The 55,444-nt window shown below is 73.7% G+C and carries 56 protein-coding genes and 1 riboswitch; of the genes, 24 read left to right on the top strand and 32 right to left on the bottom strand.

Annotated elements, in window-relative coordinates; translation table 11 throughout:
* Nucleotides 1–40: 40 nt before the first annotated feature.
* The gene (locus tag RM572_RS23460) at nt 41–541 is read left to right on the top strand and encodes a sortase domain-containing protein (protein ID WP_311675395.1); all 501 of its coding nucleotides are present in this window, start codon (nt 41–43) and stop codon (nt 539–541) included.
* A gap of 31 nt (nt 542–572) precedes the next feature.
* Here RM572_RS23460 and RM572_RS23455 read toward each other — a convergent pair whose 3' ends face one another.
* The gene (locus RM572_RS23455; protein ID WP_311675394.1) at nt 573–1,454 is read right to left on the bottom strand and encodes a DUF4394 domain-containing protein; all 882 of its coding nucleotides are present in this window, start codon (nt 1,452–1,454) and stop codon (nt 573–575) included.
* Between the two features lie 402 nt (nt 1,455–1,856).
* On the opposite strand from RM572_RS23455, the gene RM572_RS23450 reads away from it, so the two are divergent.
* On the top strand, nt 1,857–2,405 hold the full coding sequence (locus tag RM572_RS23450; protein ID WP_311675393.1) for an HNH endonuclease: 549 nt from the start codon (nt 1,857–1,859) through the stop codon (nt 2,403–2,405).
* Here RM572_RS23450 and RM572_RS23445 read toward each other — a convergent pair.
* The 4 genes from RM572_RS23445 to RM572_RS23430 all read right to left on the bottom strand — a co-directional run bounded on the left by RM572_RS23445 (nt 2,383) and on the right by RM572_RS23430 (nt 5,550).
* A complete protein-coding gene (locus tag RM572_RS23445) occupies nt 2,383–3,192 on the bottom strand; it encodes a sulfite exporter TauE/SafE family protein (protein ID WP_394813689.1) in 810 nt (269 codons plus the stop codon). The two genes, RM572_RS23450 and RM572_RS23445, sit on opposite strands and share 23 nt — an antisense overlap.
* Nucleotides 3,193–3,271: 79 nt before the next feature.
* Nucleotides 3,272–4,228: an SPFH domain-containing protein gene (locus tag RM572_RS23440; protein ID WP_136184768.1), complete on the bottom strand. Its 957-nt coding sequence runs from the start codon at nt 4,226–4,228 to the stop codon at nt 3,272–3,274.
* Nucleotides 4,229–4,310: 82 nt separating this feature from the next.
* Nucleotides 4,311–4,736 carry an NfeD family protein gene (locus tag RM572_RS23435; RefSeq protein WP_311675391.1) on the bottom strand — a complete coding sequence of 142 codons (426 nt, stop codon included), beginning with the start codon at nt 4,734–4,736 and terminating at the stop codon, nt 4,311–4,313.
* A gap of 22 nt (nt 4,737–4,758) precedes the next feature.
* The gene (locus tag RM572_RS23430; protein ID WP_027762339.1) at nt 4,759–5,550 is read right to left on the bottom strand and encodes an ABC transporter ATP-binding protein; all 792 of its coding nucleotides are present in this window, start codon (nt 5,548–5,550) and stop codon (nt 4,759–4,761) included.
* 161 nt (nt 5,551–5,711) lie between these two features.
* Between RM572_RS23430 and RM572_RS23425 the strand changes: the two genes are divergently transcribed.
* Entirely contained in the window at nt 5,712–6,539 is an 828-nt protein-coding gene (locus RM572_RS23425) for a hypothetical protein (RefSeq protein ID WP_311675390.1), read from the top strand.
* 72 nt (nt 6,540–6,611) lie between these two features.
* Here the strand turns inward: RM572_RS23425 and RM572_RS23420 are convergent, their stop codons facing one another.
* The 4 genes from RM572_RS23420 to RM572_RS23405 all read right to left on the bottom strand — a co-directional run bounded on the left by RM572_RS23420 (nt 6,612) and on the right by RM572_RS23405 (nt 11,608).
* Nucleotides 6,612–6,857 carry a chaplin gene (locus tag RM572_RS23420; RefSeq protein WP_027762341.1) on the bottom strand — a complete coding sequence of 82 codons (246 nt, stop codon included), beginning with the start codon at nt 6,855–6,857 and terminating at the stop codon, nt 6,612–6,614.
* A gap of 224 nt (nt 6,858–7,081) precedes the next feature.
* Nucleotides 7,082–7,726, bottom strand: coding sequence for a response regulator (locus RM572_RS23415; protein ID WP_027762342.1), 645 nt, complete (start codon nt 7,724–7,726; stop codon nt 7,082–7,084).
* On the bottom strand, nt 7,719–8,855 hold the full coding sequence (locus tag RM572_RS23410) for a GAF domain-containing sensor histidine kinase (RefSeq protein ID WP_311675389.1): 1,137 nt from the start codon (nt 8,853–8,855) through the stop codon (nt 7,719–7,721). The genes RM572_RS23415 and RM572_RS23410 overlap by 8 nt, the downstream gene beginning before the upstream one ends.
* A gap of 116 nt (nt 8,856–8,971) precedes the next feature.
* Complete coding sequence (locus RM572_RS23405) at nt 8,972–11,608, bottom strand: FHA domain-containing protein (protein WP_311675423.1); 2,637 nt, start codon at nt 11,606–11,608, stop codon at nt 8,972–8,974.
* A gap of 218 nt (nt 11,609–11,826) precedes the next feature.
* On the opposite strand from RM572_RS23405, the gene serB reads away from it, so the two are divergent.
* A complete protein-coding gene (serB, locus tag RM572_RS23400; RefSeq protein ID WP_311675388.1) occupies nt 11,827–13,056 on the top strand; it encodes a phosphoserine phosphatase SerB in 1,230 nt (409 codons plus the stop codon).
* Between the two features lie 55 nt (nt 13,057–13,111).
* Here serB and RM572_RS23395 read toward each other — a convergent pair whose 3' ends face one another.
* The 4 genes from RM572_RS23395 to RM572_RS23380 form a co-directional block, all read right to left on the bottom strand.
* Nucleotides 13,112–13,630 (bottom strand): SixA phosphatase family protein, encoded by a 519-nt coding sequence (locus RM572_RS23395; RefSeq protein ID WP_027762346.1) that lies wholly within the window; start codon nt 13,628–13,630, stop codon nt 13,112–13,114.
* Nucleotides 13,631–13,699: 69 nt separating this feature from the next.
* Nucleotides 13,700–13,927 (bottom strand): hypothetical protein, encoded by a 228-nt coding sequence (locus RM572_RS23390; RefSeq protein ID WP_311675387.1) that lies wholly within the window; start codon nt 13,925–13,927, stop codon nt 13,700–13,702.
* A 183-nt stretch (nt 13,928–14,110) separates the two neighbouring features.
* The gene (locus RM572_RS23385; protein WP_281727999.1) at nt 14,111–14,227 is read right to left on the bottom strand and encodes an SGM_5486 family transporter-associated protein; all 117 of its coding nucleotides are present in this window, start codon (nt 14,225–14,227) and stop codon (nt 14,111–14,113) included.
* Between the two features lie 16 nt (nt 14,228–14,243).
* Nucleotides 14,244–15,572 carry a CynX/NimT family MFS transporter gene (locus RM572_RS23380; protein WP_311675386.1) on the bottom strand — a complete coding sequence of 443 codons (1,329 nt, stop codon included), beginning with the start codon at nt 15,570–15,572 and terminating at the stop codon, nt 14,244–14,246.
* 65 nt (nt 15,573–15,637) lie between these two features.
* Here RM572_RS23380 and RM572_RS23375 point away from each other — a divergent pair, with 65 nt between their 5' ends.
* A complete protein-coding gene (locus tag RM572_RS23375; protein ID WP_311675385.1) occupies nt 15,638–16,324 on the top strand; it encodes a FadR/GntR family transcriptional regulator in 687 nt (228 codons plus the stop codon).
* A 53-nt stretch (nt 16,325–16,377) separates the two neighbouring features.
* On the opposite strand, the gene RM572_RS23370 is transcribed toward RM572_RS23375, so the two are convergent.
* From RM572_RS23370 to fabG, 3 genes are all read right to left on the bottom strand, one after another.
* Nucleotides 16,378–17,394 carry a Gfo/Idh/MocA family protein gene (locus tag RM572_RS23370; protein ID WP_311675384.1) on the bottom strand — a complete coding sequence of 339 codons (1,017 nt, stop codon included), beginning with the start codon at nt 17,392–17,394 and terminating at the stop codon, nt 16,378–16,380.
* A 117-nt stretch (nt 17,395–17,511) separates the two neighbouring features.
* Complete coding sequence (gene fabI / locus RM572_RS23365) at nt 17,512–18,291, bottom strand: enoyl-ACP reductase FabI (RefSeq protein WP_311675383.1); 780 nt, start codon at nt 18,289–18,291, stop codon at nt 17,512–17,514.
* Between the two features lie 4 nt (nt 18,292–18,295).
* Nucleotides 18,296–19,000 carry a 3-oxoacyl-[acyl-carrier-protein] reductase gene (gene fabG / locus RM572_RS23360; protein ID WP_027762350.1) on the bottom strand — a complete coding sequence of 235 codons (705 nt, stop codon included), beginning with the start codon at nt 18,998–19,000 and terminating at the stop codon, nt 18,296–18,298.
* Between the two features lie 255 nt (nt 19,001–19,255).
* Here fabG and RM572_RS23355 point away from each other — a divergent pair, with 255 nt between their 5' ends.
* The 3 genes from RM572_RS23355 to tyrS all read left to right on the top strand — a co-directional run bounded on the left by RM572_RS23355 (nt 19,256) and on the right by tyrS (nt 23,739).
* Nucleotides 19,256–20,782, top strand: coding sequence for a TldD/PmbA family protein (locus RM572_RS23355; protein WP_311675382.1), 1,527 nt, complete (start codon nt 19,256–19,258; stop codon nt 20,780–20,782).
* Nucleotides 20,779–22,191, top strand: coding sequence for a TldD/PmbA family protein (locus tag RM572_RS23350; RefSeq protein WP_311675381.1), 1,413 nt, complete (start codon nt 20,779–20,781; stop codon nt 22,189–22,191). The genes RM572_RS23355 and RM572_RS23350 overlap by 4 nt, the downstream gene beginning before the upstream one ends.
* Before the next feature lie 138 nt (nt 22,192–22,329).
* A complete protein-coding gene (tyrS, locus tag RM572_RS23345) occupies nt 22,330–23,739 on the top strand; it encodes a tyrosine--tRNA ligase (RefSeq protein WP_311675380.1) in 1,410 nt (469 codons plus the stop codon).
* A gap of 31 nt (nt 23,740–23,770) precedes the next feature.
* Here tyrS and RM572_RS23340 read toward each other — a convergent pair whose 3' ends face one another.
* The gene (locus RM572_RS23340) at nt 23,771–24,067 is read right to left on the bottom strand and encodes a GlsB/YeaQ/YmgE family stress response membrane protein (RefSeq protein ID WP_311675379.1); all 297 of its coding nucleotides are present in this window, start codon (nt 24,065–24,067) and stop codon (nt 23,771–23,773) included.
* Nucleotides 24,068–24,253: 186 nt separating this feature from the next.
* Between RM572_RS23340 and RM572_RS23335 the strand changes: the two genes are divergently transcribed.
* Both RM572_RS23335 and RM572_RS23330 read left to right on the top strand, forming a co-directional pair.
* Nucleotides 24,254–24,649, top strand: coding sequence for a DUF3099 domain-containing protein (locus RM572_RS23335; RefSeq protein WP_394813688.1), 396 nt, complete (start codon nt 24,254–24,256; stop codon nt 24,647–24,649).
* 198 nt (nt 24,650–24,847) lie between these two features.
* Nucleotides 24,848–25,123 (top strand): hypothetical protein, encoded by a 276-nt coding sequence (locus tag RM572_RS23330; protein WP_311675378.1) that lies wholly within the window; start codon nt 24,848–24,850, stop codon nt 25,121–25,123.
* Between the two features lie 45 nt (nt 25,124–25,168).
* Here RM572_RS23330 and moaA read toward each other — a convergent pair whose 3' ends face one another.
* From moaA to RM572_RS23315, 3 genes are all read right to left on the bottom strand, one after another.
* A complete protein-coding gene (moaA, locus tag RM572_RS23325; RefSeq protein ID WP_311675377.1) occupies nt 25,169–26,158 on the bottom strand; it encodes a GTP 3',8-cyclase MoaA in 990 nt (329 codons plus the stop codon).
* 144 nt (nt 26,159–26,302) lie between these two features.
* Complete coding sequence (locus tag RM572_RS23320) at nt 26,303–27,928, bottom strand: solute symporter family protein (RefSeq protein ID WP_311675376.1); 1,626 nt, start codon at nt 27,926–27,928, stop codon at nt 26,303–26,305.
* The gene (locus RM572_RS23315; protein ID WP_311675375.1) at nt 27,925–28,278 is read right to left on the bottom strand and encodes a DUF485 domain-containing protein; all 354 of its coding nucleotides are present in this window, start codon (nt 28,276–28,278) and stop codon (nt 27,925–27,927) included. Before RM572_RS23315 ends, RM572_RS23320 begins: the two co-directional genes overlap by 4 nt.
* A gap of 245 nt (nt 28,279–28,523) precedes the next feature.
* Between RM572_RS23315 and RM572_RS23310 the strand changes: the two genes are divergently transcribed.
* Complete coding sequence (locus RM572_RS23310; RefSeq protein WP_311675374.1) at nt 28,524–30,083, top strand: S8 family peptidase; 1,560 nt, start codon at nt 28,524–28,526, stop codon at nt 30,081–30,083.
* Nucleotides 30,084–30,116: 33 nt separating this feature from the next.
* On the opposite strand, the gene RM572_RS23305 is transcribed toward RM572_RS23310, so the two are convergent.
* Nucleotides 30,117–30,992, bottom strand: coding sequence for a sterol desaturase family protein (locus RM572_RS23305; RefSeq protein ID WP_311675373.1), 876 nt, complete (start codon nt 30,990–30,992; stop codon nt 30,117–30,119).
* A gap of 180 nt (nt 30,993–31,172) precedes the next feature.
* On the opposite strand from RM572_RS23305, the gene RM572_RS23300 reads away from it, so the two are divergent.
* From RM572_RS23300 to RM572_RS23290, 3 genes are all read left to right on the top strand, one after another.
* Nucleotides 31,173–32,270 carry a DEDDh family exonuclease gene (locus RM572_RS23300; RefSeq protein ID WP_311675372.1) on the top strand — a complete coding sequence of 366 codons (1,098 nt, stop codon included), beginning with the start codon at nt 31,173–31,175 and terminating at the stop codon, nt 32,268–32,270.
* 25 nt (nt 32,271–32,295) lie between these two features.
* Entirely contained in the window at nt 32,296–33,114 is an 819-nt protein-coding gene (locus RM572_RS23295; RefSeq protein ID WP_311675371.1) for an SURF1 family cytochrome oxidase biogenesis protein, read from the top strand.
* 117 nt (nt 33,115–33,231) lie between these two features.
* A complete protein-coding gene (locus tag RM572_RS23290) occupies nt 33,232–33,990 on the top strand; it encodes an SDR family oxidoreductase (protein WP_311675370.1) in 759 nt (252 codons plus the stop codon).
* Nucleotides 33,991–34,096: 106 nt separating this feature from the next.
* Here RM572_RS23290 and amaP read toward each other — a convergent pair whose 3' ends face one another.
* The 11 genes from amaP to RM572_RS23235 all read right to left on the bottom strand — a co-directional run bounded on the left by amaP (nt 34,097) and on the right by RM572_RS23235 (nt 43,577).
* A complete protein-coding gene (gene amaP / locus RM572_RS23285; protein ID WP_311675369.1) occupies nt 34,097–34,693 on the bottom strand; it encodes an alkaline shock response membrane anchor protein AmaP in 597 nt (198 codons plus the stop codon).
* 61 nt (nt 34,694–34,754) lie between these two features.
* A complete protein-coding gene (locus RM572_RS23280) occupies nt 34,755–35,405 on the bottom strand; it encodes a DUF6286 domain-containing protein (RefSeq protein WP_311675421.1) in 651 nt (216 codons plus the stop codon).
* 113 nt (nt 35,406–35,518) lie between these two features.
* The gene (locus RM572_RS23275; RefSeq protein ID WP_311675368.1) at nt 35,519–35,905 is read right to left on the bottom strand and encodes an Asp23/Gls24 family envelope stress response protein; all 387 of its coding nucleotides are present in this window, start codon (nt 35,903–35,905) and stop codon (nt 35,519–35,521) included.
* A complete protein-coding gene (locus RM572_RS23270) occupies nt 35,902–36,096 on the bottom strand; it encodes a hypothetical protein (RefSeq protein ID WP_027762363.1) in 195 nt (64 codons plus the stop codon). The genes RM572_RS23275 and RM572_RS23270 overlap by 4 nt, the downstream gene beginning before the upstream one ends.
* Before the next feature lie 33 nt (nt 36,097–36,129).
* Nucleotides 36,130–36,624: an Asp23/Gls24 family envelope stress response protein gene (locus RM572_RS23265; protein ID WP_136184741.1), complete on the bottom strand. Its 495-nt coding sequence runs from the start codon at nt 36,622–36,624 to the stop codon at nt 36,130–36,132.
* Between the two features lie 153 nt (nt 36,625–36,777).
* Nucleotides 36,778–37,563: an enoyl-CoA hydratase/isomerase family protein gene (locus RM572_RS23260; protein WP_311675367.1), complete on the bottom strand. Its 786-nt coding sequence runs from the start codon at nt 37,561–37,563 to the stop codon at nt 36,778–36,780.
* A gap of 79 nt (nt 37,564–37,642) precedes the next feature.
* Nucleotides 37,643–37,864: a helix-turn-helix domain-containing protein gene (locus RM572_RS23255; RefSeq protein ID WP_023529120.1), complete on the bottom strand. Its 222-nt coding sequence runs from the start codon at nt 37,862–37,864 to the stop codon at nt 37,643–37,645.
* Nucleotides 37,865–38,218: 354 nt separating this feature from the next.
* Nucleotides 38,219–39,817 carry an ABC-F family ATP-binding cassette domain-containing protein gene (locus RM572_RS23250; RefSeq protein ID WP_311675366.1) on the bottom strand — a complete coding sequence of 533 codons (1,599 nt, stop codon included), beginning with the start codon at nt 39,815–39,817 and terminating at the stop codon, nt 38,219–38,221.
* A gap of 228 nt (nt 39,818–40,045) precedes the next feature.
* On the bottom strand, nt 40,046–41,443 hold the full coding sequence (locus tag RM572_RS23245; RefSeq protein ID WP_027762367.1) for a hypothetical protein: 1,398 nt from the start codon (nt 41,441–41,443) through the stop codon (nt 40,046–40,048).
* A gap of 179 nt (nt 41,444–41,622) precedes the next feature.
* Nucleotides 41,623–42,777 (bottom strand): alpha/beta hydrolase, encoded by a 1,155-nt coding sequence (locus RM572_RS23240; RefSeq protein ID WP_311675365.1) that lies wholly within the window; start codon nt 42,775–42,777, stop codon nt 41,623–41,625.
* A 119-nt stretch (nt 42,778–42,896) separates the two neighbouring features.
* Complete coding sequence (locus RM572_RS23235; protein ID WP_136184736.1) at nt 42,897–43,577, bottom strand: class II aldolase/adducin family protein; 681 nt, start codon at nt 43,575–43,577, stop codon at nt 42,897–42,899.
* A gap of 193 nt (nt 43,578–43,770) precedes the next feature.
* Between RM572_RS23235 and RM572_RS23230 the strand changes: the two genes are divergently transcribed.
* The 10 genes from RM572_RS23230 (at nt 43,771) to cobC (ending at nt 54,995) form a co-directional block, all read left to right on the top strand.
* Complete coding sequence (locus tag RM572_RS23230) at nt 43,771–45,042, top strand: inorganic phosphate transporter (protein ID WP_311675364.1); 1,272 nt, start codon at nt 43,771–43,773, stop codon at nt 45,040–45,042.
* Between the two features lie 33 nt (nt 45,043–45,075).
* Nucleotides 45,076–45,288, top strand: coding sequence for a hypothetical protein (locus RM572_RS23225; protein ID WP_311675363.1), 213 nt, complete (start codon nt 45,076–45,078; stop codon nt 45,286–45,288).
* A 190-nt stretch (nt 45,289–45,478) separates the two neighbouring features.
* A riboswitch (cobalamin riboswitch) is annotated at nt 45,479–45,601 on the top strand.
* Nucleotides 45,602–45,728: 127 nt separating this feature from the next.
* Entirely contained in the window at nt 45,729–46,682 is a 954-nt protein-coding gene (locus tag RM572_RS23220) for a cobalamin biosynthesis protein (RefSeq protein WP_311675362.1), read from the top strand.
* The gene (locus RM572_RS23215; RefSeq protein ID WP_311675361.1) at nt 46,679–48,226 is read left to right on the top strand and encodes a cobyric acid synthase; all 1,548 of its coding nucleotides are present in this window, start codon (nt 46,679–46,681) and stop codon (nt 48,224–48,226) included. The genes RM572_RS23220 and RM572_RS23215 overlap by 4 nt, the downstream gene beginning before the upstream one ends.
* A gap of 49 nt (nt 48,227–48,275) precedes the next feature.
* Complete coding sequence (locus tag RM572_RS23210) at nt 48,276–50,402, top strand: putative cobaltochelatase (RefSeq protein ID WP_311675360.1); 2,127 nt, start codon at nt 48,276–48,278, stop codon at nt 50,400–50,402.
* The gene (gene cobO, locus RM572_RS23205) at nt 50,402–51,001 is read left to right on the top strand and encodes a cob(I)yrinic acid a,c-diamide adenosyltransferase (RefSeq protein WP_027762374.1); all 600 of its coding nucleotides are present in this window, start codon (nt 50,402–50,404) and stop codon (nt 50,999–51,001) included. Before RM572_RS23210 ends, cobO begins: the two co-directional genes overlap by 1 nt.
* A 4-nt stretch (nt 51,002–51,005) precedes the next feature.
* Complete coding sequence (locus RM572_RS23200; protein WP_311675359.1) at nt 51,006–52,409, top strand: cobyrinate a,c-diamide synthase; 1,404 nt, start codon at nt 51,006–51,008, stop codon at nt 52,407–52,409.
* Nucleotides 52,403–52,873: a cobalamin biosynthesis protein gene (locus tag RM572_RS23195; RefSeq protein ID WP_311675358.1), complete on the top strand. Its 471-nt coding sequence runs from the start codon at nt 52,403–52,405 to the stop codon at nt 52,871–52,873. Before RM572_RS23200 ends, RM572_RS23195 begins: the two co-directional genes overlap by 7 nt.
* Nucleotides 52,874–53,008: 135 nt before the next feature.
* Entirely contained in the window at nt 53,009–53,899 is an 891-nt protein-coding gene (locus RM572_RS23190; RefSeq protein WP_311675357.1) for a sirohydrochlorin chelatase, read from the top strand.
* Entirely contained in the window at nt 53,883–54,995 is a 1,113-nt protein-coding gene (cobC, locus tag RM572_RS23185) for an Rv2231c family pyridoxal phosphate-dependent protein CobC (protein WP_311675356.1), read from the top strand. Before RM572_RS23190 ends, cobC begins: the two co-directional genes overlap by 17 nt.
* Nucleotides 54,996–55,444 lie beyond the last annotated feature (449 nt).

Here is a 55,444-nt window from a genome sequence, read left to right as displayed (position 1 = left end):
CCCCGTGCCGCCTCCGTCCGCCGCCCGCGGGGAATCCGAGGTGCCCTCCTCGGCAACGGAGCGGCGGGGCGATCCCGGCCGGGAGGCGATGGCGCGGTCCGAGCCGTCACGGATCACCGGCCGGAGCGTCGGACTGTCGGCGGCCGTCACGCCGGTCGGCCTGGCCGACGACGGGTCGATCGCACTGCCTGGGGACGCGGACCGGGCCGGCTGGTACGACGGCTCGGTCACACCCGGCGAGGCGGGCAACGCCGTCCTGGTCGCGCATGTGGACTCCACCTCGGGCCCCGCCGCGTTCTACGAACTCGGCGCGCTGGAGGAAGGAGACCGCGTCACCGTCCGACGGCGTGACGGGTCCACCGCCCGCTTCACCGTCACCGGCATCGCCGTCCATCCCCGGGACGAGATGCCCGCAGCGGTCTACCGGCCCACCCTGCGTCCTCGGCTCACCCTGATCACCTGCACGGAATGGGACCCCGAGGCGCGCGCCTACCGCAGCAACCTCGTCGTCACCTCCCTGCTCACCGGTGGCCGGGGCTGAGCACCACGCGGCTGTGCGGAGCGACGAACGGTCAGTGCTGGTTGAGCGGCAGCGCCACGTCGGCGATCTGGCGGCGCTCGGGGAACGCGCCCACCTTGTGCGCCTCGCCGGTGAGGACGTTGACCTCGTAGAAGCGGTAGGAGCCGTTGACCCGCAGGGCGGCGAAGCCGCTGTTGGTGCCCTTCTTGGGGCAGTAGTAGATGTCGAACCCGGCCGAGGGGCCGACGTTCACGCCGAGCGCGCCGACGGCGGCGAGCGTGCCGGCGTTGGCCGGGGACTGCAGCGACACGCGGTCGTTGCGGGTGTCGATGTCGAACAGCGTGGTGGCGGTCGCCGGGTCCAGGTCGTTGTTGGTGTAGGCGGCGCCGGTGACGCCCCGGGCGGTGCTGGGCGGCATGGTCGGGTTGGTCAGCGTGCCGTCCTCGATGGTGGCCTCGGGGGCTGAGGGGTCGTCGATGTTGTGCCGCAGGTTCTGCCCGGTGTTGGAGATGACCCGCAGCCGGTCCGCGGCGGGGTTGAAGTCCACGCCGAACCGGCGGCCCTCCAGGCCCACGGTCAGCTGGGAGACCTTCTGGGCCGTGGCCCGCGGGTTGAGCGTGTAGATGCCGCCGCGGTTCCCGACGCCGTAGAGCTTGTGGTCCTGCACGCGGAAGTCGATGCCCACCAGGCGGGAGTCGCCCCACAGGCCCCGGATCCGGCCCAGCTCCCACGCCTTGCCGGGCTTGTTCGCCTTGAACTCCAGCAGTCGCTTGCCGTTGGGGGAGAGCCCGACCACCGTCAGCGGGCCGTCGTGCTTCGGAGCGGCGAACGCGGCCGCAGGCATGTCGGCGTCGGCCGGAGCGAGCGCGGCGGCCGGGACGGCCGAGGACAGCGCGGTGGCGATCACCGCAGCGGCAAGGACGGTCTTACGCATCGAATCTCCCTCGGTGCCGGCCCGCAGTTCGGGCGGTCACGGCAGACCCTAAGGGCGCATCCACCGAATCTTCACAAGCCGCGCGAGAGGTACGGACCCGGACGAAAAATCCACCCGGGAAGCCGAGTGCCCAGGACTCCACGCCCTCCCGCCGCCTCGCCCCCCGTACCGCGCTCGCACAGACCGGCGACCGGTGGACGGCGCACGGCCGGTGCTGCTCCCCACCCCGCACGTCGGGCCGGTGAGAAATGCAGTAGAGCAATGCGCGCCGAGTCGCGATGCTCATGGGGTGGGCGAACCGGGTATCCCCAAGAGGGCGCCAACCGGGTCGCGCGCGCCGTCCTGCTCGGCCTCGAACCCCTCTCCTCGGGCCGAGTTCCGAGAGAAAGCGCAGGTGGAGTCATGATCAACAAGCGCCAGACGCTGGTTCTCAACGCCGGCTTCGAGCCGCTGTCGACCGTGTCGCTGCGACGCGCGGTCGTCCTGGTGATGCAGGACAAGGCCGTCGTGGAGCAGTCGCACCCCGGCCTCCGCGTGCGGGCGGCCAGTCTCGACCTTCCGGTGCCGCAGGTGGTGAGACTCTGCAGATACGTCCGGGTTCCGTTCCGACAACGGGCGCCGTGGTCACGCCGCGGTGTGCTGGTCCGGGACCGGCACCGGTGCGCCTACTGCGGGCGCCGTGCGACCACGGTCGACCACGTGGTGCCGCGCTCCCGCGGCGGCGGCGACACCTGGCTGAACACCGTGGCGGCGTGCGCGGCGGACAACCACCGCAAGGCGGACCGCACGCCGGTCCAGGCCGGCATGCGGCTGCTCACGCAGCCGTTCGAGCCGACGCCGGCGGACGCACTTCTGCTCGCGCTCAACCTGCGGGACGGCGACGCCCTGCCCGAGTGGCTCGGTGTGCGGGGCGGAGGGACCGCGGCGGTCAGTTCAGCAGCAGCTGGATGATCGCGGCCAGTCCCACGGCCACGATGACGCCGCGCAGCACCGTCGGCGGCAGCCGGCGCCCGATGCGGGCGCCGAGCTGCCCGCCGACGGTGGAGCCGACCGCGATGAGCAGCACCGCCGTCCAGTGGAACTCGGCGACGAACAGGAAGAAGACCGCCGCGACGCCGTTCACGACGGCGCTCAGCACGTTCTTCACGGCGTTGATGCGCTGCAGGTCGTCGGGCAGCAGCAGACCCATCAGGGCCAGGTAGATGACGCCCTGGGCGGCGCCGAAGTAGCCGCCGTAGGCGCTGGCGACGCCCATGCCACCGAGCAGGGTCGGCCCGCCGTGCGCCGGCGGCCTGCGGTCCTTCTGCTCACGGCGGCGCTGCATCGCGCGGGAGAGCCGGGGCTGGAGGACGACGAGGACCAGGGCGACGGCGATGAGGGCGGGCACGATGAGCTCGAACGCGCCGGGCGGAAGCGTGATGAGCAGCGCGGCGCCCGCCAGCGAGCCCACCAGGGCGACGGCGCCGAGCCGCAGGATGCGGGCGCGCTGGCCCTTGAGTTCGCGGCGGTAGCCGATGGCTCCGCTGACGGATCCCGGCACCAGCCCGAGGGCGTTGGAGACGTTGGCGGTGACAGGCGGCAGGCCGACGGCGAGGAGCACGGGGAAGGTGATGAGGGTGCCGGACCCCACGACGGTGTTGATGGCGCCGGCCCAGATGCCGGCGACGCAGACGGCCGCCATCTCCCAGATGCTCACGCGCTGACCCCTCGGCTGATCGGTGCTCGGGGCACCGATCATGCCCGAGGGAGGTGGCGTCCGTGCAGCCGGGTCTCACTCCGTGGGCCGCGCGGTGCGGTGCCCGGCGGGCGCGGGGCGGTCAGTCGATGGGGGGCTGCTGGCGCGGGGTCTTGGTCAGGCCCGTGCCGGACTGGCCGCCGGACCCTCCGGTGCTGCTGCTGCCGGGGCGGAAGCCGTCCAGAGCCCCGCCGAGGCCCTTCAGGGCGTCGCCGATCTCGCTGGGCACGATCCAGAGCTTGTTGGCGTCGCCCTCGGCGATCTTCGGCAGCATCTGCAGGTACTGGTAGGAGAGCAGCTTCTGGTCCGGGTCGCCGGCGTGGATGGACTCGAAGACGGTACGGATGGCCTGCGCCTCGCCCTCGGCGCGCAGGGCCGCGGACTTGGACTCGCCCTCGGCCCGGAGGATCGCCGACTGCTTCTCGCCCTCCGCGGTGAGGATCGCGGACTGGCGTACGCCCTCGGCCTGGAGGATCGCGGCGCGCTTGTCGCGGTCGGCGCGCATCTGCTTCTCCATCGAGTCCTGGATGGAGGTCGGGGGCTCGATCGCCTTGAGCTCCACGCGGTTGACGCGGATGCCCCACTTGCCGGTCGCCTCGTCGAGGACGCCGCGCAGCGCGGCGTTGATCTCCTCGCGGGAGGTCAGGGTCCGCTCCAGGTCCATGCCGCCGATGATGTTGCGCAGGGTGGTGACGGTGAGCTGCTCGATCGCCTGGATGTAGCTGGCGACCTCGTACGTGGCCGCGCGGGCGTCGGTCACCTGGTAGTAGATGACGGTGTCGATGTTGACGACCAGGTTGTCCTGGGTGATGACCGGCTGCGGCGGGAACGGGACGACCTGCTCACGGAGGTCGACGCGGTTGCGGATGGTGTCGATGAACGGCACCACGATGTTGAGTCCCGCGCTGAGGGTGCGGGTGTACCGGCCGAAGCGTTCCACGATGGCCGCGCTCGCCTGCGGAATGACCTGGATCGTCTTGATGAGTGCGATGAAGACCAGCACCACCAGGATGATCAGGACGATGATGATGGCGTCCATCGCCTCTCCCCCTGTCGTTGTCGTCAGCACTGAGCCGGGCACACTGCGTGGAGCGTCCGTCACCCGGGGATCAGCATACGTGTCATCCCATCACGACCGCCGTGGCGCCGTCGATCTCCACCACGTCGACGCGCGCGCCCGCTTCGTAACTGACGCCGTCGTCGAGGGAGCGCGCCGACCAGACCTCGCCGGCCAGCTTGATCCGCCCGCCCTGCCCGTCGACCCGTTCCAGCACCACGGCCTGACGGCCGGTCAGCGCGTCGACCCCGCTGCGGTGCGCGGGCACCTGCGTGCGGGAGCGCTTGACCAGGGGGCGTACGACGAGGAGCAGCGCGACCGAGACCGCGACGAACACCAGTGTCTGCGCGACGATTCCGCCGCCGAGCGCGGCGGTGACGGAGCCCGCCAGCGCCCCGACCGCGAACATGCCGAACTCCGGCATCGCGGTGAGTACGAGAGGGATGCCCAGCCCTACGGCGGCGATCAGCCACCACACCCATGCGTCCACCCGCCTTATGGTAGGCGGAAGATCAGCTGAGCGGCAGACCCTGTGCGGTCCAGCGGTCGCCGTTCTGCTCGACGACGAGCGGAAGACCGAAGCACAGCGAGAGGTTGCGCGAGGTCAGCTCGGTCTCGATCGGTCCGGCGGCCAGCACCTTGCCCTGACGGATCATCAGCACGTGACTGAAGCCGGGGGCGATCTCCTCGACGTGGTGGGTGACCATCAGCATGGAGGGGGCGTACGGGTCGCGGGCGAGGCGGCCGAGGCGGCGCACCAGGTCCTCGCGGCCGCCCAGGTCGAGACCGGCGGCGGGCTCGTCGAGCAGGAGGAGTTCGGGGTCGGTCATCATGGCGCGGGCGATCATGGTGCGCTTGCGCTCGCCCTCGGAGAGCGTGCCGAACTTCCGGTCCAGGTAGTCGCTCATGCCCAGGCGGTCGAGGAAGGCCAGGGCACGGTCGCGGTCGATGTCGTCGTAGCTCTCCCGCCAGTGCGCGGTCATGCCGTACGCGGCGGTGAGGACGGTCTCCAGCACCGTCTGGGAGCGGGGCAGCTTCTCGGACAGCGCCATGCCGGCCATGCCGATGCGGGGCCGCAGGTCGAAGACGTCCACGGTGCCCAGGCGGTCGCCGAGGACGGTGGCGGTGCCGGTGGTCGGGAAGAGGTAGCTCGAGGCGATGTTGAGGAGCGTGGTCTTGCCGGCGCCGTTGGGGCCGAGGATGACCCAGCGCTCGCCCTCCTTGACCGACCAGGAGACCTCGTCCACGAGTGCGCGGCCCTCGCGGACCACTGATACGTCCACCAGGTCCAGTACGTCGCTCATGAGCGTGTCGTCTCCCCATGCTGTCGGTGAAGTCGCTTTTGCCGGTGCCCTGCGGGCACAGGCCCATGGGAAAACCTACGCCACACCTCCACCGGTACGGTTCCCGAGGTCGCCGGGCGGTCCCGGGCCCCTGCGCGGCTCCACGGCCTACGCTGGGGCACATGCTCGAGGAGACGCGTTCAGGACGGCTGGCCGCCTGGGGGAACGCCCTGCTGGCCGGGGCGGTGTCGCCGGACGAGGCGGCGTCGCACATCACGGCGGAGGACGCCCGGCACCGGGTGGGCGGGCTGCCCGGACCGGAGGGCGCGGCGGACGACGACGTGGCGGGACTCACGCTGGCGCTGGGGCGGCTGCGCGCGCTGGGCGCCGTGGGCCTGCGGCTCGCGCTGCCCGCCTCCGGTCATCCGCTGGGGCTGAGCGGACCGCCGGAATTCAACGCCCTGGCGCTGGAGGCCGGGGAGGCGGTGGTGGCCTCGGGGACAGGGCTGGGCCTGGTGCCCGAGGTGCACGAGGCGGGTCCGGCGACGGACGGTGCGGACCCCCTCGACACCCACGTGGAGGTGGTGTGGCGCTGTCTGCCGGTGCGGGAGGCGCCGCCGGCCGACGTGCCGTCGCTGGCCGAGGCGGAGCGTGAACTGGCGGAGGCGCTGCGGGAGGCGACGCAGGTGCTGACGCGGCTGGACGTGGCCGGGTCCGGGCCCGTCGCCGACGCGGCGCTGGAGGCGTACCGTGCACGCGCCGAGGCGGGGCGGCGGCTGCTGGCGCCCGGGTATCCGCCGCGTGCGGTGCGGGTGCTGGAGCTGGCGCAACGGGTCGGCGCCCTGGTGGCCATCGCCGAAGGGGACGGCGCCGCGCACGGCACGGCCATGAGCGCCTCGCAGATCGCCGCGCGCGCGGAGGCGCTGCGGCCGGTGGAACGTACGGCCCGGCGGGCGCAGGTGGCGGCGTACAACGCCGGTGCGGAGGAACTGGAGCGGCGTCGGAGCTGAGAGCGCGCGGGCGGGAACGCGCCGGGGCCCCGCGGTGCGCGCACCGTGGGGCCCCAGGCCGACGCGCGTCGGTCACTTGACGACGCAGGTGTTCCCGAAGGCCGGGTTCAGCAGCGCGATGACGTTCACGGTGTTGCCGCAGACCTGGACCGGCACGTCCACGGGCACCTGCACGACGTTGCCCGAGAGGACGCCCGGCGAGTTCGCGGCGACCGCGTCGGCGGAGGCACCGTCGTGCGCGACGGCGGCACCGGCTCCGGACACGGCGAGCCCGGCGGCGGCGACGGCGACCGTGGCGATCCTCTTCATGTTCTTCATCAGGGCGATCTCCCTCCTGGCGAGTGGCTGCGGCGGCCGCCGCAGCACGCCCTGGAGAACGGGCCCGGACCGACGGGGATGCGCCCGCCGCGGAACGACCACCCGTCGGAATGAATCCTGCGCGGCAACAGGGCGACCGGACCCGTCCGGCCGTGCCGCCGGGAGGGTGACGGAGGGCTGCCGGACGGCTGCGCACGCCCCGGGCGGGCGGAGGGCCGCGGGTCTCAGCCGGCCAGCCCGTGCCGTACGGCCCACAACGCGGCCTGGGTGCGGTCGGCCAGGTCCAGCTTCATCAGGATGTTGGAGACGTGGGTCTTCACCGTCTTCTCGGACAGCACCAGCGCACGGGCGATCTCGCGGTTGGAGCGGCCGTCGGCGATCAGGCCGAGCACCTCGTGCTCGCGGTCGGTGAGCGCGGGGCCGCGTCCGTTGCCGCCGCCGTCCCCGTCGGACAGCAGCGCCCCGGCGACCTCGGGCTGGAGCAGCACGTGGCCGGCGTGCACGGAGCGGATGGCGTCGGCGAGGGCGTCCGGGTCGACGTCCTTGTAGACGTACCCGGCGGCTCCGGCGCGCAGCGCGGGCACGACGGTGCGCTGTTCGGTGAAGCTGGTGACGATCAGCACCCGTGCCGGGTTGTCGAGTTCGCGCAGGCGGCGCAGCGCCTCGATGCCGTCCGTCCCGGGCATCTTCACGTCCATCAGGACGACGTCGGGCAGGAGTTCCGCGGCTCGGGCCACCCCCTCGTCGCCGTCGGCGGCCTCGCCGACGACCTCGATGTCCTCCTGCACCTCCAGGAAGGTGCGCAGCCCACGCCGTACGACCTGGTGGTCGTCCACCAGCAGGACCCTGATCGGGGCGGTCTCAGCCACCGGGCACCTCCAGTTCGATCGTGGTGCCCTTCCCGGGCTCCGACTGCACGGTGAGGCTTCCGCCGATGCCGCCGGCCCGGTCCCGCATGGAGACCAGGCCCAGGTGGCGCCCGGCGCGGCGTACGGCACGGGGGTCGAAGCCGGTGCCGTCGTCGGTCACCCGGAGGACCGCGCCCGGGCCCCGGCGGGTGAGGCTGACCTCGACCCGGCGGGCGCCGGAGTGCCGCAGCGCGTTGTGCAGCGCCTCCTGGGCCACGCGCAGCACGGCCTCCTCCTGTGCCGCGGGCAGCGCGCGCACCCCGGCGGGGGTGAAGGTGACGCGGGCCGCGTGGGCGCGGTCGAGGACCTGCACCTGGGTGCGGAGGGTGGGGATCAGCCCGTCGTCGTCGAGGGCGGCGGGGCGCAGTTCGACCACGGCGGCGCGCAGTTCGTCGGCGGCCTCGGCGGCGAGGGCGGCGACCTGGTGCAACTCGCCCTTGGCGCGGGCCGGATCGCGGTCCACGAGGGCGCTGGCGGCCTGGGCGGTGAGGCGGAGGGAGAACAGCTTCTGGGAGACGGCGTCGTGGAGTTCGTGGGCGATGCGGGAGCGTTCGCCGGTGATGGTCAGTTCCCTGCTGCGCTCGTAGAGGCGGGCGTTCGACAGGGCGATGGCGGCGTGCTGGGCGAGCAGGCCGAGGAGTTCCTCGTCGGCCTCGGTGAAGCCGCAGGTACCGGCGGGTTTCGCGCAGCGCTTGTTGGCGAGGAAGAGGGCGCCGAGGACCTCGTCGTCACCGGTGATGGGCATGCCGAGGAAGTCGGCGAGCTCGGGGTGGGCGGAGGGCCAGCCCTCGAAGCGGGGGTCGTCACGGACGTCGGCGAGCCGCTGGGGGCCCTCGTGGAGCATCGCGGCGAGGACGCCGTGCTGCCGGGGCAGCGGGCCGATGGCCTTCCACTCGGCGTCGCTGACCCCGGCGACGACGAACTGGGCGAAGCCGCCGTGGTCGTCCGGCACGCCGAGGGCCGCGTACTCGGCGTCGAGGAGGTCGCGCGCGGAGGCCACGATCGTCTGGAGGACCTCGCGTACCTCGAGGCGGCGGTTCATGGCGAGGAGCGCCTCGCTGACCGCTGCCAGACCGGATCGGGGGACCATGCGATCACCGTACCGGCCCTGGCCGGGGCCGGTATCGGGCACGCGCGGGAGGGGGCCGGGACCGGGGTCCTACGACCTTCGGTCCCGGCCCCCTCAGCGGCCGGCGCGGGCGGGCGTCACTTGCGCATGACCTCGGGCTCGTGGCGGCGCAGCAGCCGGGCCACGGCGAGGCAGCACAGGACGCCGAGGGCGAGGAGGACGGTCATGTCGAGCAGGTAGGTGCCGACGCTGTGCTCCCACAGCGGGTCGAGGTCGTTCGGCTTCTCCCGGTCCCACGGGGCCATGGTGTGCGACAGGTCCGCGGACGCGCCCGCCGCGCCGATGGCCCAGCGCGACGGCATCAGCCAGGCGAGCTGGGTGATGCCCGGGGAGCCGAAGATCTGGAAGAGCACGCCGGTGAACACCACCTGCACGATCGCGAACATCACCAGCAGCGGCATGGTCTTCTCGGCCGTCTTCACCAGGGAGGAGATGACCAGCCCGAAGGCCATGGAGGTGAAGCCGAGCGCGATGATCGCCAGGCACATCTCGACCGCGGGCGGCATGAGCAGCCCCTCCTCCGGCATGGTGCGCACGGAGAAGCCGATGAGGCAGATGATCACGCCCTGCAGGGCCGTGATCAGGCTGAGGACGACGACCTTGGACATCAGGTACGCGGAGCGGGACAGGCCGGTGGCGCGTTCCCGCTCGTAGATGACCCGTTCCTTGATCAGTTCGCGGACGGAGTTGGCCGCACCGGCGAAACACATGCCGACGGCGAGGATCAGCAGGATGGTGCCGGCGTCCTGGTTGTGGCCGCGCGGGTTGTCGGTGTTGGGGCCGAGACCGTAGTCGGACGGGATGAGGGTGCTGACCACGCCGAGGATGGCGGGCAGCAGCAGCATCAGGGCCATGAAACCCTTGTCCGAGGCGATCACGGACAGGTAGCGGCGGGTCAGCGTCCACCACTGCGAGCCCCAGCTCTGCGGCTTCTGCATCCGGGCGGGCGGCTGCGGAACGGCCTGGTACGGCGGGGCGGCCGGCTGCGGCTGCGGGGAGACGGCGGCGATCTCCGCGGCGTACATCTGGTAGTGCTGCGAGCCCTGCCAGCGCCCCATCCAGTCGTAGCTGCGGTAGTTCTCGAAGGCGGAGAACACGTCGGCCCAGGTGTCGTAGCCGAAGAAGTTCAGGGCCTCCTCGGGCGGGCCGAAGTAGGCGACGCCGCCACCCGGTGCCATCACCAGCAGCTTGTCGCAGAGGGGGAGTTCGGCGACCGAGTGGGTGACCACGAGAACGGTGCGGCCGTCGTCGGCGAGGCCGCGCAGCAGCTGCATCACGTCGCGGTCCATGCCCGGGTCGAGGCCGGACGTGGGCTCGTCCAGGAAGATCAGCGACGGCTTGGTCAGCAGCTCCAGGGCCACCGAGACGCGCTTGCGCTGCCCGCCGGACAGCGAGGTGATCTTCTTGGTGGCGTGGATGTCGAGCTTGAGCTCGGCCAGCACCTCCTCGATCCGGGCGTTGCGCTCGGTCTCGGCGACGTCGCCGGGAAAACGGAGCCGCGCCGCGTAGCGCAGGGCGGTGCGGACCGTCAGCTCCTTGTGCAGGATGTCGTCCTGCGGCACCAGGCCGATGCGCTGGCGGAGTTCGGCGAACTGCTTGTACAGGTCGCGGTTGTCGTAAAGGACTTCGCCCACGTCGGCGGGCCGGTAGCCGGTGAGGGCGCGCAGCAGCGTGGACTTGCCGGAGCCGGACGGGCCGATGACGGCGACCAGCGACTTCTCCGGGACGCCGAACGTGACGTCGTTGAGGATGACCTTGCCGCCGTCGACCTTGACGGTCAGGTGGCGGGCGGAGAACGACACCTCGCCGGTGTCGACGAACTCCTCGAGCCGGCCGCCGACCACGCGGAAGGTGGAGTGGCCGACGCCCACGGTGTCGTGCGCGGTGATGAGCGCGGTGCCGGACTTGGGCAGCGGCTGGCCGTTGACGTAGGTGCCGTTGTGGCTGCCGAGGTCGCGGATCTCGAAGCGGCCGTCGGGCGTGGCGCGGAACTCGGCGTGATGGCGGGAGACCTGGAGGTCGGAGACGACGAGTTCGTTCTCCAGCGCCCGGCCGATGCGCATCACGCGGCCGAGGTCGAGGCGGTGGAACGTGGTCGGGCTGCGGTCGCCGCCCCCGTCCGGCTGCTGCGGCGCGCGCTGCGCGGGCGGGGTGGAGGCGGGCTGCGACGGCTGCGGTGCGTACTGCGGCGCCTGGTGGGGCGCTGCCTGGTGGGGAGGTGCGTACTGCGACGCCTGCTGCGGTACGGGCGCCTGCTGCGGGTGGCCGGGGCCCCAGCCCTGCGGGGGTGTGCCCTGTCCGTGCCCCTGCGGGTACGGCTGCCCGGGCGCGCCCTGCGGGGCCGGTGCCGTCGCGGCCGCCGCGGCCGGAGCCGCGGCGGGGGCGGCGGCGGGGGCGGCGCTGGATGCGGCGGCGAGGGCCAGAGTCAGCCGGGGCCCGTTCGTGGCGTTGCCCAGGTGGACGGCGGCGCCCTGCCCGATCTCCAGCTGCTGGACGCGCTGCCCCCCGGCGTAGGTGCCGTTGGTGCTGCCGAGGTCCTCCAGCACCCAGCCGGTCCCGCTCCAGCGGAGCGCGGCGTGCCGCCAGGAGACCCGGGCGTCGTCGATCACCACCTCCCCCTGCGGATCACGGCCGAGGTGGTGTGTTCTGGACGGATCGAGCGTCCAGGTCCGTCCGTTCAGTTCCAGTGCGAGTTCCGGCACTCCATGCCCCACGTTGTCGTCCCCCGAGATGCCCCCGCGGCGGAAGGCCCGGAGGTGGCGGTTCATCGGAGGGCACTATTTCAGGCTTCGCCGCCGGGGAGAAAGCCGACCCGTGCAACGTCCCTGTCACGAGGCGTCCCGGGCCCGGTGGGGCGTGGCCCCGCGCGGCTCCGTCCGCGATGCGGTCCGGGCGGCGAACACCCCCGGAACGGCGCTACCGTGGAAGCACCATGACCCCATCGCAGGCCACAGCGCCCCCGGCGTCCCTCTCCGACGACACGCCCACCCTCCTGGTCAAGATCTTCGGCAGGGACCGGCCGGGCATCACGGCCGGTCTCTTCGAGACGCTCGCCCCGTACGCGGTCGACGTCGTCGACATCGAGCAGCTGGTCACCCGTGGCCGGATCACGCTGTGTGCGCTCGTCACCTCCCCCGGAGGGGGAACCGCCGAGGGGGAGCTGCGGGCGACCGTGCACAGCTGGGCCGAGGCGGTCGGCATGGAGGCGGAGATCATCTCCGGCACCGGCGACAACCGGCCCCGCGGCACCGGACGGTCGCACGTGACCGTGCTCGGGCATCCGCTGACCGCGGGATCGACCGCCGCCATAGCGGCCGGCATCACCGGGACCGGCGCCAACATCGACCGCATCTTCCGGCTGGCCAAGTACCCGGTGACGGCCGTCGAGTTCGACGTCTCGGGCACGGCGACGGAAACGCTCCGCACGGTGCTCGCGCAGGAGGCGGCGCGGCACGGGGTCGACGTCGCCGTCGTCGCGTCCGGGCTCGCGCGCCGGGCGCAGCGCCTGGTCGTGATGGACGTGGACTCCACGCTGATCCAGGACGAGGTCATCGAGCTGTTCGCGGAACACGCGGACTGCGCGGGGCAGGTCGCCGAGGTCACCGCACGCGCGATGCGCGGCGAGCTGGACTTCGAGCAGTCGCTGCACGCCCGGGTCGAACTGCTGGCCGGACTGGACGTGTCGGTGGTGGAGCAGGTGCGCAAGGCGGTCCGCCTCACCCCCGGGGCCCGCACGCTGGTGCGGACGCTGAAACGGCTCGGGTTCCAGGTGGGCGTGGTCTCGGGCGGCTTCACGCAGGTCACCGACGCGCTGCAGGCAGAACTCGGCCTGGACTTCGCCTCGGCGAACACCCTGGAGGTCGTCGACGGCAAGCTGACCGGCCGCGTCACGGGCGAGGTGGTGGACCGGGCCGGGAAGGCGCGGCTGCTGCGCCGGTTCGCCTCCGAGGCGGGCGTGCCGCTGGCACAGACCGTCGCGATCGGGGACGGTGCCAACGACCTCGACATGCTGAACGCGGCAGGTCTCGGTGTGGCGTTCAACGCCAAGCCGGTGGTCCGGGAGGCCGCGCACACGGCGGTGAACGTCCCGTTCCTGGACACGGTGCTGTACCTGCTGGGCATCACCCGCGACGAGGTCGAGGCCGCCGACATCGCGGAATGACGCCGTCACCGGCGGCCCGCCTCCCGGGCGGCCCGGGAGGCGGGCGCCGGAGGCGTCAGACGTGCGGAGCCCAGTAGGCGGCGAGTGCGCCGACCCCCGGCTCCACGGACTTCCACGGGCCGGTGAAGCGCACGACGGCCAGCGCCGTGGTGGGGAAGCCGTGGCGGCCCAGACGCGCCGCAGCGTCGTCGTCGGCGCTGCCCGCGAGGAGTTCCGCGAGGGCCTGCATGCCCGGGTTGTGGCCGACGACCAGCAGGTCGCGGACGTCGTTGGAGGTCTCGCCCAGGACCGCGATGATCTCGCCGGGAGAGGCGTCGTAGAGCCGCTCCTCGTAGACGGTCCTGGGGCGCTGCGGCAGCTGGTGCGCGACGAGTTTCCACGTCTCCCGGGTGCGGGCGGCGGTGGAGCAGAGGGTGAGCTGGGGTGCGATGCCGTGGCCGGCGATCCAGTCGCCGGCGAGCGGGGCGTCACTGCGGCCCCGGTCGGCGAGCGGACGTTCGTGGTCGGCCACGTCGGGCCAGTCGGCCTTGGCATGCCGGAGAAGGACGATCCTGCGGGGCACATCGACGCTCATGCGTTCCAGCTTCGCACGAAACCGGCCACCGGGCGTGGGGGGTTGGCGCTGTTCCCCCGCAAGGAGGGGTCAGAGCAGAGCCTGCCGGAGGCTTTCCAGGAGGCGGGCCAGCGGCTCGCTGCCGCGCTGGGCCGCCTCCGCGTCGCCGCCCGCCAGCATCAGTGCCAGCAGGGTGCAGAAGACCAGCACGGGGAGGGCCAGGGCCCACCAGGGGACCCGGGGCTCCCCCGCGGCGGTCGTTCCGCGCGCGCGGGGCGGCCGGCTCCGGCTGGTGCTCAGGTGTGCGTGCGCGGCCATGGTCCCGTCCCCCTGCGTCGCGGCTCCGTGCGTCGGACTGGTCCCGACGCTACGGCCGCAGGCGGCGGCGCCCCATCCGGTGAGCCACCCACCGTCCCCTGAGGACAACCCCCGGAAGTCCCTAGGGGACGCCCCCGAGGCCGCCCGCCCACGGGGGCGTGAGGTCTTCGCGCGGCGCGGCGGTCAGGGCGCCGCGATGGACGCGACCACGCCGATGACGACCATGATGCCGAGGATCGCGGCGAAGAGGAGCAGCAGCTTCTTCTGGCCGCCCTGGGGTTCGGGTTCGAGAACGGGCATGCGGGCAGTCTCGCACTCAGCGGCCGTCCTCGACGCACCGGTCCCGTCCGGCCAGGGTGCCCACGGCGATCTGCGCGAGCATCAGACCGGCCATGAGCAGCAGCGGTGCGTGCCAGCCGCCGCTGTGCTGGCGCAGGGCCCCGACGAGGAGGGGGCCGGGGATGGACAGCAGGTAGCCGGTGCTCTGGGCGAACGCGGACAGCTTGACGACCCCGGTGCTCGTACGGGACCGCATGCCGATCATGGTGAGGACCAGCGGAAACGCGCAGTTGGAGACGCCGAGCAGCAGCACCCAGGCCCAGGCGCCCTCCGCGGGGGCGAACCAGAGCCCGGCGTAGCCGGCGAGGCCGCAGATTCCGAGGCCGACGGCCAGTGGGCCCTGGTGGCTCATGCGGGCGGCCACGCGCGGCAGGACGAAGGACAGCGGGATGCCCATGCCCATGGTGACGGCGAGCATCAGCCCGGCTGCCGACGCGGAGACGCCGGCGTCACGGAAGATCTGGGGCAGCCAGCCCATGGTGATGTAGGCGGCGGAGGCCTGGAGGCCGAAGAACACGCCGAGCGCCCAGGCCGTGGGCGAGCGGCTGATGCGCAGGCCCGCGGCGGCGTCCCGGGCCCGGGCGTCGCCGGCGGCGGAGGACGCCCCCGCGGTGCCGCGACGCCGGACGCCGCGCAGGACGGCGGCCCAGGGGACGACGGAGAGTGCGCCGAGGACGGCCCAGGCGGCGAGCCCGACCCGCCAGTTGCCGCCGAGGGCGTCGGTCAGGGGCACCGTGACGGCGGCGGCACCGGCGGTGCCGACGGCCAACGCCATCGAGTACAGGCCGGTCATGGCACCGACCCGGCCGGGGAACCAGTGCTTGACGACGACGGGCATCAGCACGTTGCTGACCGCGATGCCGGCGAGTGCGAGGACGCTGCCGGCCAGGAACAGCGCGGTGCTGCCGGTGAACGGGCGCAGCGCGAGGCCGGTGGTGATCGCGATCATGCCCGCGACCAGCACGGCGGCCGGGCCGTAGCGCCGGGCCAGGCGCGGCGCGAGGCCGCCGAAGACCGCGAAGCACAGCGACGGCATCGAGGTGAGCAGGCCGGCGAAGGTGCCGCTCATGCCGAGGCCGGCGCGGACCTCCTCCAGCAGCGGGCCGAGACCGGAGATGGCCGGGCGCAGGTTGAGCGCGGCCAGCACCAGGCCGACGACGACCAGCCGGAGCGTCCACGACGAGCCGGGGCGGGCGGCGGTCCCGCCCGCGTCGGAGGGTGCCGTACCCGGGTGCGGAGCGGGCACCCGTCCGGTGCGGATCGGGTCGTCGCTGCGCGTCGTGCGGTGGTCTTGCGCGGTGGCCATGACACCATCATAGAATCATGGGATGAATTGATTCCACTCCGCAGACCGCTTCGGAACGGAGATCCATGCCACTGTCCTCACCGCACCGTTCGGCCCTCGCGGACCAGGTGATCTCGGCGCTGCGGGCGCAGATCACCTCCGGCGAGTGGCCGGTGGGCTCACGCATCCCCACCGAGCCGGAGCTGGTCGAGCAGCTGGGCGTGGCACGGAACACCGTGCGGGAGGCTGTCCGGGCCCTCGCACACAACGGGCTGCTCGACATCCGGCAGGGTTCGGGCACCTATGTGGTGGCGACCAGCGAGCTGGCCGGCGTGATGCACCGCAGGTTCGCGGACGCCGCCCCGCAGCACGTCGCGGAGCTGCGGTCCACGCTGGAGGCCTCCGGGGCGCGGCTGGCCGCGCTGCGGCGCTCCGAGCAGGACGTCGTACAGCTCGAGGCGCTGCTGGAGCGGCGGGAGGCCGCCTGGTCGTCCGGGGACGTGGAGCGCTTCGTCGAGGCGGACGCCAACCTGCACCTGGCGGTGGTCGCCGCGTCCCACAACGACGTCCTCACGGCGCTGTACGCGGACCTGGGGCACGTGCTCCGGGCGTTCCTGCGCTTCGACGTCGGCGAGCGGCTGCGGCCGGAGGACCACCTGGACCACGCGCGGATGATCGCCGCGATCCGGGACGGTGACGCCGCGGCGGCCGAGCGCGAAGCCGCCTCGTACGCCCTGGAGTGGGGCTGCGGGGCGCGGGCGGCCGGCGCCTGACCTTCCCGCCCCTCGACGCCGGACGCCCCCGCGCCGCGCATGTGCCGGCCCGGCTACCGGCGCCCGGCCTCCTTGCGGATGCCGGCCAGTTCGACGGGCTCTCCCGTGCGGCGGGACAGGTCGCACGCCTCGGCGACGTACAGCGCCTCCAGGGCGTCGGCCGGGGTGCAGGGGCTGGCCGCACGACCGGCGGCGACCTCGGTGAACGCGGCCAGCTCGGTGACGTAGGCGTCCGCGAACCGGTCGGCGAAGGTGGCGTACGGCTGCTCGCGCCGCCCGGAGACACCGGGCTCGGCACTGGGCAGCGGCGCACGCTCGTCGAGGCCGACGATGCGCGAGTCCCGCGAGCCGCACACCTCCAGCCGCACGTCGTGGCCGGCGCCGTTGTAGCGGGTGGCGGTCACGGTGGCGAGGACGTCGTCGTCGAAGCGGAGCAGGGCGGCACAGGTGTCGACGTCGTCGCCCTCGCGGAAGAACGCCTCCCCGCGGTTGGCGCCCTGCGCGTAGACGGAGACCACCTCGCGGCCGGTCAGCCAGCGCAGGATGTCGAAGTCGTGGATGGAGCAGTCGCGGAACAGGCCGCCGGAGGTGGGGATGTACGAGGCGTGCGGCGGGGCCTGGTCGGCGGTGACGGCGCGCAGCGTGTGCAGGAGGCCGAGTTCGCCGGCGTGCAGGGCCCGGCGCGCCTCGCGGTAGCCGGCGTCGAAGCGGCGCTGGAAGCCGATCTGCACGGGCACCGGGCCGTCCTCGGCGCGGTGCACGATCTCCACGGTGCCGGGCACGTCGAGGGCGACCGGCTTCTCGCAGAAGACCGGGACGCGCTCGTCCAGCGCGCGCAGCAGGAGTTCGGCGTGCGCACTGGTGGCGGCGGTGATCACCAGGCCGTCGGGGCGGGCGGCGAACAGCGCGTCGATGTCGTCGGCGGCGTGCAGCCCGAGCGTTCCGGCCAGTTGGCGGGCCCGTTCGGCGTCGGCGTCGGCGACGAGGACCGCGTCCACGCCGGGCAGGTCGCGCAGCGTCCGCGCGTGCAGGGCGCCGATGCGGCCGGTGCCGATGAGGCCGATCTGCATGGAGGACTCCTTCTCGGCGGCGGGGTGTTGCGGCGACGGCGGACCGCGGTCGCCGCCGCGGCCCGCCGTGCGGAGACCCCTCGGTGGGGTGCCGGTGGGTTCCGGTGTTCTGCCCGGTCAGGCGCCCATCATGTGCACGCCGCCGTCGACGTGCACGATCTCCCCGGTGGTCTTCGGGAACCAGTCCGAGAGCAGCGCGACGACGCCGCGGGCGGCCGGCTCCGGGTCGGTGAGGTCCCAGCTGATCGGGGCGCGGGTGTTCCACACGTCCGCCAGCTCCTCGAAACCCGGGATGGACTTGGCGGCCATCGACTTGATCGGCCCGGCGGAGACGAGGTTGCAGCGGATGTTCTTCTCGCCCAGGTCGCGGGCGAGGTAGCGGGAGGTCGACTCGAGCGCGGCCTTGGCGACGCCCATCCAGTCGTACTTCGGCCACGCGGACTGCGCGTCGAAGTCCATGCCGACGACGGAGCCGCCGCGCTTCTCCAGCAGCGGGAGCAGCGCCATGGTCAGCGACTTGAGCGAGTACGCGGAGACCTCCACCGCCGTGGCGACCGACTCCCACTCGGTGTTCAGGAAGTTGCCGCCGAGGGCGTCCTGCGGGGCGAAGCCGATGGAGTGCACGACGCCGTCGAGCGAGGCGTCGTCGCCGAAGTACTCGGCGACCTGGCCCGCGAGGCCGGCCATCTGCTCCTTGTTCTGCACGTCCAGTTCGAAGACCGGCGCCTCCTTGGGGAGCCGCTTGGCGATCCGCTGCACCAGTGAGAGCCGCCCGAAGCCGGTGAGGACGACCTCGGCGCCCTCCTCCTGCGCCAGCTTGGCGACGTGGAAGGCGATCGAGGAGTCCGTGAGGACGCCGGTGACCAGGATGCGCTTCCCTGCGAGAAGTCCACTCATGTCGTCAGTGACCCATGCCCAATCCGCCGTCGACGGGGATGACGGCTCCGGTGATGTACGCGGCCTCCTCGGAAGCGAGGAAGCGGACCGAGGAGGCGATCTCCTCCGGCTGGGCGTAGCGGCCCAGCGGCACCTGCCCGACGATGCCCTCGCGCTGCTCCTCGGTGAGTGCCTTGGTCATGTCGGTGTCGACGAAGCCGGGGGCCACGACGTTGCAGGTGATGTTGCGCGAGCCCAGTTCACGGGCGATCGAGCGCGCGAAGCCGACCAGTCCGGCCTTGGACGCGGCGTAGTTGGCCTGTCCCGCGGAGCCCAGCAGGCCCACGACGGACGAGATGAGCACGACCCGGCCGCGGCGTGCCCGCAGCATGCCGCGGGTCGCGCGCTTCACGACCCGGAACGTACCGGTGAGGTTGGTCTCCAGGACGGAGGTGAAGTCCTCCTCCGACATGCGGAGCAGAAGCTGGTCGCGGGTGACGCCGGCGTTGGCCACCAGCACCTCGACCGCGCCCTGCTTCTCCTCGATCTCCTTGTAGGCCTGCTCCACCTGCTCGGGGTCGGTGATGTCGCACCGCACCGCGAGGAAACCGCTCGGCGGCTCCCCCGACCGGTAGGTGATGGCGACCTTGTCGCCTGCGTCGGCGAAGGACCGGGCGATGGCGAGGCCGATGCCGCGGTTTCCTCCGGTGACGAGTACCGAGCGACTCAAGGCGGGACCACCCTTTCTTGTGTGGAGCACTGGTCTGCGCTGCTCCCGAACCTATCCCCCGAGCACCTCCCGCACGGAATCCGGCACGGACAGCACCCCGACCCCGCCACTGTGGGGACCCCACAGTGGCGGCCGTGGCGGGCGGGCGTGCGGTACGACGTGGTGGGGCGGGTGCGGCACGCGGAATTCCGTGCCCCGGCGGGGTGTGTCGGGGCATGATGATCCCTGGCCGAGCGACGAGAGTGGGAGGCGCCCGTGGCGCACGCGCAGGAGATCGACCCGTCCTTCCTCGCCTTGCCGTTGCGGGCGCTCGCGGACGCGGCGCTGGCGCGGGCGAAGGCGCTGGGGGCGGAGCACGCGGACTTCCGGTTCGAGCGCGTCCGGGACGCCGGATGGCGGCTGCGGGACGGGAAGCCGGCCGGGTCCATGGACAGCACGGACACCGGCTACGCGGTGCGCGTGGTGCACGGCGGGGCGTGGGGGTTCGCCGCGGGGGTGGACCTGACCATGGACGCCGCGGCCCGGGTGGCGACGCGCGCCGTGGAGATGGCGAAGCTGTCCGCGCGGGTGATCGAGGCGGCGGGCTCCGACGAGAGGGTGGAGCTTGCGGAGGAGCCCGTACACGGCGAGCGGACGTGGGTCTCCTCCTACGAGGTGAACCCGTTCGACGTGCCGGACGCGGAGAAGACCGGGCTGCTGGCAGAGTGGAGCGGGCGGCTGCTGGGCGCGGACGGCGTCAGCCACGTGGACGCGAGCCTGCTGACGGTGCAGGAGAACAAGTTCTACGCCGACACCGCCGGGACGGTGACCACGCAGCAGCGGGTGCGGCTGCATCCGCAGCTCACCGCGACCGCCGTGCTCGACTCCGGGGAGTTCGACTCGATGCGGACGCTCGCCCCGCCGGTGGGCCGGGGCTGGGAGTACGCGCTGGGCACGGGCTGGGACTGGGACGCCGAGCTGGAGCGCGTCCCGGACCTGCTGGCGGAGAAGCTACGCGCGCCGAGCGTCGAGCCGGGCTCCTACGACCTGGTGGTCGACCCGTCCAACCTGTGGCTGACGATCCACGAGTCGATCGGTCACGCCACCGAACTGGACCGCGCGCTGGGCTACGAGGCGGCGTACGCGGGCACCTCCTTCGCGACGTTCGACCAGCTGGGGACGCTGCGCTACGGGTCGGAGGCGATGCACGTCACCGGCGACCGCACCGCCGAACACGGTCTGGCCACCGTCGGCTTCGACGACGAGGGGGTGCAGGCGCAGTCCTGGGACCTGGTGCGGAACGGCACCCTGGTCGGCTACCAGCTGGACCGGCGCATCGCGAAGCTGACCGGGCTCGGCCGCTCCAACGGCTGCGCGTTCGCGGACTCGCCGGGCCACGTGCCGGTGCAGCGGATGGCGAACGTGTCGCTGCAGCCCGCGGCGGACGGGCCGTCCACCGACGAGCTGATCGGCGGTGTGGAGCGCGGGATCTACGTGCTGGGCGACCGGTCCTGGTCGATCGACATGCAGCGGTACAACTTCCAGTTCACCGGGCAGCGCTTCCACGGGATCGAGAACGGGCGGCTCGCCGGACAGCTGCGGGACGTGGCGTACCAGGCGACCACCACCGACTTCTGGGGCTCGATGGAGGCGGTCGGCGGCCCGCAGACGTACGTGCTGGGCGGGGCGTTCAACTGCGGCAAGGCGCAGCCGGGCCAGATCGCCGCGGTGTCGCACGGCTGTCCCTCGGCCCTCTTCCGGGGCGTCAACATCCTCAACACCACGCAGGAGGCAGGCGCATGAGCCGCGCGACGCGGAAGCCGCACGAGGTCGTCGAGCGGGCGCTGGAGCTGTCCCGCGCGGACGGCTGCGTGGTGATCGCCGACGAGACCTCGACCGCCAATCTGCGCTGGGCCGGCAATGCGCTGACCACCAACGGCGTGACCCGCGGCCGGCGGCTGACGGTGGTGGCCACCGTGAACGGCGGGCAGGGCACGGCGTCCGGCGTGGTGTCCCGCTCCGCGGTCACCCCGGACGAGCTCGAGCCGCTGGTACGGGCCGCCGAGGACGCGGCGCGGACGGCGGGTCCGGCCGAGGACGCGCAGCCGCTGGTGGAGGGCGTGCCGGTGTCGGCGGACTTCGCCGACGCCCCGGCCGAGACCGATTCCGGTGTGTTCGGCGCGTTCGCCCCCGCGCTCGGGGAGTCGTTCGCCCGGGCGCACGCGGGCGGGCGTGAGCTGTACGGCTTCGCGAGCCACTCCCTGACGTCCAGCTACCTGGGCACCTCCGCGGGGCTGCGGCTGCGGCACGACCAGCCGACCGGCACGGTCGAGCTGAACGCCAAGTCGCGCGACCTGTCCCGTTCGGCGTGGGCCGGCCGGTACACGCGGGACTTCGCGGACGTCGACCCGGCGGCCCTGGAGGCGGAGCTGACGCAGCGGCTGGCCTGGGCGGAACGCCGGGTGGAGCTGCCCGCGGGCCGGTACGAGACGCTGCTGCCGCCGACAGCCGTGGCGGACCTGCTGATCTACCAGCTGTGGTCGTCCGGCGCGCGCAACGCGGCCGAGGGGCGGACGGTGTTCAGCCGGCCCGGGGGCGGTACCCGGGTCGGCGAGCGGCTGTCCGAACTGCCGCTGACGCTGCGCAGCGACCCGCACGCACCAGGGCTGGAGGCCGCGCCGTTCGTGCTGGCGCACGCGTCGGGCGACGACGCGTCCGTGTTCGACAACGGTCTTCCCGTGGCGGCCACCGACTGGATCCGCGACGGCGCACTCACCTCGCTGCTCACCTCCCGGCACAGCGCCGGCCTGACCGGGCTGCCGGTCGCGCCGGAGGCGGGAAACCTGGTCCTCGAGGCCGGCGGCGCTGCAGGCGGGGGCGGGGGCGCGTCGCTGGAGGACATGGTGGCGCGCACCGAGCGCGGCCTGCTGCTGACCTGCCTGTGGTACATCCGCGAGGTGGACCCGGCGACGCTGCTGCTCACCGGCCTCACCCGGGACGGGGTCTACCTGGTGGAGAACGGCGAGGTGACGGGGGCGGTGAACAACTTCCGGTTCAACGAGTCGCCGGTCGGCCTGCTGTCCCGCGTCACGGAGGCCGGCCGGACCGAGCGGACGCTGCCCCGCGAGTGGTCCGACTACTTCACCCGCGCGGCGATGCCCCCGCTGCGGGTGCCCGACTTCCACATGAGCTCGGTCAGCCGGGGCGTGTGAGCCCGGCGGGCAGCCCCCGCCACCGCATGGGTCCACGGCCCGCGCGCCCCGGGGCCGCCCGTGTGCGCAGGGGCGGCGGCGGCCCCGCATAGACTCTGTTCCGCATCCATCCGACACCGATCCCTTAAGGCGACAGACGTGACACGCCTCGGCGACTCCGTGCAGCGGGCAAGCGCCCTGCTGGCCCAGGACCTCTCCTCCGACCCGACCGTCGAGCAGCTGCTCGCCGAGACCGGGTCGCGGCGGTATCTGGACCTCGGCGACCTGTCCGCCGGGGAGCAGGCCGCGCTGATCGCCGCCCGCACGGTGGACCTGCTGCCGTCGGAGGAGAAGCTGGCCGAGGAGATCGAGACCCGTCGGGCCGCGGGTGAATCTCTGCACGTCAAGCTGGGCATCGACCCGACCGCCACGGACATCCACCTCGGGCACGCGGTGCCGATCATCGTGCTCAGCCGCTTCCAGCGGATGGGCCACGACGTGACGCTGATCATCGGCGACATCACGGCGAAGATCGGCGACCCGTCGGGCCGCACGGCGGAGCGTCCGCCGCTCACGGACGAGGACATCGCGCGCAACCTGGCGGGCTACCGGGACCAGGTGCGGCCGTTCTTCGACTTCGAGAAGGTGCGCTTCCGGCACAACAGCGAGTGGCTGGCCGGCATCACGCTGCCGCGGCTGATCGGCATCCTGTCGCAGATCCCGGCCTCGCAGCTGCTCCAGCGCGAGGACTTCCGCAACCGGCTGGCGGCCGGCTCCGGGCTGACGATGTCGGAGCTGATCTACCCGGTCGCCATGGCCATCGACTCCGCGGAGATCGAGGCGGGCATCGAGCTGGGCGGCGTGGACCAGCTGCTGAACATGCAGATGGGCCGCAAGATCATGGAGATCTACGGGCAGCGGCCGCAGCTGGTCGCCACCATGCCACTCATCGAGGGCACCGACGGCACGGGCGCCAAGATGTCGAAGTCGAAGGGCAACTACATCCCGCTCACCGCGTCCGCGGAGGACGTCTTCGGCAAGATCATGTCCATCCCGGACCGGCTGATGGCCCCCTACCTGCGGGCGTGGACGGAGTGGACCGACCCGGAGATCGAGCAGGCGCTGGCCCGGGTGGAGAAGCGGGACCTGCACCCGATGGACCTGAAGAAGGTGCTGGCGGGCGAGGTCGTGACCGCGCTGTACGGCGTGGAGACCGCGATGAAGGCGCGCGCCGGGTTCGTCGCGCAGTTCTCGAAGAAGTCCTTCTCCGACGTGGAGTCGCTGCCCTCGCTGGATCTGGCCGAGCACGGCGGCGAGGGCATCGCGGCGCTGCTCAGCAAGGTCCTGGAGTTCACGCCGAGCGCGTCCGCGGCCCGCCGGATCGCCAAGCAGAACGGGCTGCGGCTGATCGTGGAGACCGGTGGGGAGCAGCAGGCCCTCGTCCTCCCGGAAGCTGACGCGCTGCGCCCGCTGGGCGAGGTGGTGCCGGAGAAGCTCGCCGAGGCGGGTCTGTCCGGCACGGTCTACCTCAAGGCCGGGCGGAAGATCGCCGAGGTCCGGGGGGCGTAACCGCCGTTTCCAGGGGTCGCCGGCCGCCGGCTCAGGCGGTCCGGCGGCCCTGCTCCCGCGTCCCGCGTTTCCCGCGGATGCTCGCCCACAGCGGCGCTCCGAGGGCGACGATCAGCACGGCACCGGCGAGCTGCAGCACGTGCCGGATCCAGTCGATGCCGGAGGTGTCCGCCACCCCGGCCCAGCCGGAGACGGCGTTGCCCAGCAGGCCCCCCAGCATCCCGAAGATCACGGTCAGCCACAGGGGGATGTGCTGCTTGCCGGGGAGGATGGCGCGGGCGAGTACGCCCAGCACCAGCCCGACCACGAGGGCCCACAGCCAGTTCATCTCTCGCCTCCCGGTGGACGGCGCGGAGGACACGCCGGTCGCGTGTCCTCCGCCAGTGTCGTACGGGCACCCCGAGGGTGCACCCCGCTGCGGGCAGCGGGCCGGTATCGGTGGGCCGGGCGGGGCGGCGTACCGTGGGAGACGTCCGGAACGTGGTGTGACCGGCGCACGAGCGGGTGGTGGAGCGTGTTGCGCAAGCAGAAGGGTCCCCAGGTCTTCCGGATCACCGGGGCCCGGCAGGGCCTGGAGGACGACGTCCGCGGGCGTCAGCGGCGTTATGTGATCTCGATGCTGATCCGCACGCTCGCGGTCCTGCTGACGGTGATCCTGTGGAACGTGCAGCGGCCGCTCGCCGTGGTCACGCTCGTCCTCGGTGCCACGCTGCCGTACGTCGCCGTGGTGATCGCGAACGCGGGACGGGAGCGGGTGCGGGACATGCCGCCGACGCTGGTGACGGGTCCGAGCCGTCCCGTGCTCGGGCCGGGTGCGACGGAGCGCCCGGACGAGGGGACGCCGGCGGACGGGCCGCGCGGGACCGACCGGTCCGAGGAGGTCAACGGGTCTGCCGACGGCGGCCGTTGAACCGCCGGCCTACGCAAAGGGCCGGGAAAAGGTCAGGGGAATCGTCCAGTTCCGCTGCCGTGCGCGGGTGTGCCCGTGCCATACTTCGAAGGCGCTCCGCATCCCCCGTCGGAGCGACGGACCGACGCCGGGCGGCTCCCCCCGTGGCCGCCCGGCGTCGCCTTTTCCACCACTCCCGTGGTGTTGGATGGGGGCGTGATGTCTGCGCAGAACCACGAGTCGCCGATCTGCTCCGCCAAGGGCTGCCGGGAGCCCGCCGTGTGGGTGCTGGCCTGGAACAACCCCAAGCTGCACACCCCCGACCGCCGGAAGACCTGGCTGGCCTGCGAGGAGCACCGGGAGCACCTGTCCTCGTTCCTGGGCATGCGCGGATTCCTCAAGGACGTGGTGCGTCTGACGGAATGGCAGGCCGCGGAGGAGCGGGACACGCCCGGCGAGCAGGGCGAGGGGGCGGCACCGGGGGACGCGGGCTGAGCGGGAGGAGGGGGCGGTCCCTCCGGGCGGCCGGAGCCGACCGGTTCAGCCGCCGATCGCCGACATCGGACGGTCGGGCTGGACGAAGGAGGGGTCGTCGATGCCGGCGCCCGCCTTCTTCCCCCACATGGCCTGCTTCCACAGCCGGGCGACCTCGGCGTCCCCGGCCCCGCCGCGCAGTGCGCCGCGCAGGTCCGACTCCTCCCGGGCGAACAGGCAGGTGCGGACCTGCCCGTCCGCGGTGAGGCGGGTGCGGTCGCAGGCGCGGCAGAACGGCCGCGTGACGGACGCGATGACGCCGACACGGTGCGGGCCGCCGTCGACGGTCCAGCGTTCGGCGGGCGCGGAGCCGCGGGCCTCCTCGCCCTCGGGGGTGAGGGTGAAGCGGGTGCGCAGCGACTCGAGGATGTCTCCCGCCGTGATCATGCCGTCGCGCTGCCAGCCGTGCTGGGCGTCCAGCGGCATCTGCTCGATGAACCGCAGCTCGTAGTCGTTCTCCACGGCCCAGGCGAGGAGGTCGGGTGCCTCGTCGTCGTTGAGGCCGGGCATCAGCACGGTGTTGACCTTGACGGGGGTGAGGCCGGCGGCGCGCGCCGCCTCCAGACCGCGCAGCACGTCGGCGTGCCGCTTGCGGCGGGTCATCCGCTGGAAGACGTCCGGCCGCAGGGTGTCCAGCGAGACGTTGACCCGGTCGAGACCGGCCTCGCGGAGCGCGGCGGCGGTGCGTTCCAGACCGATGCCGTTGGTGGTGAGCGAGAGCTGCGGGCGCGGTTCGAGCGCGGCGCAGCGCTCCACGATGCCGACGAGCCCGGGGCGCAGCAGCGGCTCGCCGCCGGTGAAGCGGACCTCGTCGACGCCGAGGTCGGTGACGGCGATGCGGATGAGCCGGACGATCTCGTCGTCCGTCAGGAGCTGCGGCTTGGCCAGCCACTGCAGCCCTTCCTCGGGCATGCAGTAGGTGCAGCGCAGGTTGCACCGGTCGGTGAGCGACACCCGGAGGTCGGTCGCGACCCGGCCGTATGTGTCGAGCAGCATGGGCGGCCCTTCCACGGTGGCTTCCATTGTCTCGCAACTGCTTCGCAGCGTACGCGAGAGCGCCGACATTCAACAGTTCGTTGAAGTGACGAGGGAGCACGGAGCGTGGTCGGGCCGCCCGATGCGGCTGCCGGGAGCCGGCCGTCAGTGCGCGCCGGTGCCGGTCAGCGAGCGGACCTCCAGTTCGGCGTACTTCCGGCCGTCCACGTCCTCGTTCTTCGACACCACGGTGCCCAGCCAGCCGAGCAGGAACCCGAGCGGGATCGACACCAGACCGGGGTTGTTCAGCGGGAACCACTGGAAGTCGGCACCGGGGAACATGGCGCTCGGGTTGCCGGAGACGACCGGGGAGAAGACCACCAGCAGCACGGACGAGGACAGGCCGCCGTAGATGGACCACAGCGAACCGGTGGTGTTGAAGCGCTTCCAGAAGAGGCTGTAGAGGATCGTCGGCAGGTTCGCGGACGCGGCGACCGCGAAGGCGAGTGCCACCAGGAAGGCCACGTTCAGCTTGCCGGCGAAGATGCCCAGCACGATGGCCACGCCGCCGATCAGGATGGAGGAGACCCGTGCGGCCTTGACCTCCTCCCGGTCGGAGGCCTTGCCCTTGCGGATCACGTTCGCGTACAGGTCGTGCGCGAAGGAGGAGGACGAGGCGAGGGTGAGACCGGCCACCACTGCGAGGATCGTGGCGAAGGCGACCGCGCAGATGACGGCGAGCAGGATCGCGCCACCCGCCGAGTCGGCGCCGCCGCCGATGTTCTGTGCCAGCAGAGGAGCGGCGGTGTTGCCGGCCGCGTCGGACTCGGTGATCTCCTTCCGGGAGAGCAGCGCCGCCGCGCCGAAGCCGAGGGCGATGGTCATCAGGTAGAAGGCGCCGATGATGCCGATGGCCCAGATGACCGACTTCCGCGCCGCACGGGCCGTGGGCACCGTGTAGAAGCGGATGAGGATGTGCGGCAGGCCGGCCGTGCCGAGCACCAGGGCGAGACCGAGGGAGATGAAGTCGATCTCGGTGGTGGTCGAGACGCCGTACTTGAGGCCCGGCTCCAGGAACGCCGCTCCCTGCCCGCTGTTCTCGGCGGCCGCGCCGAGCAGCGTGGAGATGTTGAAGTCGAACTTCAGCATGACGAGGAACGTGATGAGCAGGGTCCCGGCGATCAGCAGGCACGCCTTGATCATCTGCACCCAGGTGGTGCCCTTCATGCCGCCGATGGTGACGTAGAGGATCATCACGACGCCGACGAGCACCACGATGACGTTCTTCCCCGCGTCTCCGGACACGCCGAGCAGCAGCGCCACCAGGGCGCCGGCGCCGACCATCTGGGCGAGCAGGTAGAAGATCGACACCACGATGGTGGACACGCCCGCGGCCGTGCGGACCGGCCGCTGCCGCATCCGGTAGGCGAGCACGTCGCCCATCGTGAAGCGGCCGGAGTTGCGCAGCGGCTCGGCGACGAGCAGCAGCGCGACCAGCCAGGCGACGAGGAAGCCGATGGAGTAGAGGAAGCCGTCGTATCCGAAGAGCGAGATGGCACCCGCGATGCCGAGGAACGAGGCGGCGGACATGTAGTCGCCGGAGATGGCCAGACCGTTCTGGAAACCGCTGAACGAGCGACCGCCGGCGTAGTAGTCGGTGGCGTCCTTGGTGCGCCGTCCGGCCCACACGGTGACCCCGAGGGTGGCGGCCACGAAGACGGAGAAGAGCGTGATGATCAGCGTGCGGTGCTCGCTGGCGTCCGCCGCGGCGACCTGCAGGTAGGTGTTCATGCGCCGCCCTCCAGACGTGACTTGATGGCGTCCGCTGCGGGGTCGAGCTTCGCGGCGGCGTGCCGCGAGTACCACCAGGCGATGGCGAACGTGGTGACGAACTGGGCGACACCGAACACGAATGCCACGTTGATATTGCCGACGATCTTGGTACCCATCAGCGCATCGGCGTAGATGGAGAGGAGGACGTACAGGAAGTACCAGCTGATGAAGGCGACGGTGAGCGGGAAGGCGAACGACCGGTGGGCCCGGCGCAGGGCGACGAACTCGGCGCTCCGCTGCACCTCGATGTAGTTCCGGTCGGCCGGTGGCGCGGCACCGGCGCTCGCTTCGTGTGATGCGGAATCCACGGCGACTCCCAGAGAGGTCGGGAAGGCGGACGTTCGGTGTGACCTGCGCAACATCCGGCCACACCGTTCGCGCATCGTAAGGGGATGACGCTGCGTACAACAGGGGTAGGTAGTTGAAAGGTGAAGGAGAAAGCCGCCAAGCCGGTCTGATTCGACGATTTTCTTTCTGGATCTACCCCTCTACTGCACTCAACAGGGCTAAGTTCCTCCACGGGAAGTCACATTCGAAACGGCATGGAGACCCCATGGATTCAGTGAAGCCCAGACGGCGGCACGCACTGGCGGTGCCGCTCGGCCTGGCACTGACCGCGTCGCTTGCGGTCCTGCCCGGCGCGTCCACCGCGCTCGCGCAGGACGCCCGGCCCGCGGCGGACGGCGAGAAGCTCAGCTACGTCGTCAACACCGCGACCGACTCCGCCACCGTGGACCGCGTCGAGCGGGAGGTCGAGGACGTCGGCGGCACCGTCGTCACGTCCTGGGAGGAGATCGGCGTCGTCATCGCCCACTCCACCGACCCCGGCTTCGGCAAGACGATGCGCGCGGTCGACGGCGTCGACTCCGCCGGCGCCACCCGCACCGCTCCGCTCAGCGCGGCCGCCACCACGGACGTGGGCAAGCCGCAGTACGTCAAGGACCCGGAACGGCTGGCCGCCGAACTGGCCAAGAACGAGCAACGCCTCGCGCCCGGGGCCCGCAAGAAGGCGGCGCCCGACGAGCCGCTGGAGTCGCTCCAGTGGAACATCCCGGCCATCAAGGCCGACCGGGCGCACGCGATCGACGACGGACGCCGCGGCGTCACCGTCGCCGTGGTCGACACCGGCGTCGACGACACCCACCCGGACCTGCGGAAGAACTTCGCGCCCACCCAGTCCGCCAACTGCGTCGGCGGCGAGCCCGACACCTCGTGGGGCGCCTGGCGGCCCTACGCGGAGGGTGGCCACTACCACGGCACGCACGTGGCGGGCATCATCGCCGCTCCGCGCAACGACGTCGGCATCGCCGGCGTGGCACCCGGGGTGAAGGTCTCCTCGATCAAGGTGGCCGAGCAGGGCTCCAGCCTCTTCTACACCGAGGCCGTGGTCTGCGCCTTCATGTTCGCCGCCGAGCAGGGCGTCGAGGTGACGAACAACAGCTACTACACCGACCCCTGGCTCTACAACTGCCCGGACCACGAGGATCAGGCCGCCATCCTGGAGGCCGTCGGACGGGCCGCCGAGTACGCCGAGGGCGAGGGCGTCCTCAACGTCGCCTCGGCCGGCAACTCCGCCCAGGACCTGGCCGCGGACGAGCTCGTCGACGCGACCAGTCCGGACGACTCCACGCCCGTCGAGCGCACCATCGACCCGTCCGAGTGCCTGGATCTCCCGGCACAGCTGCCGGGCGTGGTGACCGTCTCCGCCACCGGCGACCAGTCGCTGAAGTCGTACTACTCCAACTACGGCGACGGCGTCGTGGACGTCGCCGCCCCGGGCGGCGACCGCTACCAGGTCCCCGAGGGCGACGGCAAGAACGGCCGCGTCCTGTCCACCATGCCCGACGGCGACTACGCCTTCCTCCAGGGCACCTCGATGGCCGCCCCGCACGTGGCCGGCGTCGCCGCGCTGGTCAAGAGCGAGCACCGGCGCGCCACGCCGCAGGAGATCCAGTGGCGCCTGAAGGCACGGGCCGACAACCCGGGCTGCCCCGAGGGGCCGTACGACCCCGACGGCGACGGCGAGGTGAACGCCGAGTGCACCGGCAACGCCAAGATCAACAGCTTCTACGGCTACGGCGTCGTCGACGCGCTGGACGCCGTCCGGAAGTGACACTCCACGGGCCGAACGGCGCCTGACCGCCGTTCAGCCGTGCGGCGCCGCGAGGGGGCCGGGCTCCGGCTCGGCCCCCTTCGGCTGCCATCCCGGGCCGCGCAGCACCCGGCCGAAGCGCTCCGGCCAGCTGCGTGCCGCACGCAGGTCGCGGCCGATCGCCGCGTACTCGTGCGTCGCGACCCGCAGCGGGTTGTAGGTCTCGATGTTCTTCGTGAGCCCGTAGGCGCACGGCTCCCGCTCCGGCGCGAAGGAGCCGAAGAGCCGGTCCCAGACGATCAGGATGCCGCCGAAGTTGCGGTCCAGGTAGCCGCCCTGCGAGGCGTGGTGCACCCGGTGGTGCGAGGGCGTGTTGAAGACCGCCTCGACCGGGCGCGGCAGGCGGCCGATCCGCTCGGTGTGGATCCAGAACTGGTACACCAGGTTGACCGACGCCAGGAAGGCCAGCACCGCCGGATGGACGCCGAGGGCGATCAGGGGCAGGTAGAACGGCCAGGAGGTGAGACTGGTCCAGGGTTGCCGCAGAGCCGTGGTGAGGTTGAACCGGCGGCTGGAGTGGTGCACCACGTGGCAGGCCCACAGCAGGCGGATCACGTGGTGGCCGCGGTGCGACCAGTAGTAGAAGAAGTCCTGCGCGAGCAGCAGCAGGGGCAGCGTCCACCACAGCAACGGCACCCGCAGCGGCGTGAGTTCGTGGACGGCGGCGTAGATCGCCACCACCGGCACCTTCCACAGCGCGTCGAAGAACAGGCTGCCCAGGCCCATGGACAGGCTGGTGGCCGCGTCCCTGCCCTCGTAGCCGGCCGCGTCGTCGTCGGGATGGAGCCGGTAGCTGACCACCTCGATCACCGTGAGCAGGAGGAAGGCGGGGATGGACCACAGCACGACGTCGGGCAGATGAGACGGCATGTCAGCAAGGTAGAGCCCCTCCGCGCGGCGCGCCAGGGGTCGTTACCGATCGGTAGACGGTCTCCGGGGGCGGGCGCCCGGCGGACCGTACCGGCCGGGCGGGGCTGACGGCCGGTCAAGCTCCTGTGTGGGCAGGCGCGGTCGTGGAACTGTCAGTCGCGGCCCGTATCCTCTGTGACCATGCTCGAAGACCAGACGGCACGTCCGGACGAGGAGGCGGGGGCCCTGTACATCCCCGCTCAGTCCGCTCCCGCCCACCGCGCCGCCCTATCCGGCGACGCCTGCTGGCCCTCGAACTACCCCGAGGGGTATGCGGTGGTGGACGTCGAGACCACCGGCCTGCGCCGCGACGACCGGATCGTCTCCGCCGCCGTCTACCGGCTGGACTCGCGCGGCGACGTGGAGGACCACTGGTACACGCAGGTCAACCCGCAGCGCGACCCCGGCCCCACCTGGATCCACGGCCTGACCGCCGAAGTCCTCGCCGACGCACCGCTGTTCGAGGAGGTCGCGGCGGACCTCGCGGATCGGCTGGAGGGCCGCGTCCTGGTGGCGCACAACGCCGTCTTCGACTGGTCCATGATCGCCCGCGAGTACGCCCGTACCGCGCACGACCTGCCCGTCCGGCACCGGCTGTGCACCATCGCGCTCGCCAAGGAGCTGGCGCTGCCGCTGCCCAACCACAAGCTGGAGTCGCTCGCAGCGCACTACGGCGTGGTGCAGCAGCGCGCCCACCACGCGCTGGACGACGCCCGGGTGCTGGCAGAGGCGTTCCGCCCGAGCCTCCACCGCGCCGCCCGGCACGGCGTCCGCCTGCCGCTGCTGGCCTGCGTACCGCTCACGGAGCTGCCCCCGGAGCCCGCCGCGGACCGCTACGGCTCCGCGCCCCGCTCCCGCCCGTACGGCTTCGGCCGGCGGCCGTCGCGGAAGCGCCCGCCGTGCCCCTATCCCAACCCGGGGCGGTGGGAGCAGGGCGGCCCGCTGCGGCAGGGCATGCGGGTGGCGCTCTCCGGCGACACCTCCGTCGACCGCGAGCTGCTGGAGGACCGTGCGATCGAAGCCGGCCTGCACATCGCGACCAGCGTCTCCCGCCGGACCAGTCTGGTGGTCAGCAACGACCCGCACTCCGTCACCTCGAAGGTCGCCCGGGCCCGTACCTTCGGCACTCCGGTGATCGACGAGGCCGCGTTCACCCACCTGCTCCGCGACGTCGCGCCCGCCCAGGACCCGCCCCCCGGCCCCGCGGGGCGGGGGGTACCCCCGTCCCCGGCGGGCTGACCCGCGCCCGGTACCGTCGGGGGTTGTGTACCGCCTCCGCTTCCTGCTGTCCCGGCAGTGGGTGATCCTCACGCTGCTCGCCCTGGCGCTCGTTCCGGCGATGATCGAGCTGGGCTTCTGGCAGCTGCACCGGCACGAGGCGAGAGTGGCGCACAACGAGCTGATCGCGCGGAGCCTGGCCGCGCCCGCCGTGCCGGTCACGAAGCTCACCGCGGCGGGCGGGGAACCGGACCGCGACGACTGGTTCCGCAGCGTCGAGGCGACCGGCCGCTACGACACCGACCACGAAGTGGTCGTCCGGCAGCGCACCGCCTCCGACGGCCAGTCCATCGGCTACTTCGTCCTCACGCCGCTGGCGCGCGACGACGGCACGGTACTGCTGGTCAACCGGGGCTGGATCCCGGCGGGCGGCGACCTGACGAAATTCCCCGACGTGCCGGCGGCACCGCGCGGCGAGGTCTCGGTCACCGGCCGGATCATGGCGAGCGAGACCACGGAGGCCAGCGGCATCAAGGACAAGCCGGGCCTGCCGGACCGCCAGGTCATGCTGATCGACAGCGACCAGCGGGCCGAGGCGCTGGACCGGCCCGTACTCGGCGGCTACGTCCAGCTCACGGCGTCTTCGCCGGAACCGCGGGAACACCCGGAACGGCTGCCCGACCCGGAGCACGACAGCATCGGGCCGCACATGGCCTACGCCGTGCAGTGGTGGCTGTTCGCCGCGGGCGTCCCGGTGGGGTGGGGCGTCCTCGTGCGGCGCGAGCTGCGCGACCGCGCCCGGGCCCGCACGGAGGCCGACGACGCCGCACGGGCACCGGCTCCGGCGGGCGCTGCCGCCGGCTGACGCCCCGAGCCCCTCCAGCGCGGTCGTCCGGCGGGCGCGCCAGCGGAAGCCCGGGCACGGGACGGACGCCGGCACCTGGCACCTGGCACCTGGCACCGCATAGGGCAGACTGCGGGCATGGATCTTGGCTTGAAGGACCGCGTATACGTCGTCACCGGCGCCACCCGTGGCCTGGGCTTCGCCTCGGCGCAGCAGCTCGTCGCCGAGGGGGCGAAGGTCGTGGTGACCGGCCGGACCGAGGAGGCCGCCGCCGAGGCGGCGGCCCGGCTCGGTGCCGAGTCCGCCGCCCCGGTGGCGGCGGACAACGCCGACCCGGCGACCCCCGGCCGGCTGATCGAGACCGCCCGGGCCCGGTTCGGCCGCTTCGACGGCATGCTCGTCAGTGTCGGCGGCCCACCCGCCGGTCCGGCGGAGGCGATCACCGACGAGCAGTGGCAGGCCGCGTTCGACTCGGTGTTCCTCGGCGCGGTGCGGCTGGCCCGCACCGCCGCCGCGGCACTCGGCGAGGGCGGAGTCGTCGGTTTCGTCCTGTCCGGCTCCGTCCACGAGCCCATTCCCGGCCTCACCGTCTCCAACGGACTGCGTCCGGGCCTGGCAGGCTTCGCGAAGACGCTGGCCGACGAGGTGGGCCCGCGCGGCGTGCGGGTGGTGAGTCTCGCTCCGGGCCGTGTCGACACCGACCGGGTGCGGGAACTCGACGCGCTCAGCGGCGACCCGGAGGCGTCCCGGCGGCGCAGCGAGGAGAAGGTGCCGCTGCGCCGGTACGGCACGCCGGAGGAGTTCGGCCGGGCGGCGGCGTTCCTGCTCTCCCCCGCCGCCTCCTACGTGAACGGCGTGGTGGTGCCGGTGGACGGGGGCGCGCGCCGCGGCCTGTGAGCGCCGTCCGCGCGCGTCTCCCTCGGCCCCGCCCGGCGGCGGGGGACGCACGGGCGACGGCCGTGCGGGGACTCGGCCGTACAGGTGACCGGGCGCGCAGCGCGGATCAGGTGACGCGTTCGGCGCGGTGACGCCGGCCGCGCAGCCTGACCTCCGCCGGCAGGGCGTCCAGGCCCGCGGAGGTGCGGGCGTGCTCCAGCGCCTCGGCCCGCAGCCGTTCGACGGTGGCCGCGGGTCTGCCGTGCGGCTCCAGGCGCAGGTTGACCCGGGCGCTCGGCCGGGTGCGGCGCCCCAGCAGCCTCACCCGCACCCGGTCGACGCCCGCCAGCGACTCGGCCTCGGCCGCCAGCACGTCGGCCAGGGCGCGGCCGCGGAGCAGCGCCCCCTCGCCGTCACCGCTCTCCACCAGCACCTCCCCCAGCCTGCGACGCCGCAACTGGGCCAGGACCCACCACAGCAGGAGCAGCACCAGGACGGCGAGACCTGCGATCACCACCGGCCACCACCAGCCGTCGTCGCGGAAGCGGGTGCGGTCGGCGTCGGTCAGCAGGACGTCGCCGGGGCCGTTCCACGGCCACCCGGAGCCCAGGTCGTAGCCCCAGCGCCGTTGCAGGTCGAAGCCGCCGGCCAGGACCGCCAGGCCCAGCACGAGCAGCAGCAGGCCGGCCAGGGTCAGCAGGACCCGGTTGACCGTGCGGAGCATCGCCCTCCCTCTCTCCTCGCCTCGGCCCCTCCCCGGACGGCCGTGCCGCCGGTGGTGCCCCTCATCGTTTCGGGCGCCGGACACGCACCGACAGCCGGTGTCTCCTCGCCACCCCCAGCTCCCGGATGCCCTCTCCCAGCGCGGAGTCCAGTTCGGCGCGTACCTCGTCGAGTTCGCGGAAGTGGGCCTGTGCGTGGGCCCGCACCCGGCGCCTGCCGACCTTCACCCGGGCGGCCTGGACGCCGGACACCTCCATGGCACGGTCCCGCAGCACCAGCGCGGCGGCGCTCCGCTCCAGCGCGGCGCGGACGTCGGCGTGCTCGCGTCGCATCGGCAGCAGGCCCCGCAGCCCCGGGGTGAGCGCCCCGGCCAGCAGCCACAGCCCGAGCACGACGGCCGCCACCGCGCCGACGCGCACCCACACGTCGTCGATCGGGCGGGTGGCCAGCTCGTCGGCGAGCTCCCGGCGCCATGCCATGCCGGGCCGGTCCAGGCGCACGGCCACCACGTCGTACAGCAGCAGCGCCGCCGCCGCGAGCAGCACCGCGGCGGCGAGCGCCGCGGGGAGGCGGCGGGTGGCCCACAGGCGGCCCGCCCGGCCGCCGTCGTCGGGACCGGGGGTGTAGGCGGCGGAGGAGGAGTCCTGTTCGAGATCGCCCGCGCCGGGTCCCCCGCCGGGGGCCGGTGCGGCACCGGAGGCGTCCTTCCTCAGCGTGAGCGGCCGGGTGTCGCCCACCCCGCCCGCGGGGCCGTCCGCGCCGGAGTCGTCGGGGCCGCCGGGGGCGCCGGGGGCGCCGCGCTCGCCGCCGCCCGACTGGTCGTCGCTCACCGGACCCTCCCGAGGCCGTCGCCGCGCAGGTGTGCCGAGTGCAGCCGGTCCACCCGTACGGTCACGTCCGACACCTGCATTCCGGTCAGTTCCCCTACCCGCGCCGTGACCTGACGACGCACCGCTCCGCACTGCGCGCCGATGTCGGAGGGATATCCCAGCTCGACGGAGAGCCGTACCCGGGCGACGTCGCCGCGCACGTCGACGCCGGACCGGGGCACGGTGCCGCCGCCGACGGGAAGCGTCGCCGCGTCCGGGCCGGCGCGGAGCGCCTCCCTGGCAGCTTGCGCGGCGACCTTGGCCACCGCCCGGTCGGCGATGCGGGTGGCGCCGCGTTCGGTGGGCGGAACGACCCGTTCCGCCGGCTGCTGGGGCCGGGTCACCGCGGCCCGCGCCGTCCGCCGTCACGGCCCCGGAAGAACTCCCCCGCGTCCAGGTCGCCGTCGAGGAACCGGCCGGCCACCCAGCCGATCGCGCCCAGCGCCGCCACCAGCAGGAAGGCGCCGAAGCCGCCGAAGTACCCGGCGAAGCCCAGTGCCATCCCCGCGATCAGGCCGACCACGGCCATGCTCATCGTGCGTTCCTCCGTTCACCCGCGCCGGAACCGTCACTGGACACGGGAGCGGCCCGGCTCCTCTTCGTCGCCGTCCTCCTCGTCGGGCAGCTTGACGTCGCTGACGGCGATGTTGACCTCCACGACCTCCAGGCCGGTCATCCGCTCGACGGCGTTGATGACGTTGGACCGCACCGAGTCCGCGACCTCCAGGATCGCGAAACCGTACTCCACCACGATCTCCAGGTCGAGGGCCGTCTGCACCTCTCCCACCTCGGCCTTGACTCCACGGCTGACGGACGCCGACCGGGTGCCGCCGGGCACCCGGTCGCGGACGGCGCCGAAAGTCCGGGCGAAGCCGCTGCCCATGGCGTGCACGCCCACGACGTCGCGGGCGGCCAGACCGGCGATCTTCTCCACCACCCCGTCGGCGATGGTGGTGCGGCCGCGGTCGCCGGAGGACGCCCCCGGGCCGAAGGTCTTCTGCGTGCCGGCGCTCGGGGACGCCGCTCGCGTCTCCGTGCCCTTGCGGGATTCCATGTCGGTCATCGTCTTCACCCCATTCGAGACGGCGGCGCGGTCTGCCGCTCCGCCGCCCACGTTAGGCGCCGGGCGGGGCGGGGGCCCGCACCGCGCGCCGAAAGGGTGACGGAGAGTCAACCGGTCGCGTGCACCGGGCCGTGCGGCGAACGGACCGGGGGGTCAGTCCGCGAGACCGGCCAGGTCCCGAAGGCGGCGCGTCTGGGCCGCACGTTCGGCGGTCTGCTGTTCCTCGTGGCTGCGGGCTGCGGCGCCGGCGAGCAGCGCCTTGGTCTCCACGACGGCGTCGCGCGGCGCCGCGAGGAGGGCCGCGGCGAGGTCGGCGACCGCTCCGTCCAGCTCGGCGGCGGGAACGACGAGGTTCGCCAGGCCCGTACGCTCCGCCTCGGCGGCGTGCACGAACCTCCCGGTGGCGCAGATCTCCAGGGCGCGGGCGTAGCCGACCAGGCCGACGAGGGGTTTGGTACCGGCCAGGTCCGGGACCAGCCCGAGGCTGGTCTCGCGCATGGCGAACTGCACGTCGTCCGCGCAGACGCGCAGGTCGCACGCGAGGGCGAGCTGGAAGCCGGCGCCGACGGCGTGCCCCTGCACGGCGGCGATGGTGAGCACGTCGCTGCGACGCCACCAGGTGAACGCGGCCTGGTACGCGCCGATGACCGCGTCGACCTCGTCGTCCGTGCCCCGGGCGAGGTCCAGGAAGGACGGCTCGCCGTCGAAGCCCTCGGGCGTGAAGGCCTGGCGGTCCAGGCCGGCGGAGAAGGAGGGCCCTTCGGCGCGCAGCACGACCACACGCACGGTGCCGGGAAGAACCCGGCCGGCCTCGGTCAGCATCCGCCACATGGCGGGCGACTGCGCGTTCCGCTTGGCGGGCACGGCGAGCGTGACCGTGGCGGTGTCACCCTCCACGGTGAGCCGCACGCCGTCCTTGTCCAGCAGGGTCTCGGTCATCGGTGCTCCTCCGGTGGCCACTCTCGGCGGTCAGACATACCGAAGAGTAACCACCGGCGGCGACGACCCGGTACCCAGGTCAGGACGAGGCTGCCTTCTTTCCGCGGGTCGCACCGCCACGCCCACGCAGGGCAACGCCGGACTCGCTGAGCATCCGGTGGACGAACCCGTAGGAACGGCCGGTCTCCTCGGCCAGCGCCCTGATGCTCGCACCGGAGTCGTACTTCTTCTTGAGGTCTGCCGCGAGCTTCTCGCGTGCAGCGCCGGTCACCCGGCTGCCCTTCTTCAGAGTCTCGGCCACCCGTGCCTCCTCAGGGGAAGTGCGCTCTGTGACTCCCATGATCACCCCTCCACACACTTCTGGCCACCCATTCGGCAAAGCCCGTGCAATCCCGTGCCTGCGGCGGGTCGGCGCACGCGCCGAATGCTCTGGCCACGGGCACGTGCCCGGTACCGGCGCACACCCGGCGGGATGACGGAGGTGCAGGTCAGCGGCGCGATGGCGGGATTCCTGCGCCCGCCCCCGGTGCGGGCTGCAGGCTCCGGGGCGGACGGGGAGGCGCCGCGCCGGGGTACCAGCCACTCTCACCCAGATGAAGGATCACGCGTAGGCCGAATGATCCAGCAGGTGATCCACGAGCCCGGCCGGGGGCGGTCAGGCGAGCGCGACGAGGTCCGCGTAGTCGTCGCCCCACAGGTCCTCCACGCCGTCCGGGAGCAGGATGATCCGCTCCGGGGCGAGGGCGTCCACGGCGCCCTCGTCGTGGGTGACCAGCACGACGGCGCCGGTGAACGTCTTCAGCGCGCCGAGGATCTCCTCGCGGCTGGCGGGGTCCAGGTTGTTGGTGGGCTCGTCGAGCAGCAGCACGTTGGCCGAGGAGACGACGAGGGTGGCCAGCGCCAGCCGGGTCTTCTCCCCGCCGGAGAGCACGCCGGCCGGCTTGTCCACGTCGTCACCGGAGAACAGGAACGACCCGAGGGTCTTCCGGATGTCGACCAGGTCCATGTCGGGCGCGGAGGACCGCATGTTCTCCAGCACCGTACGGTCCGGGTCGAGCGTCTCGTGCTCCTGGGCGTAGTAGCCGAGCTTGAGGCCGTGACCGGGCGTGACGCGTCCGGTGTCGGGAACCTCCACACCGGCCAGCAGCCGCAGGAGCGTGGTCTTTCCGGCGCCGTTGAGGCCGAGGATGACCACGCGGGAACCGCGGTCGATGGCGAGGTCGACGTCGGTGAAGATCTCCAGCGAGCCGTAGGACTTGGACAGGCCCTCCGCCATCAGCGGCGTCTTCCCGCAGGGAGCCGGGTCGGGGAAGCGCAGTTTGGCGACCTTGTCGGCCCGCCGTTCGGCCTCCAGACCCGCCATGAGCTTCTCCGCCCGGCGCGCCATGTTCTGCGCGGCGACGGCCTTGGTGGCCTTGGCACGCATCTTGTCGGCCTGCGAGTTGAGCGCGGTGGCCTTCTTCTCGGCGTTGGCCCGCTCCCGCTTGCGGCGCTTCTCGTCGGCCTCCCGCTGGGCGAGGTACTGCTTCCAGCCCATGTTGTACAGGTCGATCTGGGAGCGGTTGGCGTCCAGGTAGAAGACCTTGTTGACGACGGTCTCCACGAGGTTGATGTCGTGGGAGATGACCACCAGGCCGCCGCGGTAGGTCTTGAGGAAGTCCCGCAGCCAGACCACCGAGTCGGCGTCCAGGTGGTTGGTGGGCTCGTCGAGGAGGAGCGTGTCGGCGTCCGAGAAGAGGATGCGGGCCAGTTCGACACGGCGGCGCTGACCGCCGGAGAGGGTGTGCAGCGGCTGGCCGAGCACGCGGTCGGGCAGCCCGAGGCTGGCGGCGATGGTGGCGGCCTCCGCCTCGGCGGCGTACCCGCCCTTGGTGAGGAACTCGGTCTCCAGCCGCTCGTACTTCTTCATGGCCCGTTCACGGGTGGCGCCCTTGCCGTTCGCCATCCGGTCCTCGTTCTCGCGCATGCGCCGGATCACGGTGTCCAGGCCGCGGGCGGAGAGGATGCGGTCGCGGGCCAGCACCTCCAGGTCGCCGGTGCGCGGGTCCTGCGGAAGGTAGCCGACCTCACCCGAACGGGAGATCGTTCCGGCGGTGGGAACGCCTTCCCCGGCCAGGCACTTGGTGAGGGTGGTCTTGCCGGCTCCGTTGCGGCCGACCAGGCCGATGCGGTCGCCCTTGGCGATGCGGAAGGAGGCGGAGTCGATGAGGACCCGGGCGCCGGCGCGCAGCTCGAGTCCGGAGGCGGTGATCACGGAGGTGCTCCAAGGCGGGGAAGACGGACGAGCGTGCGGGTCGAGGGGGCCGGCCGGTCCCGGCGGAGACCGGCGTGGTCCCGCGGAGACGGGCCCTTGGCCCGGGCGCACGGCCGCTAATGCACAAGGAGGTAAGCCATGCCGGTCAGTGTACCGGCGCGGCGCAACCCGGTTTCCGGGGCGCCGCACACGGCTCCCAGTACGGCCGGCACTGCTGCGCTACGCGCGTCACCCGCCTCCGGTGTGGACCTGGAACGCGGCGCGGCGTACGGCCTTGGCCAGCGCGGCGTCCGGATGCGCGGCGGCCAGCGCCACCAGCACCTGGACGGTGCGGGGATGACCCACGGCCCGTACCTCGTCGATCAGTTCCGGCACCGTCCCCTGCACGGCGGTGTCCAGGTGGTCGACGAGCAGCCGCGCCTCGCCGTGGTCGGTGACCGCGGCGGCGGTGTCCACCCACAGCCAGGTCGCCTCCTCGCGGGTGAGCACGCCCGGCGCACCGCCGGCCAGCTCCTCCGGGTCGGCGCCCTCCTGCTCGGCGAGCCACAGCAGCGCGTACGGGCGCAGGCCGGGCTCCTCGGCGGCCGCGCGTACGTCGGGCTCGGCGGGCGCGCCCACGACGCGGAGCGCCTCGAAGGCGAGCGCCCGGATCAGGGCGTCCTCACCGCGGGCGGCTTCCAGCAGTCCGGAGACGGCGGTTCCGACCGGGCGGGCGGCCAGCCAGGCGCGGTACTCGGAGCGCGCGGGGCCCGGTGTGAGCCGGGCGCAGCCGCGCAGCATGTCGGGGGCGGACTGCTCGATGTTGCCGGCCGGGCTCTGCGCGGCCACGCAGATCTGCTCGAGCTTGGTCCACACCGCCCAGTTGCCCAACGGGGTGAGCACGGCCGAATCGGTGTGCTCCTCGTCACGGCACCGGGTGAGCGCCCCGACTGAGGCGAGGGCGTCGAGGGCCCAGTCCAGCAGCGTGGGCAGGGTGCCGTCGACGGGTTCGGCCCCGGCGTCGTGGTCCGGTCGCTCGGCGCGCAGCTCGGTGATGCACCGGGTGAGGTGGTCGAGGAGCGCGGGCAGCGTGACCGGTCCGGCCGAGAGGTGCAGCAGGGACAGCACCTGCGGCATCGACACCACGACCTCGCCGGTCAGCACCGGGTCGGCCGAGTCGGCCGGGGCGGGGCGGGCGAGCGACCAGGCGTCGAACAGGGCGACCCAGCCGCGCAGCACCGCGCTGTCGTCGCGGTCCCATGCGGTCAGGCGCCAGCCGGGGCGGGCGGTGTCGCCGTGCAGCTCGACCAGCCCGGCGAGCCGGGCCCGGTCCCAGTCGGCGCGGGCCCGTGCGGGATCGACCTGGAGGGCGGCGGCCGCGCGTGCGAAGGCCTCGGTGGTGGGGACACCGGCCGTGGGCGGTTCGTCCGCCGCCCAGCGGGCCATGTTCACGGCGCCGCGCAGGCAGTCCCGGGCGTGCCGGGCGAGTACCCCCGGGGAGGGAGTGCCGGCGGGCGGCCGCGGGGCGGAGGAGCCGCGGGCCGGCCAGGCGCGGCCGCGCGTCTCGCTCACGGTGCGGCGTGCGGCGGCGATGGGCCGTCGGGGGACGAGGCGCAGGCGGGTGTCTCGCGGTGTACGGGACGTCACGGGAGCAGTCTTCACGGTGAGAGCGGAAAAACCCAAACGGCGCAGGCCCTCGCGGCTTCGCCGGGCGGCTCCCGTCTGCCCCCGCTTGCCCTCCGCGCCGGTTCCGGCGCGGAGGGCAAGCGGGGACGCGCTCCGTCACCCGTGGCCGGGCTTCGCGTCGACAGCCACCTCGAAGGGCCTCAGAGGAGAGGCATGAGGAAGCGGGTGAGGGCCTCCTCGTAGCCGTCGCGGTCGGCGTTCCACATCGCGGCGTGCTGCGCCCGCCCGACGACGTGCAGGGTGATCAGGTCGGGCCGGCTGTCGGCGAGCGCCCGGGAGGCGCCCCAGGGAGCGACCTCGTCGCCCGGTCCGTGCGCGATCAGCACCGGCACCTCGAGCCGCTCGGGCGACGCCGCGACGGCCGGCGGTTCCGGCCGCACCCCGGCGCGGCCCTCGGCGGCCCGCACCGCCAGCGGCAGCAGGGGACGTGGGACGCCGCGTGCGGCGGCGAGCGCACGCAGGGTGGCGGCCGGGTCGAGGACCGGCGAGTCCAGCACGAGTCCGCAGACGCGGTCGCGTACGGCGGACTCCGCGGCGACGTGCAGCGCCATGGTCGCGCCGGTGGACCAGCCGTACAGGATGACGCGGGAGGCGCCCTGGTCGAGGGCGTGGCGGACGGCGGCGTCCAGGTCGCGCCACTCGCTCGCGCCCAGGTGTCCGACGCCGTCGGGGTTCCGCGGCGCGCCGGGGTCCCCGCGGTGGGCCGGGACGAGAACGGGCAGGCGGAGCCGCGCGAGCGCGGGGAGGACGTTCATCGCCTGTTCCCGGGTGGTGCCGAGCCCGTGTGCGGCGACGACCCACACGCCGCGGTCGCCGGGCACCGCCCATGCGGGCAGAGGGCCGAGCTCGGAGGCGATCTCCGTGTCGGTGTACGGCAGGTCCAGCGCGCCGCCCGGGTCGCCGCTGTGGACGACGGGCGTGAGCCGGACGGTGGCCCCGGTGGTCAGCGTGCCGCGGGTGACGCCCAGGAGACGGCGTACGACGGTGTCCGCGGGCGCGGCGTGCGTGGCCTCCCGCATGGTGTGGCCGACCACGGCGCGCACGCCCCGGCCGGTGAGGCCGTAGGTGCCGGGGAGTTCCGCGGTGAGCGAGCGGGTGAGCGCGACCCGTTCGGGGCGGGCGGCGAGGCGGGCGTGGACCGTGAGGGGTTCCCCGAAACCCGGCGGGACGGCGGCCCCGTCGGCGCGGGCGGGACGCAGGGCGCGCCCGGCCGCGTACCGGCCGGCCGCCACCGCGGCCGCGCAGGTACCCAGGACGGTGCCGGCGGCCAGGGCCGCCGCCGTGGGAGTGCGCATCACCTCGAGTGTCCGCCGTAGCGCCTCCTTCCGGCCACCGGACGGCAGCCGAAGGCCGCCGGTGGAGGGGCGCCGGGACGGTACCGGGAGACCGGTCGTGCGGCCGGCCGCGGCGCGGGTCATCCGGCCGGGGGCCGCTGGCCGTAGCCGCGCAGCCGGTCGGCGACCCGGTCGATCTCCTCCCGGGGCAGCAGGGTGGGCGTGCGGCCGGGCACGGAGGCCGCGGCCAGCCAGACCCGGCACATCCACTCCAGTTGCGCGGTCCGGTCGTAGGCCTGGTCCATGGTGGCGCCGTGGGTGAGCGTGCCGTGGTTGCGGAGGAGTGCGCCGCTGCGGTCCTCGAGTGCCTCCAGCAGGTGGCCGGCGAGGGCGTCGCTGCCGTAGGTGGCGTAGGGGGCGACGCGCACGGGACCGCCGAGCGCGGCGGTCATGTAGTGGATCGTGGGGAGTTCGTCGACCAGCGTGGAGACGGCGGTGGCGTGCACGGCGTGGGTGTGCACCACGGCGGTGGCGTCGGTGGTGCGGTAGACCGCCAGATGCATGGGCAGTTCACTCGTAGGACGAAGGGTGCCCGCGACGCGTTCACCCTTCAGGTCGACCGCGCACAGGTCATCGGGTCCCAGACGGTCGTACGGCACCCCGGTGGGGGTGACGAGGACGACGTCCCCCACCCGGGTGGAGACGTTCCCGGAGGTGCCGACGACCAGCCCGTCGGCGACCGTTCGGCGCGCCGCCCCCACCACCTCTTCCCACGCGTCCCGCCAGGTCACCGGGATCTCCCCGCTCGTCTCGCTGTGCATCGGCACCTCCGGTCTCTTCCTGTACCACCGGGCGACTCGACCATGCGGCGGTCCCTCCCGTTCGGCCTGTGACGGGTCCCACACCAACACCCTCCGGGTGCGACACTCCGATGCCCGCCCCAGTTCACCTTCCGTTCACCCACCATCCTTACGTTCACCGGGTCACTGACCTTCGAACTGATTGCCTGGGTGAATGGAACACATCACGCTTCTCATCGGGATCGTGATCGTCACGGCCTTGGTGTTCGACTTTACGAACGGCTTCCACGACACGGCCAACGCCATGGCCACCACCATCTCCACCGGGGCGATGAAGCCCAAGGCTGCGGTGGCGATGTCGGCCGTTCTCAACCTCGCCGGAGCGTTCATCTCCGTCGAGGTGGCCAAGACGATCTCCAAGGGACTGATCGACGAAGGCGCCGGTATCCAGCCTGAAGTGATCCTCGCAGCGTTGGTCGGTGCGATCACCTGGAACATGCTGACCTGGCTGGCCGGCCTCCCCTCCAGCTCCTCGCACGCCCTGATGGGCGGTCTGCTCGGTGCCGCCGTCGCCTCGATGGGCATCGGCGCGGTCAACGGCGACGTCGTCGTCACCAAGGTGCTGATCCCCGCGCTGGCCGCCCCGCTGGTCGCCGGCCTCGCCGCCTGGGGCGCCACACGCCTGACCTACCGGCTCACCCGCAACGTGAGCGAGGAGCAGGCCGGCAAGGGCTACCGGGCCGGCCAGATCACCTCCGCCGCGCTGGTCTCCCTGGCGCACGGCACCAACGACGCGCAGAAGACGATGGGCGTCATCACCCTCGCCCTGATCGCGGGCGGCGCGCTGGCGCCGGACGCGGGCCCGCCCATGTGGGTGGTCGTCTCGGCCGGTGTCGCCATCGCGCTGGGCACCTACCTCGGCGGCTGGCGGATCATCCGCACTCTCGGCAAGGGCCTCACCGACATCCACCCGCCGCAGGGCTTCTCGGCGCAGACGAGCGCCGCGGTCACCATCCTGGCCTCCTCCCACCTGGGCTTCTCGCTGTCCACCACGCACACCTGCTCCGGCGCCGTGATGGGCGCGGGGATGGGGCGCAAGGGCGGCACCGTCCGCTGGGGCACGGCGGGCCGGATGCTGGCCGCCTGGGGCATCACCGTCCCGGCCGCGGGTCTGGTCGCGGGCGGCGCGGCGCTGCTGGCCGAGCGCGGCAACGTCGGCGTGACCGTGGTCGCCGTCCTCGGCGTACTGGTCAACGGCGCCATCTGGCTGGCCTCGCGCCGGCAGCCGGTCGACCACACCAACGTCAACGACATGCCGGAGGACTCCGCCCCGGGATCCCGCTCCGACGCACAGGACGCGGGCGTGGTGGCCGCCGCGATGAGCGCCGTCGCCCCGCCGCCGGCCGGCACGGTCCCCGAGCAGCACGGCGCGCAGGACGAGGAGTCCGAGCACGCCCGCACCAAGGCCTCCGTCTCCGGCGCCTGACGCGCCCCACCCGAAGGAAGCGAAGCACTCACCATGGACATCCACTGGTCCGCCCTGATCAACGTGTTCGGCGTCAGCCTGCTGGCTTCCGTCGCGCTGGTCGGCGTGTTCACCCTGGGCATCGTGGGCTCCGCACCGCGCAAGGACGGCGGCAGCGCCTCCGTACTCGCCCGCACCGGCGCATACCTCTGCTACGCGGTCTGCGCGGCCGCCGTGGCGTACGGCATCTACCTGATCGGCGCCTGAACCCCCGCGCACCCAGGGGTGGGTACGGCCTGCGGGCCGTACCCACCCCTCGCGCGTACCCGGGGCGCGCCGGGCGGGACGCGGGGGGGCGCTGCGTGGGGGTGGTCACACTGCTTCGCCGCAGGTCGGGGGCGAGTTGACGGTCGTGGGGGGCCGTGATGGACTTCCGGCAGCCGAACGGCGGCAGAAGAGGAAGCCGGTGCGAATCCGGCGCGGTCCCGCCACTGTCACCGGGGAGCGCCCCTCACCACACGCCACGGCCCGCCAGCGGGCTGGAAGGCCGGGGAGGCGCCGATCCGGGAGCCAGGAGACTCTCGCCGCCGGACACGTCGAGCCAGGGCGAGGACCCTGAGTGAGGACTCCGCCATGCGTGGCTTCTGCGCCCCTCCCCCACCCCGCACCTCGTCGTGTTCCTGCGAGGCTCCACAGCCCGTCGTCTGATGCCGCGTCCGCGTGCGTACGCGTACGGGGTGACGCTCGGCTTCCTCGCCGACCTCGCGCTGGGCGACCCCCGGCGCGGACACCCCGTGGCGGCCTTCGGCCGCGCGGTGAGCCGGGCCGAACGTGCCCTGTGGCGTGACGACCGCGGCGCCGGGGCGTTGTGCGCCGTGGTGTGCGCCGGCGGCGTGGCGGTCGCCGCGGCGGGCCTGAACGCGGCCGCCGGGAGGGCGCGTTCGCCGCTGCCCTCGGTGGTGCTGGCCGCGGTCGCCGGCTGGACGGTGCTCGGCGGGACCTCCCTGATCCGCGAGGCGCGGGCGATCGGCGCCGCACTCGCCGCGGGCGACGTTCCGGCGGCGCGGCGGCGGCTGCCGCACCTGTGCGGGCGGGACCCGGAGGCGCTGGACGCCGACGGCGTCGCGCGGGCGGTCGTCGAGTCGGTGGCGGAGAACACCTCCGACGCCGTGGTGGGCGCGCTGGTGTGGGGAGCGGTCGCCGGCGTGCCGGGCCTGGTGGCGTTCCGCGCGGTGAACACCCTGGACGCGATGCTGGGCCACCGCTCCCCCAGGCTGCTGCGTTTCGGCTGGGCGTCGGCGCGGCTGGACGACCTGGCGGGCTGGCCGGGAGCCCGGCTGACGGCCACGCTGGCCGCACTCGCCGGATCCGACCCGAACGGCGCGCTGCGGGCCTGGCGTGCGGACGCCGCCCGTCACCCCAGCCCCAACGCGGGTCCGGTGGAGGCCGCGTTCGCCGGGGCGCTGGGCGTACGGCTGGGCGGGACGCTGGCGTACGCGGGGCGGGTCGAGCACCGGCCGGTGCTCAACGCCGGTGGCCGGCCGGTCCGTACGGAGGACGTGGAGCGCGCGGTGCGGCTCTCCCGCCGCGTCGGCGTGCTGGCGCTGGTGACGACGACGGCCGTGAGGGTCGTGGCCGCGCGGAAGGGAAGGCGGCGGTGAACGCGGTGCGGCGGGGCGGCGGTCTGCTGGTCGCGGGGACGACCTCGGACGCCGGGAAGAGCGTGGTCACGGCCGGGGTCTGCCGCTGGCTGGCCCGCAAGGGACTGAAGGTCGCGCCGTTCAAGGCGCAGAACATGTCGCTGAACTCCTTCGTCACCCGGGAGGGCGCGGAGATCGGCCGGGCGCAGGCCATGCAGGCGGCCGCCGCCCGGGTGGAGCCCAGCGCGGCGATGAACCCGGTGCTGCTCAAACCGGGCGGCGACCGCACCAGTCAGGTCGTCCTTATGGGCAGGCCGGTGGGCGAACTGAGCGCCCGCGGCTACCACGAGGACAGGCAGCGGAAGCTGCTGGAGACGGTCGCCGGGTGCCTGGAGGAGCTGCGCGCCACCCACGACGCCGTGATCTGCGAAGGCGCGGGCAGCCCCGCCGAGATCAACCTGCGGCGCAACGACATCGTCAACATGGGCCTCGCGCGGGCGGCGCGCCTCCCCGTGGTGGTCGTCGGCGACATCGACCGCGGCGGGGTCTTCGCCTCGTTCTTCGGCACGACCGCGCTGCTGTCCCCCGAGGACCAGGCGCTGGTGTGCGGCTACCTGGTCAACAAGTTCCGCGGCGACGTGACGCTGCTGCAGCCGGGGCTGGAGATGCTGCACCGGCTCACCGGCCGCCCGTCGCTGGGCGTGCTCCCGCACCGGCACGGCCTGGGCATCGACGAGGAGGACGGGCTGCGCCTCTCGCTGCGCGGCACCGTGCGGGAGGCGTCGACGGCGCCGCCGCACGGCGCGGACGTGCTGCGGGTCGCCGTGCTGCCGGTCCCGCTGATGTCCAACTTCACCGACGTGGACGCCCTCGCCGCCGAGCCCGGCGTGGTGGTCCGCTTCTGCGACCGGCCGGAGGAACTGGCCGACGCCGACCTGGTGGTGGTGCCCGGTACCCGCGGCAGCGTGAAGGCGCTGGAGTGGCTGCGCGCACGAGGGCTGGCCGACGCCCTCGCCCGGCGTGCGGCCGAGGACCGGCCGGTGCTCGGCCTCTGCGGCGGCTACCAGGTGCTCGGCGAGCGCATCGAGGACCACGTCGAGTCGCGTGCGGGCGTCGTGAAGGGCCTGGGACTGCTTCCGGTGCGGGTGCGGTTCGCCCCCAGGAAGACGCTCGCCCGCCCGGCCGGAACCGCACTGGGCGAACCGGTCGAGGGATACGAGATCCACCACGGCGTCGCCGACGTGCGCGGCGGCGAGCCGTTCGTCACCGACGTCACCGGCGGCCGCCCCCTGGACGGCTGCCGGGTCGGCCCGGTGTGGGGCACGCACTGGCACGGCGCCCTGGAGTCCGACGCCTTCCGCCGGGCCTTCCTGCGTCGCGTCGCCTCCGACGCCGGCCGGGCCTTCGTCCCGGCTCCCGACACCGCCTTCGCGCGGCTGCGTGAGGAGCAACTCGACCGGCTGGGGGACCTGATCGAGGAACACGCCGACACCGGCGCACTGCTGCGGCTGATCGAGGAGGGCCCGCCGGGCGGGCTGCCGTTCGTCCCGCCGGGCGCGCCGTGAGCCGCAGCCGGCCGCCGACCACGACCACCACTCGCAGGAGGATCACAGCGTGACCACCCCTTATCCGTTCACCGCGATCGTGGGGATGCCGGACCTGCAACTCGGGCTGCTCCTCAACGCCGTGAACCCGGCCATCGGCGGCGTGCTGGTCCGCGGCGAGAAGGGCACCGCGAAGTCCACCGCCGTCCGGGCCGTGGCGGCGCTGCTGCCGCAGCAGGACGTCGTCTCCGGCTGCCGGTTCGGCTGCGACCCGCAGGCGCCCGACCCGCGCTGCCCCGACGGGCCGCACGGCGGCGCGGCCGCCGAGCACCGCGCCGCCGCCCTGGTGGAGCTGCCCGTCGGCACCTCCGAGGACCGGCTGATCGGCGCCCTCGACATCGAACGCGCCCTGGCGGAGGGCGTGCGGGCCTTCGAACCGGGGCTGCTGGCGAAGGCGCACCGCGGCGTGCTGTACGTCGACGAGGTGAACCTGCTCCAGGACTTCCTCGTCGACTCGCTCCTCGACGCGGCCGCGATGGGCGTGGTGCACGTCGAGCGTGAGGGCGTGTCGGTGCGGCACGCGTCGCGGTTCCTGCTGGTCGGGACGATGAACCCGGAGGAGGGCGAGCTGCGTCCCCAGCTGCTGGACCGTTTCGGGCTGACCGTCGAGGTGGCGGCGTCCCGCGAGACGGAGGAACGGGTCGAGGTGGTCCGGCGCCGCCTCGCCTACGACGCGGACCCGGACGGCTTCGGCACGCGCTGGGCCGACGAGGAGGAGACGCTGCGCGACCGGATCGCCGCCGCCCGGTCCCTGCTGCCCGCGGTGACGCTGGACGACGCGGCGCTGCGCCGGATCGCGGCGACCTGCGCCGCGTTCGAGGTCGACGGCATGCGCGCCGACATCGTGATGGCGCGTACCGCAGCCGCGCTGGCCGCGTGGGACGGCCGCACCGACGTACGGGCCGAGGACGTACGGCAGGCGGCACTGCTGGCGCTTCCGCACCGGCGCCGGCGCAACCCGTTCGACGCGCCCGGCCTGGACGAGGAGAAGCTGGACGAGACGCTGCGGGAGCACGGGGACGACGACGGGCCGGACGGCGATCCCGACCCCGAGCCGGACCCGGGCGGACCGGACGACGGCTCCGGCGACGACGGCCCGGACGACGGCGGACGGCCGCGCCGGGACGGTACGGACGAGCCGGGCGTACCGGAGCAGCGCGCGGAGAACACGCCGGACGCGCCCGCGCACCAGGACGCGTCGCCCGACCAGGAGGCTTCCGGACAACAGCCGTCGTCCGAACAGCAGGCGCCCCGGCCGCAGTCCGGCGCTCCGGCGGGCGAACGCCCGCCCGCACGCGCCTCCGAGCCGTTCCGCACCCGGGTCCTGACGGTGCCGGGTCTCGGCGAGGGCGCGGCCGGGCGCCGCTCGCGGGCACGGACCGCGCACGGCCGCACCTCCGGTGCGCGCCCCCCGCGGGGCGCCCTGTCGGCTCTGCACCTGTCCGCCACCGTGCGGGCCGCCGCACCGCACCAGCGGACGCGGGGCCGCAGCGGTCCGGGGCTGCTGCTGCGCCGCGAGGACCTGCGCGAAGCCGTACGCGAGGGCCGCGAGTCGAACCTCGTGCTCTTCCTGGTGGACGCCTCCGGTTCGATGGCCGCACGGAAGCGGATGAGCGCGGTCAAGGGCGCCGTGCTGTCCCTGCTGCTGGATGCCTACCAGCGGCGGGACAAGGTCGGCCTGATCACCTTCCGCCGCGCCGGCGCCGAGGTCGCGCTGCCGCCGACGTCGTCGGTGGACGCGGCCGCCGCGCGGCTGGAGTCGCTGCCCACCGGCGGGCGTACGCCGCTGGCCGCCGGGCTGCTCACGGCGCGCGAGGTGCTGCGGGTGGAGCGGCTGCGCGACCCGGCGCGCCGCCCGCTGCTGGTCGCCGTGACCGACGGCCGTGCCACCGGGGGGCCCGAGCCCGTCCGACGCGCGCAGCACGCGGCCGGACTGCTGGCGGCGGAGGGCACCGCGTCGGTCGTCCTGGACTGCGAGGCGGGCCCCGTCCGGCTCGGTCTGGCCGCCGAACTGGCCGCGGCTCTGGGCGCGGAGGCCGTCACGCTCGACGACCTGCGGGCCGACGCCGTCACCGGTCTGGTGCGCTCGCTGCGCGACACGGCGGGAACCGTTCCGACTCCGAGGAGGGCCGCGTAATGCCGAAGGGACAGCCCGACGTCGTTCCGGACGACGGACTGACCACCCGCCAGCGGCGCAACCGGCCGCTGCTGGCGGTGCACACCGGAACCGGCAAGGGGAAGTCGACGGCCGCGTTCGGCATGGCGCTGCGCGGCTGGAACCAGGGGTGGCCGATCGGGGTGTTCCAGTTCGTGAAGTCGGCCAAGTGGAAGGTCGGCGAGGAGCGGGCGCTGCGGGTGCTGGGCGGCTCCGGCGAGGGCGGCACGGTCGACTGGCACAAGATGGGCGAGGGCTGGTCGTGGATCCGGCGGGACACCTCGCTGAGCAACGAGGACGCCGCCCGGGAGGGCTGGGAGCAGGTACGGCGCGACCTGGCGGCGGAGACCTACCGGCTGTACGTCCTGGACGAGTTCGCCTACCCCCTGCACTGGGGCTGGGTGGACACCGCCGAGGTGGTCGAGGTGCTGCGGGACCGGCCCGGCTTCCAGCACGTGGTGATCACCGGCCGGAACGCGCCGCAGGCGCTGCTGGACGCGGCGGACCTGGTCACCGAGATGACGAAGGTGAAACACCCGATGGACGCCGGGCAGAAGGGCCAGAAGGGCATCGAGTGGTGAGGGCATGATTGGGGTACCGCGCCTGGTCGTCGCGGCGCCCTCCTCCGGTGCCGGCAAGACGACGTTCGCCACCGGGCTGATGGCCGCCTTCCGGGAGCGGGGGCTGAAGGTCTCCCCGCACAAGGTCGGTCCCGACTACATCGACCCCGGCTACCACGGTCTCGCCACCGGGCGGCCCGGACGCAACCTGGACGCCTACCTGTGCGGCACCGATCTCGTCGGACCGCTCTTCGCCCACGGCGCGGCGGACGCCGATCTCGCCGTCGTGGAGGGCGTGATGGGCCTGTACGACGGAGCGTCCGGGCAGGGCGAGCTGGCGTCCACGGCACAGGTGGCCAAGCTGCTGCGGGCACCGGTCGTCCTGGTGGTGGACGCCTCCTCGCAGTCCCGGTCGGTGGCGGCGCTGGTGCACGGCTTCGCGTCGTGGGACCCGCAGGTGCGGATCGGCGGCGTGGTGCTGAACCGGGTGGCCTCCGACCGGCACGAGCGGCTGCTGCGGGAGGCGCTGGACCACGCGGGGGTGCCGGTGCTGGGGGCGCTGCGCCGTTCGGAGGCGGTGGGCACCCCGAGCCGGCACCTCGGCCTGGTGCCCGTCGCCGAACGCCGGGCCGACGCGGTGCAGTCGGTGGCCGCACTCGCCGAACGGGTGCGGCTCGGCTGCGATCTGGAGGGCCTGCTGGCGCTGGCACGCAGTGCGCCCCCGCTGGACGCCGCCCCGTGGGACGCGGCCGCCGCGGTGGGGACGGCCGCGGTGGGGCCCCACGGCCCGGGTACGGGCGGCCCGGATCCGGTGGCCGACGGCACGCGCCCGGTGGTGGCGGTCGCCGGAGGCCCGGCCTTCACGTTCTCCTACACCGAGCACGCCGAACTGCTGCACGCGGCGGGCGCGGAGGTGGTCGTCTTCGACCCGCTGCGCGACGAGGCGCTGCCGCCCGGCACGCGCGGTCTGGTGATCGGCGGCGGCTTCCCCGAGATGCACGCCGCCGACCTGGCCGCCAACACGCCGCTCCGTCACGCCGTCGCGGCGTTCCGCGGGCCGGTGGCCGCCGAGTGCGCCGGGCTGCTCTACCTGGCGCGCGAACTGGACGGCCGCCCGATGTGCGGCGTACTGGACGCGTCGGCGGAGATGACCGGCCGGCTGACGCTCGGCTACCGCGAAGCGGTGGCGCTCGGGGACAGCGCGCTGGCCGCGGCCGGGGCCCGGGTGCGGGCGCACGAGTTCCATCGCACCGCCCTCGCCCCCGGAGCGGGGCCCACCCCCGCCTGGGGACTGGTGCGGCCCGCCGAACAGGCCCGCCGCACCGAGGGTTTCGTCCAGGGGCACGTGCACGCCTCCTACCTGCACGTGCACTGGGCCGGGACGCCGGAACTGGCCCGCCGGTTCGCCGAGCGGTGCGCGCGGTGGTGACCCACCGCGCCACGTCCGTGGGCCGGGTGACCGTCGGCGTCGGCGCCCGGCGGGGGGCGACGCCGGAGGAGGTGTGGGAGGCGGTCACCCGGGCGCTGCGGGAGGCGTCCGCGGATGGGCCGGTGGCCGTCGCCGCCCTGGCCACCGTGGACGTACGGGCCGGCGAGCCCGGGCTGCTCGCCGCCGCGCGGCGGCTCGGGGTGCCGCTCCGGGCCTATCCGGCGGGCGCCCTCGCCGCCGTCCACGTGCCGCACCCCTCCCGGGTGGTCCGGGAGGCGGTGGGCACGCCGTCGGTCGCCGAGGCGGCGGCGCTGCTGGCCTCGGGCGAGGGGGCACGGCTGCTGGTGACGAAACGCACCGCGGCGGCTGCTTCGGGCGGCGGCCGGGGCGGGCCCGCCCGGGTCACGGTCGCCGTGGCCCGGCCGCCGGGCGGGCCCGCGGCGTACGGCCGCGTCCGGCGGTGACGCCCGCGGGCGGGACCCGGGCGGTTCCGCGGTGAGGCGGTACCCATCCGGACGGCCCTGGGCGACGAACCCTCCAGGGCGGTGAGTAACGTCTCACCAGCAGCGCACCGAGTCCGCGACACCCGAGGAGCACCCGTGACAACCCCGCCCGCACTACTCCTGGTCGGCCATGGCCCCCAGGACGACGACGGTGCCGACGCCTTCCGTTCGCTGCTGTCCGAACTGGCCGCCCGCAACCCGGAGTTCCCCGTCGCCGGCGGTTTCGGGGAACAGTCGCCGCCGCCGCTCGACGGGGTGGTCACCGACCTGGCGGAGGCGGGCGCCACGCGGGTGGTTGCTCTGCCGCTCACGCTGGCCCCGGCCGGCGAGTCCGACCGCGCCCTGGCGGCGGCGCTGGCCCGCGAGGAGGAGCTGCGCGACGGGGCGTCGTACCTCTGCGCACGCCCTCTCGGGCCCGAACCGGCTTTGCTGGACGTGCTGGAGCAGCGGCTCGACGAGGCTCTGGGAGGTTCGGCGCGCACGCCCGCGGACCGTGCCGCCACGACGGTGCTGCTGGTCGGCGCCGGTGCTGCCGATCCGGCGGCCAACGCCGAGGTGCACCGCGCGGCACGGCTGCTGTGGGAGGGCCGCGGGTACGGCGGCGTGGAAACGGCGTTCGTGTCGCACGCGGCACCCGACGTGGCGTCCGGCCTGGACCGCTGCCGCGCGCTGGGCGCGCAGCGCATCGTGGTGCTGCCGTACTTCCTCTTCCCCGGCGCGCAGCCCACGCGCATCCGGCTCCAGACCGAGGGCTGGGCCGCGGTGCACCCCGAGACCACGGTGGTGAGCGCCGACGTGATCGGCTCCGGCGGAACACCCGCCGGACTGGCCGGGCTCGCCGGACTGGTGGAGGAGCGCTACCGGGAGGCGGTCACGGCGGCACCGGAGGCGCAGTGCGGCAGCTGCGGCGCACGGGTGCCCCGCCGGCGCCGCTCGGCGGAGGCGGACACCTCGGAGCGGAACTCCGGGCATGCCGAGGCCCACTGACGGTCCGGACCGTCCGGTCCCTGGCGACCGACCGCCCCCGCAGGGCCGGGCCCACGAACCGGACCTGCGGCACCACGGCGACGCGGAGACCCGTGACGAGGGCGCGGCCCTGACCGACCTCGCGGTCAACGTCCGGGCGGGGACCCCGCCGGAGTGGCTGCGGGCCCGGATCGCCGCCTCGCTGGACGGGCTGGCGGCCTATCCGGACGGACGGGCGGCCCGGCGCGCGGTGGCGGCGCGGCACGGGCTGCCGATCGAGTGCGTCCTGCTGACCGCGGGCGCGGCGGAGGCTTTCGTGCTGGTGGCGCGGGGGCTGGCGGGTCGTCGGCCGGTCGTGGTGCACCCGCAGTTCACCGAGCCCGAGTCCGCGCTGCGGGACGCCGGCCGCCCCGTCGCCCGCGTGCTGCTGCGGCCGGAGGACGGTTTCCGGCTCCGTGCGGGGGACGTGCCCGCGGACGCGGACCTGGTGGTGGTCGGCAACCCCGTCAACCCGACCTCGGTCCTGCACCCGGCCGGCGTGCTGGAGGAACTCGCCCGGCCCGGCCGCACGCTGGTCGTCGACGAGGCGTTCATGGACGCGGTGCCGGGCGAACGCGAGTCGCTGGCGCCGCTGGTGGGCCGACTGCCGGGACGGCTGGTCGTCCTCCGGAGCCTGACCAAGACCTGGGGCCTGGCCGGGCTGCGGGTGGGATACGTGCTCGCCGGCCCGGAAGACGTACGCCGGCTGGCACGGCACCAGCCGCTGTGGGCGGTCTCCACCCCCGCGCTGGCCGCGGCAGAGGCCTGCTGCGCGCCGGAGGCGCTGCAGGAGGCCGAAGCGGCGGCGAAACGTTTCGCGGACGACCGCGCCTACCTGGCGGCCCGGCTGGCCGCGCTGCCGTCGGATCGTCGCCTGGCGCCGGTCGAGCCCGCGGAGGGCCCGTTCCTGCTCGTCTGGCACCCCGACGCGGCCGGTGTGCGGGAGCGGTTGCGGGACCGCGGGTTCGCGGTGCGCAGAGGCGACACGTTCCCGGGGCTGGGCGGGGAGTGGCTGCGGATCGCGGTCCGCGACCGCGCCACGACCGACCGGCTCGTCGCCGCCCTCGCCACGCTGTAGGGGAACCACCCCGGGCACGGGCCTCCGGCTCTCCGCCCCGCACGTCCGCTCCTGCGAGCCGGTGAGGACGGAGGGGCCGGAGGACCGGAGGACTCGAGACCCCGGAGGCCCGCGAACCGCCGCTCCGGGCGGCCGGGGTCGCCGGTGGCGGGGTCGCCGTTCGCCGCCCGTGTCCGACGATGCGTCCCCGACCGGCCCGCGACGTCGTGGCCCCGGGGCCGCAGGCCCTGGGGACCGTGCGCGCGAGCGCCACCACGGGCGGTCGGCCGCGTCAGGGGGACGCGGACGCGAGCCGGTGAGCCTTTCCGGTCACAGCACTAGGTGTATTGCTCATGAGCGTTGTTGACACTCACAGGTCTTGATCATGGCGAAGGCCTCCGTGTGTGGTGGAGGTGTCGAATCTTCACCGCACGGAGGCCTTCGTGTCCCACCGTAATGCCCGTCTGACT

The sequence above is a fragment of the Streptomyces hazeniae genome (assembly GCF_031845485.1).
Taxonomy (GTDB): domain Bacteria; phylum Actinomycetota; class Actinomycetes; order Streptomycetales; family Streptomycetaceae; genus Streptomyces; species Streptomyces hazeniae.
Note: the sequence above shows the minus strand (reverse complement) of the source record. Positions and strands in the feature narration are given on the sequence as shown.

Bases quoted from the DNA above. Each gene is read 5' to 3' on its own strand.
- RM572_RS23455 (WP_311675394.1), bottom strand. From the start codon at position 1,454: ATGCGTAAGACCGTCCTTGCCGCTGCGGTGATCGCCACCGCGCTGTCC.
- RM572_RS23450 (WP_311675393.1), top strand. From the start codon at position 1,857: ATGATCAACAAGCGCCAGACGCTGGTTCTCAACGCCGGCTTCGAGCCG.
- RM572_RS23445 (WP_394813689.1), bottom strand. From the start codon at position 3,192: ATGATCGGTGCCCCGAGCACCGATCAGCCGAGGGGTCAGCGCGTGAGC.
- RM572_RS23440 (WP_136184768.1), bottom strand. From the start codon at position 4,228: ATGGACGCCATCATCATCGTCCTGATCATCCTGGTGGTGCTGGTCTTC.
- RM572_RS23430 (WP_027762339.1), bottom strand. From the start codon at position 5,550: ATGAGCGACGTACTGGACCTGGTGGACGTATCAGTGGTCCGCGAGGGC.
- RM572_RS23425 (WP_311675390.1), top strand. From the start codon at position 5,712: ATGCTCGAGGAGACGCGTTCAGGACGGCTGGCCGCCTGGGGGAACGCC.
- RM572_RS23420 (WP_027762341.1), bottom strand. From the start codon at position 6,857: ATGAAGAACATGAAGAGGATCGCCACGGTCGCCGTCGCCGCCGCCGGG.
- RM572_RS23410 (WP_311675389.1), bottom strand. From the start codon at position 8,855: ATGGTCCCCCGATCCGGTCTGGCAGCGGTCAGCGAGGCGCTCCTCGCC.
- serB (WP_311675388.1), top strand. From the start codon at position 11,827: ATGACCCCATCGCAGGCCACAGCGCCCCCGGCGTCCCTCTCCGACGAC.
- RM572_RS23395 (WP_027762346.1), bottom strand. From the start codon at position 13,630: ATGAGCGTCGATGTGCCCCGCAGGATCGTCCTTCTCCGGCATGCCAAG.
- RM572_RS23390 (WP_311675387.1), bottom strand. From the start codon at position 13,927: ATGGCCGCGCACGCACACCTGAGCACCAGCCGGAGCCGGCCGCCCCGC.
- RM572_RS23385 (WP_281727999.1), bottom strand. From the start codon at position 14,227: ATGCCCGTTCTCGAACCCGAACCCCAGGGCGGCCAGAAGAAGCTGCTG.
- RM572_RS23380 (WP_311675386.1), bottom strand. From the start codon at position 15,572: ATGGCCACCGCGCAAGACCACCGCACGACGCGCAGCGACGACCCGATC.
- RM572_RS23375 (WP_311675385.1), top strand. From the start codon at position 15,638: ATGCCACTGTCCTCACCGCACCGTTCGGCCCTCGCGGACCAGGTGATC.
- RM572_RS23370 (WP_311675384.1), bottom strand. From the start codon at position 17,394: ATGCAGATCGGCCTCATCGGCACCGGCCGCATCGGCGCCCTGCACGCG.
- fabI (WP_311675383.1), bottom strand. From the start codon at position 18,291: ATGAGTGGACTTCTCGCAGGGAAGCGCATCCTGGTCACCGGCGTCCTC.
- RM572_RS23350 (WP_311675381.1), top strand. From the start codon at position 20,779: ATGAGCCGCGCGACGCGGAAGCCGCACGAGGTCGTCGAGCGGGCGCTG.
- RM572_RS23340 (WP_311675379.1), bottom strand. From the start codon at position 24,067: ATGAACTGGCTGTGGGCCCTCGTGGTCGGGCTGGTGCTGGGCGTACTC.
- RM572_RS23330 (WP_311675378.1), top strand. From the start codon at position 24,848: ATGTCTGCGCAGAACCACGAGTCGCCGATCTGCTCCGCCAAGGGCTGC.
- moaA (WP_311675377.1), bottom strand. From the start codon at position 26,158: ATGCTGCTCGACACATACGGCCGGGTCGCGACCGACCTCCGGGTGTCG.
- RM572_RS23320 (WP_311675376.1), bottom strand. From the start codon at position 27,928: ATGAACACCTACCTGCAGGTCGCCGCGGCGGACGCCAGCGAGCACCGC.
- RM572_RS23310 (WP_311675374.1), top strand. From the start codon at position 28,524: ATGGATTCAGTGAAGCCCAGACGGCGGCACGCACTGGCGGTGCCGCTC.
- RM572_RS23305 (WP_311675373.1), bottom strand. From the start codon at position 30,992: ATGCCGTCTCATCTGCCCGACGTCGTGCTGTGGTCCATCCCCGCCTTC.
- RM572_RS23300 (WP_311675372.1), top strand. From the start codon at position 31,173: ATGCTCGAAGACCAGACGGCACGTCCGGACGAGGAGGCGGGGGCCCTG.
- RM572_RS23290 (WP_311675370.1), top strand. From the start codon at position 33,232: ATGGATCTTGGCTTGAAGGACCGCGTATACGTCGTCACCGGCGCCACC.
- amaP (WP_311675369.1), bottom strand. From the start codon at position 34,693: ATGCTCCGCACGGTCAACCGGGTCCTGCTGACCCTGGCCGGCCTGCTG.
- RM572_RS23270 (WP_027762363.1), bottom strand. From the start codon at position 36,096: ATGAGCATGGCCGTGGTCGGCCTGATCGCGGGGATGGCACTGGGCTTC.
- RM572_RS23265 (WP_136184741.1), bottom strand. From the start codon at position 36,624: ATGACCGACATGGAATCCCGCAAGGGCACGGAGACGCGAGCGGCGTCC.
- RM572_RS23260 (WP_311675367.1), bottom strand. From the start codon at position 37,563: ATGACCGAGACCCTGCTGGACAAGGACGGCGTGCGGCTCACCGTGGAG.
- RM572_RS23240 (WP_311675365.1), bottom strand. From the start codon at position 42,777: ATGCGCACTCCCACGGCGGCGGCCCTGGCCGCCGGCACCGTCCTGGGT.
- RM572_RS23235 (WP_136184736.1), bottom strand. From the start codon at position 43,577: ATGCACAGCGAGACGAGCGGGGAGATCCCGGTGACCTGGCGGGACGCG.
- RM572_RS23230 (WP_311675364.1), top strand. From the start codon at position 43,771: ATGGAACACATCACGCTTCTCATCGGGATCGTGATCGTCACGGCCTTG.
- RM572_RS23225 (WP_311675363.1), top strand. From the start codon at position 45,076: ATGGACATCCACTGGTCCGCCCTGATCAACGTGTTCGGCGTCAGCCTG.
- RM572_RS23220 (WP_311675362.1), top strand. From the start codon at position 45,729: ATGCCGCGTCCGCGTGCGTACGCGTACGGGGTGACGCTCGGCTTCCTC.
- cobO (WP_027762374.1), top strand. From the start codon at position 50,402: ATGCCGAAGGGACAGCCCGACGTCGTTCCGGACGACGGACTGACCACC.
- RM572_RS23200 (WP_311675359.1), top strand. From the start codon at position 51,006: ATGATTGGGGTACCGCGCCTGGTCGTCGCGGCGCCCTCCTCCGGTGCC.
- cobC (WP_311675356.1), top strand. From the start codon at position 53,883: ATGCCGAGGCCCACTGACGGTCCGGACCGTCCGGTCCCTGGCGACCGA.